The organism is Pseudoalteromonas sp. SWN166, from assembly GCF_015864485.1.
Lineage (GTDB): Bacteria > Pseudomonadota > Gammaproteobacteria > Enterobacterales > Alteromonadaceae > Pseudoalteromonas.
On sequence record NZ_JADYXB010000032.1, the window covers coordinates 1 to 45,690 of the forward strand.

35 protein-coding genes, 1 rRNA gene and 1 pseudogene are annotated in these 45,690 nt (G+C 39.2%); 24 read left to right on the forward strand and 13 right to left on the reverse strand.

The window, feature by feature from the left end; all coding sequences use genetic code 11:
* Positions 1 to 158: 158 nt before the first annotated feature.
* The 6 genes and pseudogenes from rrf (at position 159) to I6F49_RS15835 (ending at position 7,331) form a co-directional block, all read left to right on the forward strand.
* Positions 159 to 273, forward strand: a 5S ribosomal RNA gene (gene rrf, locus I6F49_RS15810).
* Positions 274 to 673: 400 nt separating this feature from the next.
* Positions 674 to 1,207: pseudogene (locus I6F49_RS15815) on the forward strand (VOC family protein); the annotation flags it as partial.
* 85 nt (positions 1,208 to 1,292) lie between these two features.
* On the forward strand, positions 1,293 to 1,655 hold the full coding sequence (locus I6F49_RS15820) for a hypothetical protein (protein ID WP_197181284.1): 363 nt from the start codon (positions 1,293 to 1,295) through the stop codon (positions 1,653 to 1,655).
* On the forward strand, positions 1,652 to 3,985 hold the full coding sequence (locus I6F49_RS15825) for a fatty acid cis/trans isomerase (protein ID WP_197181285.1): 2,334 nt from the start codon (positions 1,652 to 1,654) through the stop codon (positions 3,983 to 3,985). The genes I6F49_RS15820 and I6F49_RS15825 overlap by 4 nt, the downstream gene beginning before the upstream one ends.
* A gap of 129 nt (positions 3,986 to 4,114) precedes the next feature.
* Positions 4,115 to 5,845 carry a response regulator gene (locus I6F49_RS15830; RefSeq protein WP_197181286.1) on the forward strand — a complete coding sequence of 577 codons (1,731 nt, stop codon included), beginning with the start codon at positions 4,115 to 4,117 and terminating at the stop codon, positions 5,843 to 5,845.
* Between the two features lie 76 nt (positions 5,846 to 5,921).
* Entirely contained in the window at positions 5,922 to 7,331 is a 1,410-nt protein-coding gene (locus I6F49_RS15835) for an ATP-binding cassette domain-containing protein (RefSeq protein WP_197181287.1), read from the forward strand.
* A gap of 47 nt (positions 7,332 to 7,378) precedes the next feature.
* On the opposite strand, the gene I6F49_RS15840 is transcribed toward I6F49_RS15835, so the two are convergent.
* The 6 genes from I6F49_RS15840 to I6F49_RS15865 all read right to left on the reverse strand — a co-directional run bounded on the left by I6F49_RS15840 (position 7,379) and on the right by I6F49_RS15865 (position 14,441).
* Positions 7,379 to 8,257, reverse strand: a complete 879-nt coding sequence (locus tag I6F49_RS15840; RefSeq protein ID WP_197181288.1) for a TraB/GumN family protein — start codon at positions 8,255 to 8,257, stop codon at positions 7,379 to 7,381.
* Between the two features lie 50 nt (positions 8,258 to 8,307).
* Positions 8,308 to 9,744 (reverse strand): sensor histidine kinase, encoded by a 1,437-nt coding sequence (locus tag I6F49_RS15845; protein WP_197181289.1) that lies wholly within the window; start codon positions 9,742 to 9,744, stop codon positions 8,308 to 8,310.
* A complete protein-coding gene (locus I6F49_RS15850) occupies positions 9,725 to 10,399 on the reverse strand; it encodes a response regulator transcription factor (protein ID WP_165728082.1) in 675 nt (224 codons plus the stop codon). Before I6F49_RS15850 ends, I6F49_RS15845 begins: the two co-directional genes overlap by 20 nt.
* Before the next feature lie 63 nt (positions 10,400 to 10,462).
* On the reverse strand, positions 10,463 to 12,412 hold the full coding sequence (locus tag I6F49_RS15855) for an LTA synthase family protein (RefSeq protein ID WP_197181290.1): 1,950 nt from the start codon (positions 12,410 to 12,412) through the stop codon (positions 10,463 to 10,465).
* On the reverse strand, positions 12,403 to 12,774 hold the full coding sequence (locus tag I6F49_RS15860; RefSeq protein ID WP_197181291.1) for a diacylglycerol kinase: 372 nt from the start codon (positions 12,772 to 12,774) through the stop codon (positions 12,403 to 12,405). Before I6F49_RS15860 ends, I6F49_RS15855 begins: the two co-directional genes overlap by 10 nt.
* The gene (locus tag I6F49_RS15865) at positions 12,771 to 14,441 is read right to left on the reverse strand and encodes a phosphoethanolamine transferase (protein WP_197181292.1); all 1,671 of its coding nucleotides are present in this window, start codon (positions 14,439 to 14,441) and stop codon (positions 12,771 to 12,773) included. The genes I6F49_RS15860 and I6F49_RS15865 overlap by 4 nt, the downstream gene beginning before the upstream one ends.
* A gap of 554 nt (positions 14,442 to 14,995) precedes the next feature.
* On the opposite strand from I6F49_RS15865, the gene ilvG reads away from it, so the two are divergent.
* The 8 genes from ilvG to I6F49_RS15905 all read left to right on the forward strand — a co-directional run bounded on the left by ilvG (position 14,996) and on the right by I6F49_RS15905 (position 24,115).
* Positions 14,996 to 16,645 carry an acetolactate synthase 2 catalytic subunit gene (ilvG, locus tag I6F49_RS15870; protein WP_165728086.1) on the forward strand — a complete coding sequence of 550 codons (1,650 nt, stop codon included), beginning with the start codon at positions 14,996 to 14,998 and terminating at the stop codon, positions 16,643 to 16,645.
* On the forward strand, positions 16,642 to 16,887 hold the full coding sequence (gene ilvM / locus I6F49_RS15875) for an acetolactate synthase 2 small subunit (RefSeq protein ID WP_165728087.1): 246 nt from the start codon (positions 16,642 to 16,644) through the stop codon (positions 16,885 to 16,887). The genes ilvG and ilvM overlap by 4 nt, the downstream gene beginning before the upstream one ends.
* Before the next feature lie 103 nt (positions 16,888 to 16,990).
* Positions 16,991 to 18,847 carry a dihydroxy-acid dehydratase gene (gene ilvD, locus I6F49_RS15880; RefSeq protein WP_166419891.1) on the forward strand — a complete coding sequence of 619 codons (1,857 nt, stop codon included), beginning with the start codon at positions 16,991 to 16,993 and terminating at the stop codon, positions 18,845 to 18,847.
* A 2-nt stretch (positions 18,848 to 18,849) separates the two neighbouring features.
* The gene (ilvA, locus tag I6F49_RS15885) at positions 18,850 to 20,403 is read left to right on the forward strand and encodes a threonine ammonia-lyase, biosynthetic (RefSeq protein ID WP_197181293.1); all 1,554 of its coding nucleotides are present in this window, start codon (positions 18,850 to 18,852) and stop codon (positions 20,401 to 20,403) included.
* A 148-nt stretch (positions 20,404 to 20,551) separates the two neighbouring features.
* Positions 20,552 to 21,535 (forward strand): ABC transporter substrate-binding protein, encoded by a 984-nt coding sequence (locus I6F49_RS15890; RefSeq protein ID WP_197181294.1) that lies wholly within the window; start codon positions 20,552 to 20,554, stop codon positions 21,533 to 21,535.
* 62 nt (positions 21,536 to 21,597) lie between these two features.
* Positions 21,598 to 22,773: a methyltransferase gene (locus I6F49_RS15895; protein ID WP_197181295.1), complete on the forward strand. Its 1,176-nt coding sequence runs from the start codon at positions 21,598 to 21,600 to the stop codon at positions 22,771 to 22,773.
* Between the two features lie 30 nt (positions 22,774 to 22,803).
* Complete coding sequence (can, locus tag I6F49_RS15900; protein ID WP_197181296.1) at positions 22,804 to 23,466, forward strand: carbonate dehydratase; 663 nt, start codon at positions 22,804 to 22,806, stop codon at positions 23,464 to 23,466.
* Positions 23,467 to 23,470: 4 nt separating this feature from the next.
* Positions 23,471 to 24,115: an NAD(P)H-binding protein gene (locus tag I6F49_RS15905; protein WP_197181297.1), complete on the forward strand. Its 645-nt coding sequence runs from the start codon at positions 23,471 to 23,473 to the stop codon at positions 24,113 to 24,115.
* Positions 24,116 to 24,178: 63 nt separating this feature from the next.
* Here I6F49_RS15905 and ubiK read toward each other — a convergent pair whose 3' ends face one another.
* Positions 24,179 to 24,442 (reverse strand): ubiquinone biosynthesis accessory factor UbiK, encoded by a 264-nt coding sequence (gene ubiK / locus I6F49_RS15910; RefSeq protein WP_197181298.1) that lies wholly within the window; start codon positions 24,440 to 24,442, stop codon positions 24,179 to 24,181.
* A 162-nt stretch (positions 24,443 to 24,604) separates the two neighbouring features.
* Between ubiK and rep the strand changes: the two genes are divergently transcribed.
* The gene (rep, locus tag I6F49_RS15915) at positions 24,605 to 26,623 is read left to right on the forward strand and encodes a DNA helicase Rep (RefSeq protein ID WP_197119293.1); all 2,019 of its coding nucleotides are present in this window, start codon (positions 24,605 to 24,607) and stop codon (positions 26,621 to 26,623) included.
* Between the two features lie 15 nt (positions 26,624 to 26,638).
* On the opposite strand, the gene I6F49_RS15920 is transcribed toward rep, so the two are convergent.
* The 3 genes from I6F49_RS15920 to elbB all read right to left on the reverse strand — a co-directional run bounded on the left by I6F49_RS15920 (position 26,639) and on the right by elbB (position 30,644).
* The gene (locus I6F49_RS15920; protein ID WP_197181299.1) at positions 26,639 to 29,203 is read right to left on the reverse strand and encodes a sensor domain-containing diguanylate cyclase; all 2,565 of its coding nucleotides are present in this window, start codon (positions 29,201 to 29,203) and stop codon (positions 26,639 to 26,641) included.
* A gap of 164 nt (positions 29,204 to 29,367) precedes the next feature.
* Positions 29,368 to 29,763: a c-type cytochrome gene (locus I6F49_RS15925; RefSeq protein ID WP_149593319.1), complete on the reverse strand. Its 396-nt coding sequence runs from the start codon at positions 29,761 to 29,763 to the stop codon at positions 29,368 to 29,370.
* A gap of 233 nt (positions 29,764 to 29,996) precedes the next feature.
* Positions 29,997 to 30,644 carry an isoprenoid biosynthesis glyoxalase ElbB gene (elbB, locus tag I6F49_RS15930; RefSeq protein ID WP_197181300.1) on the reverse strand — a complete coding sequence of 216 codons (648 nt, stop codon included), beginning with the start codon at positions 30,642 to 30,644 and terminating at the stop codon, positions 29,997 to 29,999.
* A gap of 524 nt (positions 30,645 to 31,168) precedes the next feature.
* Between elbB and polA the strand changes: the two genes are divergently transcribed.
* The 3 genes from polA to I6F49_RS15945 all read left to right on the forward strand — a co-directional run bounded on the left by polA (position 31,169) and on the right by I6F49_RS15945 (position 35,493).
* Positions 31,169 to 33,904 carry a DNA polymerase I gene (gene polA / locus I6F49_RS15935; RefSeq protein ID WP_197181301.1) on the forward strand — a complete coding sequence of 912 codons (2,736 nt, stop codon included), beginning with the start codon at positions 31,169 to 31,171 and terminating at the stop codon, positions 33,902 to 33,904.
* Between the two features lie 486 nt (positions 33,905 to 34,390).
* Positions 34,391 to 34,978, forward strand: a complete 588-nt coding sequence (locus I6F49_RS15940) for a YceI family protein (protein WP_166419901.1) — start codon at positions 34,391 to 34,393, stop codon at positions 34,976 to 34,978.
* The gene (locus I6F49_RS15945) at positions 34,975 to 35,493 is read left to right on the forward strand and encodes a DUF1285 domain-containing protein (protein ID WP_166419902.1); all 519 of its coding nucleotides are present in this window, start codon (positions 34,975 to 34,977) and stop codon (positions 35,491 to 35,493) included. The genes I6F49_RS15940 and I6F49_RS15945 overlap by 4 nt, the downstream gene beginning before the upstream one ends.
* Positions 35,494 to 35,503: 10 nt before the next feature.
* Here the strand turns inward: I6F49_RS15945 and yihA are convergent, their stop codons facing one another.
* Positions 35,504 to 36,172: a ribosome biogenesis GTP-binding protein YihA/YsxC gene (gene yihA / locus I6F49_RS15950; RefSeq protein WP_008165591.1), complete on the reverse strand. Its 669-nt coding sequence runs from the start codon at positions 36,170 to 36,172 to the stop codon at positions 35,504 to 35,506.
* Positions 36,173 to 36,453: 281 nt separating this feature from the next.
* Between yihA and I6F49_RS15955 the strand changes: the two genes are divergently transcribed.
* The 3 genes from I6F49_RS15955 to I6F49_RS15965 all read left to right on the forward strand — a co-directional run bounded on the left by I6F49_RS15955 (position 36,454) and on the right by I6F49_RS15965 (position 38,963).
* Entirely contained in the window at positions 36,454 to 37,086 is a 633-nt protein-coding gene (locus tag I6F49_RS15955) for a c-type cytochrome (RefSeq protein ID WP_007582080.1), read from the forward strand.
* A 752-nt stretch (positions 37,087 to 37,838) separates the two neighbouring features.
* Positions 37,839 to 38,435, forward strand: a complete 597-nt coding sequence (gene yihI / locus I6F49_RS15960; RefSeq protein ID WP_197181302.1) for a Der GTPase-activating protein YihI — start codon at positions 37,839 to 37,841, stop codon at positions 38,433 to 38,435.
* A 12-nt stretch (positions 38,436 to 38,447) separates the two neighbouring features.
* The gene (locus I6F49_RS15965; RefSeq protein ID WP_166419904.1) at positions 38,448 to 38,963 is read left to right on the forward strand and encodes a DUF2489 domain-containing protein; all 516 of its coding nucleotides are present in this window, start codon (positions 38,448 to 38,450) and stop codon (positions 38,961 to 38,963) included.
* 68 nt (positions 38,964 to 39,031) lie between these two features.
* Here the strand turns inward: I6F49_RS15965 and hemN are convergent, their stop codons facing one another.
* Positions 39,032 to 40,405 carry an oxygen-independent coproporphyrinogen III oxidase gene (hemN, locus tag I6F49_RS15970; protein WP_166419905.1) on the reverse strand — a complete coding sequence of 458 codons (1,374 nt, stop codon included), beginning with the start codon at positions 40,403 to 40,405 and terminating at the stop codon, positions 39,032 to 39,034.
* Between the two features lie 124 nt (positions 40,406 to 40,529).
* A complete protein-coding gene (gene yjgA, locus I6F49_RS15975; RefSeq protein ID WP_166419906.1) occupies positions 40,530 to 41,063 on the reverse strand; it encodes a ribosome biogenesis factor YjgA in 534 nt (177 codons plus the stop codon).
* Positions 41,064 to 41,207: 144 nt separating this feature from the next.
* Here yjgA and pmbA point away from each other — a divergent pair, with 144 nt between their 5' ends.
* From pmbA to I6F49_RS15990, 3 genes are all read left to right on the forward strand, one after another.
* Positions 41,208 to 42,557 (forward strand): metalloprotease PmbA, encoded by a 1,350-nt coding sequence (pmbA, locus tag I6F49_RS15980; protein ID WP_007582066.1) that lies wholly within the window; start codon positions 41,208 to 41,210, stop codon positions 42,555 to 42,557.
* Between the two features lie 76 nt (positions 42,558 to 42,633).
* Positions 42,634 to 43,113, forward strand: a complete 480-nt coding sequence (locus tag I6F49_RS15985) for a DUF721 domain-containing protein (RefSeq protein ID WP_166419907.1) — start codon at positions 42,634 to 42,636, stop codon at positions 43,111 to 43,113.
* 253 nt (positions 43,114 to 43,366) lie between these two features.
* The gene (locus tag I6F49_RS15990; protein ID WP_197181303.1) at positions 43,367 to 45,442 is read left to right on the forward strand and encodes a M13 family metallopeptidase; all 2,076 of its coding nucleotides are present in this window, start codon (positions 43,367 to 43,369) and stop codon (positions 45,440 to 45,442) included.
* The last annotated feature ends 248 nt before the right edge of the window (positions 45,443 to 45,690 follow it).

Sequence of the window (45,690 nt, forward strand, 5' to 3'; positions counted from 1 at the left end):
TGAGGCTTAACCATACAACGCCAAACGCGTTTTATGCGACAGTTTAGACAGAAGTTAATATAACTAAAGTAGATATTACTGAAAAGACTTAAAAAATATTATCAGATATTTTCCAAATTCAGTTAGTGCGTAGAAATACGAATTAACGCCCAAATTTGCTTGGTGACAATAGCGTTTTGGACCCACCTGATCCCATGCCGAACTCAGTAGTGAAACGAAACAGCGCCGATGATAGTGTAGCATTTGCTATGTGAAAGTAGGACATTACCAGGCTTCAAATTGTAGAAAGCCCGAATNGTGAAAGTAGGACATTACCAGGCTTCAAATTGTAGAAAGCCCGAATTTAACGATTCTGGCTTTTTTACGTCTGCAGAAAAGTCAGATTCGTACAATTAATACACTCGTCAACACCCATCATGTAGGTCGGGCGAGCGTAGCGACGACTCCCGACGCTTAAAATCACACCAAAATCACAATAAAATTTCTCAATATCTCAGTCGGCTAATTCAGTAGTATTTGCTAAGTGACTCTCCACCGCTGTGGGCACCACGACATCCTACTGCGTAGCGCACCGACCTCACATTGTAGAAAGCCCGAATCTAATGAGTCGGGCTTTTTTACGTCTGTAGAAAAGTAAAATACGCGTAATTAACATCCACTCACATCAACACCCAACTGTGCTGCAAAAGCGAAAGAGCTAGGTGCTGAAATTATTGTTGGCCCGGATGATGTTATGAATGCAGGACGAATGTTGATGTTAAAAGATCCTGTAGGTGCCACTGTTGCACTATGGCAAGGAGGTGAGCATAAAGGTTGTAAGCACTTAGGGGAGTTAAATACGCCTTATTGGCATGTGTTAGCAACGAGAGATAATAAAGTAAGTAGAGACTTTTACTGTACTTTACTAGGCTGGGAAAGTGAAATAAAGCCAATGGAAGGTATGAACTACACTTTGTTTTTGGTCGATGGACAGCCAATTGCCGGTATGCTTAAGATGACAAGCGACTGGCCTGAAGATATTCCTGCTCATTGGATGATTTATTTTGCAGTAGAGGGTTGCGATACAGCAGTAAATAAAGCCGCTAGCTTAGGTGGACAAGTATGTGTTCCTGCAACAGATACCCCCGATGTTGGTCGTTTTAGTGTTATATGCGACCCTCAAGGTGCTGTATTTTCGGTGATCGAATCTGTTATAGATGACGTTTAACAGTTACATTAGCTTTAGCGTTAATTTACTCGCTAGTTTGTTATAATACTCGCCAATTAAATCGTCATAAAGTGCAGAGAACGCAATGGAATTTGAACAAGATAGCAATTTAACCCTTCCTTTATTTCTATTAGATGAATCATTAAGTGATAGAGATTTAGAGCAGCCTGATTTTGAAATATCAATTGGACTTGATGATGAGTTACTTGCTCAAATTTGCCAAAATCCAAGTGAAGATAGCAGTGTAGCTATTACCGTTAGCGGTTATGAGTTGCTTATAACTGATTCTCTGTATTTAAGTCTATTAGAGCAAGAGCATGATGCGCAGATAACATTAACGCATGGGCCTCTCTTAAGTATTGTTTTGAATACTGAAGGTCAGAAGACATTCGTTTCTCCTCAAATGGACATGATGCCCACCTTCGATTTAGGTGACGAGGACGAATGAAAAAAATAATAATAAGTACATTTGTATTAATTATCCTTAGTGGTTGTGCTTACTTAGGTAATGCACATTACAATGATTTATTTGGACCAGAGCAAGCGCAAGAGCGTATCGTTCCACATTCTACTCGTGCTGGAGCTGATTTTTTACAAAACGTGAAACCAGTACTCGATACCCGCTGTGTTGTTTGCCACGGTTGTTACGACGCACCTTGTCAGCTTAAGCTGTCATCCCCTGAAGGTATTGACCGTGGCTTGAGTAAAGAACTTGTTTACGATGGAACTCGTTTATTGGCAACAACCCCAAGCCGTTTATTGTTTGATGCAACAAATACTAAGCAATGGCGAGAAAAAAACTTTACCCCAGTGCTTAATGAACGCATGCAAAGTGAAGAGGCTAACTTAGCGGGCAGTGTGTTGTTTAACAGCTTGGTATTAAAGCAAAGCTATGAATTACCAGTTAATGAAGTTTTAGATGATGAATTTGATTTTTCGTTAGGGCGTTCACAAACCTGTGCAACAATGGGGGAGTTTGATAGATTAGCAGATGATCAGCCTCATGGCGGCATGCCTTATGGTTTACCAGGTGTTTCGCGTGAAGAGTTTAATCACTTACAGGACTGGCTTAAAAATGGCGGTAAAATGTCACACATTAAGCCGCCAAGTAAATTTGATCAGAATAAAATAACGGGTTGGGAAGCATTTTTAAATCAAGACGATTTAAAGTATCAGTTATCAGCACGTTATATTTATGAACATTGGTTTTTAGCACATATTTATTTTACGTCAGAAAACCCACAAAGTTTTTTTAAACTAGTTCGTTCGAGTACGCCTCCTGGTGAAACAATAAAATTAATAAATACGCGTCGTCCATATGACGATCCTAAAGTTAGTCGTGTTTATTATCGCTTTATGCAAGAGCGTACAACAATACTTTCTAAAACGCATTTACCGCTTGAGCTTAATGAAGCTAAGTTACTGCGCTTATACGAGCAGTTTATTGCACCAGATTATACAGTTACGCAAATGCCAAGTTATAAACCAGAATCGGCATCTAACCCATTTAAAACTTTTGAAGTTATTCCCATTAATTCAAAATACCAATTTATGCTAGATGAAGCTGAATTGATTATTATGGGCTTTATTAAAGGACCTGTTTGTCGTGGTCAAATTGCATTAAATGTAATTAATGATAATTTTTGGGTGGCATTTGCTGATCCAGGTAAAGTTGCTACGCCTGCTGTAGGCGAAATGCTAATGCAGCATGAAGAAGCTTTAGAACTTCCTGCCGCTGAGGAAAGTAATGCTTTACCTATTTCAAGCTGGGTTAAGTATTCAGTTCGTGAGAAAAAATATTTACAGGCAAAAATTGAGCTTGCTAACGAAATGTTTAAAGGTGGTGAGCATCTTACAACCGACTTACTTTGGAAAGGTGATGGGCATAATAAAAATGCGGCACTGACTATCTTCCGCCACTTTGATAGTGCAACCGTTGTTAAAGGCTTTATTGGTCAAGAGCCTAAAACCACGTGGATACTTGATTATGCGTTATTTGAACGTATTCACTATTTGCTCGTGGCAGGCTTTGATGTGTATGGCAATATTGGCCATCAAATGGTTACACGGCTATACATGGATTTTTTACGTTTAGAAGGGGAGCAAAGCTTTTTATCGTTACTTCCAGAAGAAAAGCGTAATCAAATTAAAAAACAGTGGTATCGTAATTCACCACCAGACTTATCTAAATTCTTTAAAAATAATCGAGAGTTTAGTCAGCCAAGTGGTATCAATTATAAAACTGATGATCCACAACATGAGCTATATACTTTAATGAAAGAAGCCTTAGCGCCAGTTCTAAGTGAACGATACAACTACACTGAAGTTCCAAAGCCGTTAAATGTAATAAGCAATATGCCAGCAAAAGCGGTTAACTTGCTACCTCAGCTTTCTTTTATACTTGTAAAGCAAGAAGATAATAGTCATAAGGGCTACACTATTATTCACCATAATGCGCACTATAATATATCTAGTTTATTAAACGAAGATGGTCAGCGTGCTTATGATGAAGATACAGCAACAATCGTTCCTGGCTTTATCGGTGATTATCCAGCTGCCATTTGGTATTTAAATAACGAGCAACAAGTAAATGCTTTTGCTGAGCAATTACCAATGATGCAAATTGAAGCTGATTACCGCGCTTTAAAAAGTAAATATGGTATTCGTCGTACTCACCCACAGTTTTGGCAATACAGCGATACATTGCACGAAACGGCTAAAAAATATCGAGGAATAGAATATGGGATGTTTGACTATAATCGATTAGAGAATCGTTAACGCTTACCTTTATATATGCCCAGCTTTTGCTGGGCTTTTTATTGCTTATTAACTTAAAAACATAATTACTCTGACTGATTTTTTGTTTTATAAAATTAGTCTACACTTAAATAAAAAACAGGATTTTGCATGTTCGATATTATTAAAAGTGTTAGAAAGCGATATCGATGGGCGTTATTGACTATTGCTCTTTTAATCAGTGGTTCTGCTCTATTGTTACAATATAGTTTTTCCGTTCAAAAATACGATGCAAAAGTTATTAACATCGCTGGTAAGCAAAGAATGCTGTCGCAAAAAATAGCGTGGCATAGCAATGCCATACTCAACATTAGTAATTATTCACCACTTCATACAGAATCGCTTGAGAAATCTCTCAATACATTTAAAAAATCCCACCAAACACTTTTAACAAAAAATTCTGACGATGAATACATTTATTTAGATTCAGCATTAGTGGATTTATATTTTGGTGTAACTACTGGCTTGGATAAGACAGTATTAGAATATGTAGAGCAAACTGAGAGGCTTTTGTATCAAGAAGGTGAGGTAAACCAGTCTCTTTTTTCAATAGGGCATGTTGAAACGCTATTAGCTAAGCTTGATAAAGCTGTTAGCTTATTTGAGTCCCAAGCTGTTAAAAAAATTAACAGAGTCGCCAACCTAGAGATATTATGCTGGTTATTGGCAATGGTGCTGCTACTTGTTGAGCTAAGATTTGTTTTTATGCCAATGGAAAAAGAGATTTCAGATACGCTTATAAAACTACAAAAACAAAAAGATTTTGTTCATCAAACAAGCCAAAATAAAGAGCACTTTATTGCTAGAGCAAGTCACGAATTTAGGACTCCTTTGCAAGGGCTTATTACGTCTATTGAGGATCTGGAGGTTTCTGATACTCAGCAAAGCGTTAAAACCCAAGCTAATTATTGTGCGCTTAGGTTAATAGCTATATTAGATGAGCTACAGGACTTACAGGCTTTAAGCGCAGGTAAATGGATACCGCATTTAAAAGATGAAAACCTTTTAGAGTCGTGTAACAAAGTAGTAATAGCTTACGAGTATGCATGTCAGCAAAAAGGCCTAAAACTAGTTAGTTGTTTAGATGAATCGTTAAATTGTGTATGTAAATTAGATCACCAACGTTTGCAGCACACACTTACAGAATTAATTAGTAACGCTATTAAGTTTACGAAAGAAGGTGAAATTACTGTCTCTGCAAAGCTTTTTAATGATGAATTTCATTTAACGGTGAGTGATACTGGCAGTGGCTTTTCGAAGAAAATTACTGACCTGGAATTTGACTCATTTAAACAAACCAATCACTTTCAAGGGTTAAGAACAGGCCTAACCCGGGTTCAATACGTTGTAAAAGCACTGCATGGTGAAATTACTTTTACAAATAATAAAACTCATGGTGCTTTGGTATCTTTGTATTTACCAGTGACAATAAGTAAAACCCTCCCAACACCTCTTAAAGTAAACGACAAGCTAACGTGTTTAGTTGTTGAAGATAACCCATTAAATACCATGCTACTGACCCGTATACTTGGCTTGCTAAAATTAAACTATGACTGCGCTGAAAACGGCAAAGTCGCGTGCGATATGGTGAGTGAAAATCAATATGATATTATTTTTATGGACTTAAATATGCCAGTAATGGATGGGTTTGAGGCTATAAAAAAAATACGATCAGAGCTTAATAAAGTAATGCCAATTATTGTTATAACAGCAAACACCTCACAAAATGATATGGAGCGAGTTTATAAATACGGCGCTAACCTTCATATTCATAAACCAATAAGTCAGCAAGCAATTAAAGACGCATTAAATAGTATTAGCGTTGTGAGTGAAATAAATTAATTTTGCAGATAACAAGCTTGCTAAGCACTTTTAATATGCGTTAATTTACTGTTTTAAGGTCTATTAGGGAAAGTGAGTGCAGTCAATTACGCTTGAGCAATTTAATGGTTACTTACAAGGGCAAGGCAAAAGTCGTTATGATATATGCAACCTAGATTGGCAAGTGAATCTAGGAGAACATTGGTTGCTTCTAGGTGCTAATGGAGCAGGTAAATCTGCATTAACAGCTGCGCTAGTCGGCGAAGCTAAGTGCGAAAGTGGTAAGCGTACAAGTAGTATAAATAAACTTATGCTCGTGTCTTCTGATTCGCATAAACAGTTACTGGCCCAAGAATTAGAGTATGAAAAGCATAGCCTCGTTAAAGACCTTATATTTGCAGAGCATAGTAATAATGGTGAGTTATTGGCGCAGCTAATAGAATTATTTAAATTTAGCTCATTACTGAATAGGCATTTTAGAGATCTTTCAACCGGTGAAACTCGTAAACTCCTACTTATTAAAGCACTCAGCTCCCAGAGCGAGTTAGTCGTGCTTGATGAGCCATTTGATGGACTCGACGTACAATCTTGCCAGCAGCTTAATAAAATACTCATAGAGCTTAGCCACACGGTTACTTTTGTTTTTGTACTAAACCGCCTAGACGAAATCCCTTCATTCATTACTCACTATGGTTATGTAAACCAAGGCAGCTTGTTACATACTTTAGCAAAGCCAAGTAGTGAGCAATTAAGTGACTTACTAAAACTACTCCATTTAGAACATACTTCATTAGATGTGCCATCTCCTGACGCCGAGCAAGAGCAAAAGGCATTCACTGGTAATACCTTAGTTAAATTGAGTAATGCTAAAGTTAGTTATAGTGACGTAAGCATATTCGAAAATCTTAATTGGACTATAAAAAAGCATCAGCATTGGCAGCTTAGTGGGACGAACGGTTCAGGTAAAACCTGCCTATTAAATTTAATAACAGGTGATAACCCACAGTGTTATAACAACGACATTGAAGTATTTGGTTTTAAACGCGGAAGCGGAGAGAGTATTTGGGATATAAAACAGCATATTGGTTTTATATCTAACGCGCTACATATGGATTATCGCGTAAGTATATCGGCCTTAAATACAGTTATTTCGGGCTTTTACGACAGCATAGGCTTATATCAAAAACCGAGTGACGCACAAATTAATATTGCTCAGCAGTGGCTGGCATTTATTGGTTTAAGTGACAAGCAAAACACCTCATTCACCCAACTTTCGTACGGCGATCAACGTATGCTGTTAATTGTACGAGCTATGGTAAAGCATCCAACGTTACTTATTTTAGATGAACCTTGCTTAGGTTTAGATGAAGCAAACAGGCAGCGTGTACTACTACTAATCGAGAAAATTTGTGCTGCCAATACAAGTACCGTGATTTATGTAAATCATCATGCGGCAGACAAAATTAAAGGAATAGAGAACTACTTAAAAATGGAAGACTTTAATTAAAAACGGTGAGAACATTTGAGCGATACTTCGCTCAAATGTTCTTTATTTTAAAGGCGAGTAACGCTAAACCCTTTATCTCGTAGCTGTTTAAGTAAACCGTGTTTTTCAGGCAAATGTAGCGCACCCACAGCAATAAATAGTTGCTCGTTTGCTAAACGCGGTGTGAGTTGTTTAACCCAGTTATTATTGCGATTAGTTAGCATAACTTGCTCGCTAATTTCACCGTAGTTACTGTCATCAAAACTCATGTTGTAGTAATCGGTTAGTGTATCCATATCACCGTTTTTCCAGGCATTAACTAGTTTGATGAAGTAAGTATTAATATCGCTTAGCTGCTCAAAGGTTTCTTCAATCATTTCATTGCTCAGTAGCGCCATGCCATCAAACATCTGTAGTTGTTGCTCTAGTGTTTCAAGCTCACCTATTTTTATTTTATGCTCTTTAGCGTAAGCAAGTACTTGCTTATCTATGCCTGTTTTATCTGAATAACCTGCATTTTGAAATTCAATTTGCATCATAGTCACCATAACAGCCCATGGTTTTAAGCCATTAAACATAGCAATATCAATCGACTTTTTAGCAAAGTAGTCTTTTAGCTTGGTATAGTTTTGCTTTGAAAGCTCAGTTTGCAATGTTTTACCGTTGCCTAGCATCATAAATGGCATTGAACGCTGCTGCATTTCAAGGGGTGTAAGTTTGCTTATATCAACCTCAACAATCACTTCTTTGCTTGCACTAATTGCATCGGTTACATTTTTAGGTAAGCCTTTCATGCTGGCATCACCAACGTGTACAGTGCCGAATAAGTAAGAGCTGACGCCATTTTTTTCTATTTTATATAAGGCAGGAGCTGCATAGCTGTTAAGGCTAAATGTTATAAGTAGCGCCACAATAAAAAAGTGGCTAACACGGATAAGAGCATTCATGGTTTGTCCTTAAAATCTCGAAGGTTAGTAGTGTAAATACTAACCTAAATTTACTTCAGAGGTAACGTTAATATAAACGTTAGCGTATTGTTTTCGGTATTACTGGCCGTAATAGTAAAGCCATTTAAGTTGCATAAGCTCTGCACAATAGATAACCCTAAACCGTGGCGCTGGTTATTAGTTCTAGATGAATCTAGCTGATAGAGCGGGTCAAAAATAGCGGTTAGCTGTTCATTACTTAATGGTTGATTTACTTTGTTGCTAACAGAAATGGTCATGTTTGTGTTGTTATTTACCGCAGTTAATTTAATTGGCGCCTCAGGGAGTCCATAAAATAGTGCGTTATCGATTAAGTTACACAAAATGGTATTTAAACTAAATTCGTCAGCATTAAGTGTAAGTTCGTCACTTATCACATTATTTAAACGCGCTTTAATACTTGGGTGCTTAAAGGTCAGCTCATCAATAACTTGATTTACTAAGTTATTTAAAATGATGCTTTGTGCATTTAATTGCATTGTACTGCTACTTGAGCGCTGCAATAATAATAGGTTGCTAACAATTGTTTTCATGCGCTGTGAAATATTAAGTACATCACTGGTATAGGTGTCGCTAATACGTTTATCGTCTGGGTAGCGAATAGCCACTTCTGAAAGACTTATTAGTTCAGCTATTGGGGTTTTTAGCTCATGTGCAATGTCGCTTGTTAGGCGTTTTTCATTACTATAGAGTTGCTGATTAACGGTAATAAACTTATTTAGCTCGTTACGTATGGGTTCTATTTCATCTACTTTAAAGTCGCTTTCTATGGTTTGTGCCACGCCGGTAATATCGAGTAACTTAATTTGGTCGTTTAAGTTGTGTAGCGGGTGCAGGCCTTTATTTACAATACGTGTCACTAAATAGCGCACACCAAACACACCAAGCACACAGGTTAAAATAAAGACCACATCAATAATAATAAGTACTTTATTAAGTTCCGCTGTCGGCGCAGCAATCGCAAGAGTCATGGTATTAAAAACAGCAGAATGAGTGGGGTTTTTATCATCTTTTTGAGCTACAAAGTGACTTATGAGTGCGCGGCCATCACGCCCGTTAGGAAGCTCGTAATCTATAATTTTAGATTCGTTTATCGGCATTTCTAAAAAGGGCAGGTTAGCATTTTTATAAAGTTCTAATGAGTCCGAGCGCTCAAACACATCACGGCCATGCCACAGCTGGTAAAACTCCGTGGCATCTGCAGCTTCATACTCCGACATAAACTCGCCAGCAAAATCAAATTCAACCACGTTGTTGTCATCTTCAACTAAGGTTTTTAAGTAGTTAGCTTTGTTAGTTAAAGACTGATTGAACTGATCTTCCACCCAAGTATCCACACTTAAATCAACGGTTAAAAATATGGTGAATAAAATCACCGAAAGTACCGCGCTAATATTATTAACCAGTTTACGTTTTATTGAGTGACTTTTATTTTGTTGTTGCGACATAACCAAATCCACGTTTGTTTTTTATAGGGAGCTCGCCATCAAACTGTCTTACTTTTTTACGTATAGTAGATATGTGTGCTTCAAGCGCATTTTTAGAGAGCATATCAAATTGGCCTACCACCGCTTCACTTATAAACTCTAGTCCTAACACCCGCTCAGGAGTATTAAATAAGCATTCTATTATTTTATATTCATTACGAGTGAGCTCAATGGCATGTTGCTTGTAATGAAGCGTTTTAAGCGAGAGATCTAATACGCAGTCGCCTACTGTCAGTGTGTTTTGTTGGTTTTGCAGTGATCCACGACGAAGTAATGCAAGGACACGAGCATGGAGTTCTTCAAACGAAAATGGCTTAGTTAAATAGTCGTCAGCGCCTTTCATCAGGCCGTTAATTTTATCTTGAGGTTCACTTCGTGCAGATAAAATAAGCACACGGCTTTGGCTATTACTGCTACGTAGTGCTTGTAAAATACTCATGCCATCAACACTCGGCAGCATTAAATCAAGTACGAGGAGGTCGTAGTTTCCAGTCAGTGCCATGCTTAAACCTTCTGAGCCATCACCGGTTTCATCTACGGTAAAGCCAAGGTTGCTAAGGCCAACTTGCAAGCTGCGTCTTAGTGCTTCGGAGTCTTCAATAACGAGGATTTTCATGTTTACTCGGTTTATAAAAATAGCCTTGTTACTTTAACAAGGCTTTATTATCAAGTCACTTGGTTAATGATACCAACCGTTTGTATAAGCTAAGTTACCTAAGTTCGCGTGGGCGAGAGCTTTTTTAATCAGTTGCTCATCGTTTTCACATGGTACAAGCTGATTATTACTATACGTATAGGTGGTTGCTGGTTTTTGTGGTTGCAACACCACCACTTTATTACCGTGCATATAGGCAAAGTTTTTGTCGTATTGCATCATGGCGCGTTGTTTATTGTTGCTAATTGGCTTTGATAAATCATGGCCTATCATAGGGTGCTTGCCACTTGCACCAATTAAAGACAGTAAAGTCACGGGAATATCGAGTTGGCTAGCTAGCTGGTCATCGCGTTTATGGGGAATGCCTTTACCAAAAATAACGGCCGGGATTTTAAAGTGATCAACAGGAACTAAGCTCGAGCCCGATACGCGTGAATCGTGATCTGCAATAACTATAAATACAGTGTCGTCCCAGTAGCTCGATTTTTTAGCTTTTTTAATAAACTTACCTAGTGCGTAATCGGCATACTTTGCAGCATTATTTCGGGTTTGCTTTTGCTTGTCGTACAGCGTTATTTTATCGTCTGGAAAGTCATATGGGCTGTGATTAGAGCTTGAAAATATAAGGCTCAAAAAGGGTTTATTCTGTTGTTTAAGTTTAGTGAGTTCGAGATCTGCTTGGTCGTATAAGTCTTCGTCTGATGCGCCCCACGAGCCATTAAAATCTATTTTATTAAAGTTATTAGTATCTACAATATCTTTAAAGCCATTACCTAAAAAGAAGCTGCGCATGTTATCAAAGTGGCTTTCGCCACCATAAATAAATTGTGTGTTGTAATTTTTCTTCGCTAAAAAGTCAGCAATAGTAAAAAAGTCACGTTGTGATTTATCAAGCTTAACAACCGCACGCGATGGTGTGGGTGTAAATCCTGTAATTACAGCCTCAATTCCACGTACCGAGCGTGTGCCTGTTGCATATAAATTATCAAATCCCCAGCCTTGTCTATAAAGGGCGTCTATATTAGGTGTAAGCGGTAAACCGCCCAGTGTGCCTACGTAACGAGCGCCTAAACTTTCTTGTAAAATAATGACTAGGTTTTTTTGCTTACCTGTATTGCTTGCTTCATGGAACGTATTTGTTGGGGCAGTTGAGTCGCTAAATTTGGCCGGCGTATTTTGCATGTTACTGCGTACAATACTAAGCAATTCATCGGTAGGCATTTTGCCATAATACTCTTGGCTTGATTGCTCGTTAGAGAGTTGTTTTACCGCAAACGCGACGCTATAAAGTGAGTTAAGGGTTAAGTCGTTAAGTAAGTGATCAGTAGAGAACGAGACCATAGCGGGGTTTAGCGGCCTGTGCCCTAATGAATTACGCGCGCCTAAAATAGTTAAGCATACTAAAACTAACGCTAAAATTGATTGATTTAGCTTCGTTAGTGATGACTTGCTTTGCCATTGATTGCTAAATACTTTACTTGCAAATTTACAGCTTAAAATAAGTGCTATAAAAGCAATAAGTACCTCTAACTTATAGCCCGAAAAAATCATTTTTGAGACTTCTTTAGGGTAAATTAAATACTCTATAAATAAGCGGTTAGGGCGTAAATCGTATTCGTTTATAAATGTAGGTGTAATCACTTCAAAAAAAACAAGTAAAGCCGACATAGCCACTAAGTAAATTTTAATTAGGCCGCGTACTTTATTTTGCCACCCTATGCTTTGCATAACTAAAGTCAGTAGTAATGCGGGCATAATAATGTAGCTTAAAGTGGCTATATCTACCCTTAAACCACCTATAAATATAGACAACCACGCATGCGATCCAAATACACGCTCACCTTGCCAAACACTCAAACCAAAGCGGGCAAGTGTTAAAAAACTCAGTGCCAAAATAGTAAATACAACAAAAATCCAAACAGGACCAAGCGCTTGCTTGACTGTAAAATTATTACTTTTAAGTGTTAAGCCCATAATACAGCCCACCAAATAAGAGCAGTAATTAGCATGGCTATAAACACACTGGCTGAGGCAATATCTTTAGCAAGACCCGAAAGCTCATGGTATTCGCTGCCAATCCTATCAACTACAACCTCAACGGCTGTATTTACCAGTTCAGCAAACAATACAAAAAGCAGGCTGGCTATAAGAAGTAATTTATCGCTTAGTGCAATTTCTTGTAGCCACACAAACACACCGAGTAACGAAAACAGTACTAGCTCTTGTTGAAACGCGGCTTCAAATCGGCTCATCCATTTTAAGCCGTTAAAAGAATGGCTTAAGGTAAAAATAAGGCGCATTAAGCCTTGGCGTTTTATAACGGTTTTATTACTCATAGTTGTATTTCGCTTGATGTTGTTTGACAGCTAGCAAGTAAATCGAGCGATGCCTGATACGTTTTGCTTTTAATGCCAATTAAATTTAAAAGGGTGTGAAAAATATTGTTGTGTGAGCGTGCAGCAGTGGTGTCTAAATTAGCTAAGCAGGTATTGGTAATACGCTGATTATGCTCATCAGCCCACATATAAAGGGGGACGTGTGTTTGTGTGCTAGGTGCAAAGCTATACGGAAAACCATGTAAATACGCACCGGCTTCGCCAAGTGATTCACCATGGTCAGAGACATATAAAAATTGCTTATCTATGTTGTTTGGCAGCATTTTTAATTGATCAATTACTTGGGCGTTAACAAAGTCGCTGTACGCAATTGTATTGTCGTAGGTATTAACTAATTCATCGAGAGAGCAGTTTTGAATGTCGCTTCTGTCGCACGTGGGCGTAAATTGCTTAAACTTTTCTGGGTAGCGCTTAAAGTAGGTTGGTCCGTGTGAGCCCATCATATGTAGGACGATAACGGTATTAGCTTGGCTTAAATTAGCGAGTTTGCGTTTAAGTGGAGCAATAAGTGCTTCATCAAAACAATATTTTCCATCGCAAAGCGCTGATGGGTTGGGCGGGATATCAATGTTAACAACACGGGTGCATACGTTTTTACAGCCGCTGTTATTATCAACCCACAGCACATCGCTGCCAGCTTGTTGTGCTAGGTCAATCAGGTTTTGTTGGTTGTCGGCTGCTAATCGATCAAAGTTATCTTGTGTTTGCAATGAAAACATACACGGCACAGATACAGCTGTTGCCGTACCGCACGAGGCGACATTATTAAAATACGTTACATTATGCTTTTGTGTATAAGGGTTGGTGCTGCGTTTATAACCTTGATAAGCAAAGTTTTCTGCTCGTGCGGTTTCGCCAACAACCATAACGGTTACGCTGGTGGTGTTAGGCGCAATAAGAGTGGGTGTTGCATCTATATTTTTAAACTTTATATTGGTGTACAGCAGCTGATCGCGCATATATTTATAACCGCTAGAGAGATACTGAAATGGGATAATTTCTTTTTTCAAAATGCGGTTATTACGGCCAGTAGCTGCGTAGTCGGCGTAAAAGTTCACGACCACTAAAACAATTAATGAGCAGCACGCTACAATAAGTTTTATACGGCTAATCGCTTCTTGATGGGGGCGAGTAAAGTGTATTTTCACTTTGCTTAATATAAAAACAGGTAGCGCACAAAATAGCAGTAAAAAGCCTATGAGCTGTGGATTTAAATAGCTCAGCGCTTCGCTTGAATCCGTTTCGAATGTGTTTTGAATCATTGAATAGTCAAACACGACGCCGTAATTTAATGAGCCGTAAAGCACGGCGCTAGAAATTATCAGTAAAAGGTAATTAAGTGGCTTTAGTAACCACCTAACCGACACTATCGAAAAGAAAATAATTAAAAGGCATAGCAAAAGCAGAGGCACTGAAAGTAAAAACAGCCACGAAAAAGAAGCAAGGGAGGTGATGGCACTAAACGAACCTTGAATAAAAGGAATGTTTATAACTAAGCAGTAATAACAGGCAATCATCACTACAAAGGCGTTTGCACTACAGTGAATGTAAAACCGTTTACTACGATTTGGCTTTTTTTGTGTTGGTGTTTGGCTAGTTACGTTCATATTTAGGCTCGTTTAAAATAACAACGCCATGCTATGTAACAACACTTAAGAGTCGCTTAAGAGAACCTACGCATTACCTGAAGGTGATAAATAATTTTATTTATCAAAATATTCTTAAAAATTAATCAAACCTTAAATAAGGTATATAAGAATAGTGAATTTCTGAGAATAAAATTAGAGCATAAAAAAACCACTACCAGCTTGTATAATGAATTTTAAAACCTGATAAATTGCCTTTTAGTCTTTTTGTTAGATTAACTTTGGTGTTGACTTAAAGGGCCTAGCGCGGTACTAATATAAAAAGAGAGCGAAGGAATAACCTTCGCGATAATTGAACAAAATTTGGTATTAATTACATGCTTACAAATGCACTTAACCTAGTCCTGATTATTATCGTGGTGATTATTCCCGCGAGGGCTTCGTAGTGCTTTAAAAACTTAAGCATTAAAAAAGCCCTCCGCACCTAACCGTTCGGAGGGCTTTTTAGTTTTAAGCCTAAAGTTTTAAGCGTAAAAATGTAATTGGGTTGTCACTGAGGAATGAGGGTTTTATTAATGACAGGCGCAGAACTAACAATCGACTTATTGGCCAAACACGGCGTAAATGAAGTATTTGGCTACCCAGGCGGAGCTATTATGCCAATTTACGATGCGCTGTATGGCGCGCCAGTCAAACACTACCTTACTCGTCATGAGCAAGGTGCAGGGTTTGCAGCTGTTGGTTATGCTCGCAGCACGCGTAAATTAGGTGTGTGTTTTGCAACATCGGGCCCTGGCGCAACTAACTTAATCACTGCCCTTGCTGATGCGATGATGGACTCAGTGCCATTATTGGCGATCACCGGCCAAGTGCCTACTGCAGCCATTGGTTCAGATGCATTTCAAGAAATAGATGTACTAGGTATGTCGCTTTCGTGTACTAAGCACAGCTACATGGTTGAACGAGCTGAAGACTTAGCAGAGATACTACAAGAAGCAATTCATTTAGCGCAAAGTGGCCGACCGGGTCCTGTACTTGTCGATATCCCAAAAGATATTCAAATGGCGCAAGTACCTTTTAAACCTTGGCTTGCAGCTGATGAATACTTACCACAATTAGATTTAAATCAAGTTGCTATTGCTAATCAATTACTTAGTGAAGCAAAACAGCCTGTAGCGTACGTAGGCGGTGGTGTACAAGCCGCTGATGCGCAAGACGAGCTAATGCAGTTTTTAAATAAAACGCAAATGCCGGCTGTATCAACACTTAAAGCATTGGGCAGTGTACTACCAGATTACGAACATTACTTAGGTATGCTAGGTATGCATGGTACTCAAGCGGCTAATATTGCTGTGCAAGAATGTGATGTGCTTGTATGTATAGGGGCGCGCTTTGATGACCGCGTAACGGGTAACTTAGCTAAATTTGCAGCTAAAGCCAAAGTAATCCATTTAGATATAGATGCCGCTGAAGTCGGTAAGCGAAAACCTGCTAAAGCCTCATTAATTGCTGATTTAAAAACCTCTTTACCAGCGCTTGAGTGCTTTGTAACACCTAAAGCTTGGTGTGACACAAATAAAGAAATGAATATTAAGCACGCGTGGCGTTACGACTACCCTGGTGAGAAGGTTTATGCACCTTATTTACTTAGTCAGCTTAGTGAGCGTATGCCAAAAACTGGCGTTGTGTGCTGTGATGTTGGCCAGCACCAAATGTGGGTCGCGCAGCATATGAAATTTAGCCATCCGAGTAATCATTTAAGTAGTGGTGGCGCAGGCACAATGGGATTTGGTTTACCGGCTGCTATTGGCGCACAAGTAGCACGCCCAGATGACTTTGTAATTACCGTGTCGGGTGATGGCTCAATCATGATGAATATTCAAGAGCTTGCCACTATTCGCCGTAACAATTTACCAGTAAAAATACTAATATTAGATAACCAGCGTTTAGGTATGGTTCGCCAATGGCAAGAGCTGTTTTTTGAAGGGCGCTACTCTGAAACTAACCTTTCAGATAACCCTGACTTTGTTCAACTAGCTGCAGTGTTTGGTATTCCTGGGCAAACAATTACCCACGCTAACCAAGTTGATGATGCTATTACAGCATTAGTTAACAGCAAAGGTCCGTACATAGTACATGCCTGTATTGATGATAAAGAAAATGTTTGGCCACTTGTACCACCTGGGGCTGCTAACGACGAAATGATGACGGAGAAAGCAAAATGAAACATAGCCTAACTATTGCATTAAAAAGCCAAAGTATAGCGGTAGAGCGCTTTTTACGAGTGGTGCGTCATCGTGGTTTTAACCTAACGCATTTTCAGCTCAATATAGATGATGGTTTATATAACGTAGCCATGACGGTAGATAGTGATAAACCTATTCACCTATTAACTAGTCAGCTAAATAAGCTGGTGGATGTTAAAGAAGTCACTTTACAAAATTTACAGCACCAACAGGCTGTGTAATTACGAATTAAAAAATAATTTACGAGTAACTGAGTCACTCGGTTATTCACCAATTTTAGAATGAGGAATGCCCGCTTATATTGCGGCAAACACTGAGGTAACTATGGCTAAATTAAGAAGTGCAACAACAACTGAAGGACGTAAACGCGCAGGCGCAAGAGCATTATGGCGCGCAACAGGTATGACAGACTCTGATTTTGGTAAACCGATTATTGCCGTAGTTAACTCGTTTACACAATTTGTACCTGGGCATGTACACCTTAACCAGCTTAGTGAGCTTATGGGTGAGACTATTAAACAGGCTGGTGGCGTTCCTAAAGAATTTAATACCATTGCGATTGATGATGGGATTGCAATGGGTCACGGCGGCATGCTTTATTCATTGCCTTCGCGCGATTTAATTGCTGACTCGGTTGAGTACATGGTAAATGGCCATTGTGCTGATGCGATGATCTGTATTTCAAACTGCGACAAAATCACCCCAGGGATGATGCTTGCAGCGCTACGTTTAAACATACCGGTAATATTTGTATCGGGCGGTCCAATGGAAGCGGGTAAAACTAAACTTGCTAACATCGACATTAAACTTGATTTAGTTGATGCCATGGTTAAAGGCGCAGATGAATCGGTAAGTGATGCAGATTCAGAGCAAGTAGAGCGTTCTGCGTGTCCTACATGTGGTTCGTGCTCAGGTATGTTTACGGCAAACTCAATGAATTGTTTGTTAGAGGCAATAGGTTTAGCACTGCCGGGTAACGGCACAACGCTTGCCACTCATAAAGACCGTAAACAGCTTTATGTTGAAGCGGGTGCTCGTATTGTTGATTTATGTCGTGAGTATTATCAAAAAGATAATCAAGAAGTATTACCACGCGCTATTGCTAACAAAACAGCCTTTATGAATGCAATGGTTGTTGATATTGCAATGGGCGGCTCATCAAATACCGTATTACATTTACTTGCAGCAGCCCAAGAGGCAGGCGTTGATTTTGATATGTCGCACATTGATGCGCTTTCTCGTAAAACACCGTTTTTATGTAAAGTGGCGCCGGCAACACCAGAGTACCATATTGAAGATGTACACCGTGCTGGTGGCATGATGGCAGTTGTACGCGAGCTTGGTAAAGCGGGCTTGGTTGATATGTCAGTGAATCACGTCGCTGGATCAACAATGGCTGAGCTTGTTAAAAAATGGGATGCAACAGACCCGACTAACGAAGTAGCGCGCAAGTTTTATCGTGCGGGTCCTGCGGGTATTCGTACTACTAAAGCCATGAGCCAAGAGTGTCGTTGGGATGAAGGCGATAATGACCGCGTCAATGGTTGTATTCGAAGCGTTGAACATGCTTTTCGCCAAGACGGTGGCTTAGCTGTACTTTCGGGTAACTTAGCCGTTGATGGTTGCGTTGTTAAAAGTGCTGGCGTAGTTGACGAAATGCTACATTTTGAAGGCACCGCCATTGTATACGAATCACAAGATGATTCAGTAGAAGGGATTTTAAATAACGAAGTAAAAGCCGGCGATGTTGTTGTTATTCGTTATGAAGGCCCTAGAGGCGGCCCAGGTATGCAAGAGATGCTTTATCCAACAAGTTATTTAAAATCAAAAGGCCTAGCTGAACAATGTGCGCTTATTACTGATGGTCGCTTTTCGGGTGGTACTTCGGGTTTATCAATTGGCCACGTGTCACCAGAGGCAGCAAGTGGTGGCGCAATTGCTTATGTTGAAAATGGCGATAAAATTATTATTGATATCGCAACACGTGAAATCACATTAGCGCTAAGCGATGAAGAACTTGAGGCACGTAAGCAAAAGCAATTAGCACGCGGAAAAATGGCGTACAAGCCAGTTGATCGTGAGCGCTATGTGTCGTCTGCTTTAAAAGCTTATGCATTACTTGCAACGAGTGCTGATAAAGGCGCAGTGCGCGATTTAGCTAAATTGGAGGCGCTTAGTTAATTATGGTCTCTCAAGAGCTCGATTATTTTCGCGCTATCATTCAAGCAAACATGGAGCCTTTGGCTAAAGTTACTGAGGTCAGCGAAATGGCTGAACTCAGTAAAAAGCTAGGTAACCATGTTTGGTTAAAGCGTGAAGACCAACAGCCCGTGTACTCGTTTAAATTACGCGGTGCGTATAACAAATTAAATAAATTACCTAAAGGCTCGGTGGTTATTACGGCTTCTGCCGGTAATCATGCTCAAGGGGTTGCATTAAGTGCATCTCACTTAGGGCACCAAGCTACTATTGTAATGCCAGTTACAACGCCTGAAATAAAAGTCAGCGCAGTGCGTGCACTTGGCGGAGAGGTGGTATTACATGGGCATCACTTTGATGCTGCAAAAGCACATGCACTTGAGCTTACAGAGCAACGAAAAGGCATATTTGTTCCACCGTTTGATGACCCTGACGTAATTGTTGGTCAAGGCACTGTAGCACGCGAGCTAATGCAGCAATTAAACGAGCTTGATGCTGTGTTTATTCCTGTTGGCGGCGGCGGCTTACTGGCGGGTATGGCGGTTTATATTAAATCTCTGCGCCCTGATATAAAAGTAATTGGTGTAGAAGCCGACGAAAGTGCATGTTTACAAGCAGCGCTTAAAGCAGGTAAACCGGTAGAGCTTGATCGCGTTGGCAGTTTTGCCGATGGCGTAGCGGTTAAAATTATTGGCACCGAAACCTTTCGTTTAGCGCAAAAGTTTTGCGATGAAGTTGTTACAGTAACTAGCGATGAAATATGTGCAGCCATGCAGGATATTTTTGTATCTACGCGCGCAATTGCAGAGCCATCTGGTGCACTTGCAACGGCAGGGCTTAAAAAGTGGAGTCAGCAGTCGGGGTTAAAAGGGTTGCACTTAGCGGCTGTTTTATCGGGTGCTAATTTAAACTTTGATCGCCTGCGTTATGTAGCAGAGCGCACTGCGCTGGGTGAAAAAAACGAAGCGCTATTAGCCGTTACTATTAAAGAAGAAAAAGGCAGTTTTAAACAGTTTTGTGCTTCTTTAGGTGGCCGTGCTATTACTGAATTTAACTACCGTTATGCAGGGCCTGGTGAAGCACAAATATTTGTAGGTATTGCCCTGCGCCAAGGCGAGCAAGAGCTTAATGAGCTAAAACAAGATTTAACTAGCAACGACTATCAATTTTGCGATCTGTCGGATAACGAACTCGCTAAATTACATGTGCGTTATATGGTTGGCGGAAAAGCACCAGAGCAATTACATGAACGTTTATTGCGTTTTGAATTTCCTGAGTATCCGGGGGCGCTTGCTCGATTTTTAGATACTTTAGGCAGTAATTGGAACATTACCTTATTTCATTATCGTAATCACGGTGGGTCAATGGGAAATGTACTGGCAGGTTTTGCTATTGAGCCGAGTCAGTATGAAATGTTTAACGAGCATTTAAATCGCTTAGGTTACAGTGTACAGGATGAAACACAAAATCCGTGTTTTACCCAATTTTTAACATCAAAATCGCAAGCAGAAAAATTCGAAAAACGAGCCTCAGTATAACCTTTCTTTAAAGGCAGGCACCTAACTAGGGTGCTTGCTTTATCACTCGTTTTACATATAGTTACAGGTAATCGTCATACTTTTTGAGGACACCTATTTGCTATTAAAAGGATTAGTCATTGGATTGTGCTTTTTTTGTAGCCATATAATGGCGCAAGAATCAGTCACATTACAGCTAAAATGGACACATCAGTTTCAGTTTGCCGGTTACTATATGGCAAAGCAAAAAGGCTTTTATAATGAAGTAGGCCTCGATGTAACTATTAAACAAGCTAATCCAATGAAACCTGACACCTTTGGTCCTGTCGCTCGTGGCGAGGCGCAATTTGGCGTAGGACATTCTGGTATTTTACAGCAACGTATTGATGGTCAGCCCTTTGTTGCAATGGCAGCCTTATTGCAGTTTTCTCCTTATTGCTGGATGGTAAAAGACACGTCTGATATTTTTCACCCTCGTGACTTCGTTAATAAACGTATCACTGCTGTGAGCAAAAATGACGGCACCGAGTTACTCATTATGCTCAAACGCAGCGGTGTAGAAGTGGATAATCTTAAAGTTTACGACGGCATAAATCCAGGCCAGGCTTGGATTGAAAACAAGCTAGATGCGATGCAAGTTTATGTTACTACAGAGCCTTATTATATGACTCAACAAGGGATCGCTCATCGGCTTGTTTGCCCACAGCGTTATGGGATGGACGTATATAGCGACATTTTATTTACCAGCGAAAACATGCTTAAGCAAAATCCGCAAACGGTCGAAAAATTCTACCAAGCGAGCCTAAAAGGTTGGCGTTATGCAATGATGAATATGGATGAAGCCATTGCAGTTACCCAGCAAAACTATGCACCGAATAAAAGCTTTCATCAGCTCGCCTTTGAGGCTGAAGTGTTAAAAAATTATATAGTACTACCTACCACCAGTTTAGGGCATATGTCGATAGCAAAATGGCGCTTAATTGCTGATTTATATGGCATACAGCAAAGCGAATTTGACGAAGTAAAATCTCACTTTATTTATAAATACCAAGAGCCTGAAAAAATGCAATTATCGTGGATGCTTATAGCGGCTATTTTGGTGAGTATTATTTCAATCCCTTTGTATTTAAGGCTGATTTTTAGTAAAAATTAACTGTTTAGTGAGATCTCACTGAGCTGATATAATTAATTGTCTTTTTTATTATTTAAGCTGTTATGACTTTAGCCGAGCAATTTTTTGCACTTGATTCACTTTTAATGCGCCATCGTCAGTATTGGCAGTGCACCGCATTTGATTTTGACACTATTCCTTGGCCAGAGCTGCAAGGCATACTTAACGAACTAACTGATGATCAGGTAACCGTTCTTGATAATGATCAAAATCAGCTATACCAATTTTTTAGCCAACACATAAACCAACTTGATGAACTTGCAGAGCTATGTGATTTACCTAGCTCTGCACACTCTCGAGCTGATTATCCGTTTTGGTTAAGTAACGGCATTAAAGGTCGTAAGTTTGATCAGTTACAAGATTTTGTATCTGCACTACCTAATACTAAGCAACCGGTTTTAGAATGGTGTGCGGGTAAAGGGCACTTAGGGCGAATGCTTGCTTTTAATGGCGCAAGTGATGTGCATAGTATTGAACTGCAACAAAGCTTATGCGAGCAAGGACAAAAAAGTGTACAGCAACAAGGCTTGGCAATGCACTTTAGCCAAGCTGATGTATTAAAAGATGATATTACTCAATTTTTTAATACTGATATGCATGCTGTAGCGCTCCACGCATGTGGCGGTTTGCACCAAGCATTTATGCGCCAAGCAAGTTTGGCAAAAGTACAACAAATTAGCTTTTCACCTTGTTGCTATCACTTATTTACGACTAATAAGTACCTTGCAATGAGTGAGGTTGCAAACCAAAGTGAGCTTAACCTAACGCATCGCGATTTAAAGCTCGCATTACAAGAAACCGTTACAGCGCCTTCTCGTCTGGAAAAAGTACGTAAAACAGAACTAGAATGGCGGCTTGGTTTTGACGCACTTAGAAAATCGATTACTGGCGAGCAATATTATGTAAGCGTACCTTCGGTTAACAAAGCTATATTCTCAGATTCGTTTAAATCATTTTGTGCATGGGCTGCAGACAAAAAGGCAATAAACCTACCCCAAGATACTGATTATAATAAATATTTAGATGTTGGTGTTGCTCGAAAAGAAATAACTGACCGAGTTGAACTGGTTCGACATGTGTTCAGAAGAGCAATTGAAGTTTGGCTTGTGCTCGATCGTGCTTTATATTTGCAACAGCAAGGCTATCAAGTAAGCGTTAAAACGTTTTGTGAAAAGCAGTTAACGCCTCGTAATATATTGATTCTCGCTAATATCCATTAAATTTCCGTCCTCGACTTAATAAGAGATGCAATGAGAAAGTTAAAAAATTTATTCGATAACAATAAACGTTGGGCTGCACGTACAAGCGAAGCTGATCCTGAGTTTTTTAAAATTTTATCTATGCAACAAAATCCAGAGTATTTATGGATTGGTTGTTCAGACTCTCGTGTACCTGCTAATCAAATAGTTGATTTATTACCAGGCGAATTATTTGTACATCGTAACGTTGCCAACGTGGTTGTACACACTGACCATAACTGTTTGTCGGTTATGCAGTACGCTGTAGAGGTTTTAAAAGTAAAACATATCATGGTAGTTGGTCACTATGGCTGTGGTGGCGTACAAGCCGTTTTAAACAATGCAAAATTTGGCTTTATTGATAACTGGCTACGCCATGTAGGTGATGTAAAAGAAAAGCACCTTGAGCAACTTGATGCAATGCCAGAAAGCGAACGTTTAAGCCGCCTTATTGAGCTAAATGTAATTGAGCAAGTACGTAATGTATGCCGTACTAACATTGTGCAAGATGCGTGGGAGCGCGGCCAAGAGCTAAGCGTTCATGGTTGGGTTTATGGTTTAGAAAACGGCCACCTTCATGATTTAGAATCTGTAGTAACGTGCGCGAGTGAAGAAACGCAAAGCTACAAAAAAGCAGTGCAGCACGTACTTAAAAAAGTGGGCGAGAATAAATAAATTTATGACTAAAACGGCGATATTAATAGGTGCTACAGGTTTGGTCGGTAATGAGTTGCTACATAAGCTACTTAATAGCGATCGTTATACCAAAGTGGTTACGTTAAGTCGTCGGGCTTTGTCTATTACGCATACAAAGCTAGTTAATCACGTTATTGATTTTGAAAAATTAACTCAATACGTTGAGCTTTTTAAAGGCGACGTATTGTTTTCGTGTTTGGGCACAACCCGTAAACGGGCGGGCTCTACACAAGCTCAGCGTAAAGTAGATTTTGATTATCAGTTTATAGCGGCGCAGTTAGCGGCATGTAATGGTGTTACGCATTACTGCTTAGTGTCATCAAGCGGGGCGAACACGCACAGTAATAGTGCTTATTTGAAAATGAAGGGTGAGCTTGAGCAACATATTAAAGTACTCCCTTTTGATAAAATAAGTATTTTACAACCGTCTTTATTATTGGGTGATCGTGAGCAATTTAGAGTGGCAGAAAAGATAGGCAGTATTATTTTTCCTGTTATTACACGATTTGCGTTTTTAAAGCGTTACAGGCCAATAAAAGGCGAGCAAGTTGCACAAAAAATGCTGAGTGTGAGTTTAGAGCAACAGGCTGAGTTATCATATTATGTACTAGATGAGTTATTTGAATAAATCCAGCTCTAAATTACATAGTAAAAAGGCAGCTTAAGCTGCCTTTTTTGTACACCAAATTAATTATTCAGCGTCAGTCTTAGTGCTAAGCTGTTGCTCAAGCAATGCAACTTTAGCTTCAAGGTCAGTTAGTTTTTCACGAGTACGAATAAGTACTTGGCTTTGCACATCAAATTCTTCACGGCTCACAAAGTCCATCTCAGCAAGCTTGTTTTGTAAAACTTGCTTTGTTTTACCTTCGAGTGTGTCTGCTAGGTTTTTTACACCTTGTGGCATATTGCTAGTAATTTGCTTAGCAATTTCTTCAAGTTTTGCTGGGTTGATCATATTTGTCCCTTCGATGCGGCCTAAAATAATAATAACTAATATTACCTTATACCTATGGTATTTAACACATGATCATCTTTACCTTAATTAATTAAGGCAATTGCTATGCTCGCTGTAATGGTTACGTTAAAATTACGCGTCTTTTAAATTTCTTTGGTCGTTATGAAACTCAATCCTAAACAAGATGAAGCCGTAAAATATATTAGTGGTCCATGCTTAGTACTCGCTGGCGCAGGCTCTGGTAAAACCCGTGTTATTACTAATAAAATCGCTTATTTGGTAAAAAAATGTGAGTACAAAGCGCGAAATATAGCTGCCGTTACCTTCACCAATAAAGCCGCTAAAGAAATGCGTGAACGAGTACTGCAAACACTTGGTAAACAAGACGCTAAAGGGTTATGGGTATCAACGTTTCATACACTCGGTTTAGAAATAATAAAAAAAGAGTTAAGCACATTAGGATTTAAACCCGGCTTTTCGTTATTTGATGATCAAGATACCAATCAGCTTCTTAGTGAGCTGACCGAAGATGAACTAAAAAAAGACAAAGACTTACTCAAACTACTTAAAATGGAAATTGGTAGTTGGAAAAACGAATTAGTACTGCCAGAGCAAGCAATACGAGAAGCCCGCGATGCGCAAAAGGCGTTGTTTGCACAGCTTTATGCTCGTTATCAAAATCAGCTGCGCGCTTATAACGCATTGGATTTTGATGATTTAATTATGATCCCTACTTTGCTACTTACTAATAACGCAACGTCGCGTGAGCGCTGGCAGCAGCGCTTTAAATATTTGCTGGTGGATGAGTATCAAGATACCAATACGAGCCAATATCAACTTGTTAAATTACTTGTTGGTGAGCGTGCCCGTTTTACCGTGGTAGGTGATGACGATCAATCAATTTATTCTTGGCGTGGTGCTCGCCCACAAAACTTAGTGTTGTTAGGTAAAGACTACCCAGGGCTTAGGCTAATAAAGCTTGAGCAGAACTATCGAAGTGCAGGGCGAATACTAAAAGCCGCTAATATTTTGATAGCAAATAACCCGCATGATATTGAGAAAAAGCTATTCAGTGAGCTTGGTTACGGTGAGCCAATTAAAGTAATAGGGTGCCGCGACGAAGAACATGAATCTGAGCGCGTAGTTGCCGAGATAATTTCCCATAAGTTTATGAAGCGAACTAGCTATAAAGACTACGCTATTTTATATCGTGGTAATCACCAAGCTCGTGGCTTTGAAAAATCACTAATGAGTAACCGTATCCCCTATAAAATTAGTGGCGGTATGTCATTTTTTGCTCGCTCAGAAATTAAAGATATTATGGCGTATTTGCGCTTGTTAGTTAATCAAGACGATGACAATGCATTTTTACGTATTGTAAATACACCGCGCCGCGAAATAGGCACGGTTACACTTGAAAAGCTGGGTACGCTGGCTAATGAAAAGCACGCGAGCTTGTTTGCCACCTGTTTTGATAACGATTTAGGCTACAGACTAAAAGGGCGTGGCTTTAATGCGCTTGCTGGGTTTGCACGCTGGGTTGTTGAGCTATCTGATAACGCAGTACGCGGTGATACGCTTGAAGCTGTTAAAGACTTAGTGCGTAATATTAATTACGAGGCATATTTGTACGAGTCGTCACCGAGTGCTAAAGCCGCTGAAATGCGTATGAAAAACGTTTCTGAATTGTATCGCTGGATCACCGATATGTTGACCGGTGATGCCGACAACGAACCAATGACATTAGCCGAGGTTGTTAGCAAGCTAACCCTTCGCGATATGCTTGAGCGTAACGAAGAAGAGGATGAAACCGATGCGGTGCACTTATCAACACTGCATGCATCAAAGGGCTTAGAGTACCCATACGTATTTATGGTGGGTATGGAGGAGGGCTTACTTCCGCATCAGGTAAGTATTGATGAAGATAACGTAGATGAAGAACGCCGTTTAGCTTACGTTGGAATTACTCGTGCACAGCAGGAGTTAACACTTACTTATGCAAAAATACGTCGTCAATTTGGTGAGACCTCACAAACTGAGTTAAGCCGATTTGTACAAGAGTTACCGCAGGACGATTTAGCGATTGAAAACAAAAAAGCGCCAAATACGCAAGCAGAGCGAATGGAAAAAGGCCAAGCAAGAGTCGCGAATCTTCGCGCAATGTTTAAAAAGCCTGAGTAATACCTCAGGCTAATTTTATAAAGACTGAGTTGCTTGTATTTCAGGTAGCTCAGCGCACACTAAAGCGTGTTGTTTCCCCACAAAAAAAGCCAAGCCATGCTTGTCTAACAAAGCCCTAAAATTAAGTATTGATGGGCCTTTAGCAATGACTTTCATTGCTTTAAGTTTTGTAATGGCTAGTACACCTTGTAGCTGAAAATCGTAACTTTCTTGTTGTAAAATACGTTTACTAAAGGTCGAGCTAAGTAGCAGATAATCAAAGTTAATATCGGTTAGTAAATTCAGCTCGCATCTGTCTTTAGCAAAATTATTTAAACCAATTGAATAGCCTAGTTGCGGTAGCTTTTTGAGGTTTTCTATTTGTGTTGCACTTGCATGGCGAATTTCTTGTTCATCAAATAATAAACAGAGCTGGCTTTGTCCTTGTTGTTTATTTAGCGTATCTGTAAATAAAACAAATTCATGCTCTTTGAGTAGCAAACCAGAGCAAGGAACCAGCGCCATAGTTACATTTGCAGTAATTGCTTGTGCATAAGCGCGTTGTAATAGTTGTAACTCCACTTGCAGGTGCTGCTCTTTATCTGATGCAAACTTTTTCAAAATATCAAAGCTAGTAAAGCCAAGTATTGGGTGCTCACCAAATGCTTCAAATAAAGATTCAGACTGATGTTGCTCATCAAGCGTAATTATTTCTGAGCTTCTAAAACTCATAGGGAGTATATCAAGGTGATGTTGTGCTTTTAGTGCCTGCGCAGGTATTGATTGTGTTAGTAGCGGATGAAATAGCTCGTAGCGATTTTTTCCTGAATTTTTAGCGTGATACATTGCGGCATCAGCATCACGAATAATTTCATCCGTATGCATATAGCTTTTCTTTGAATAGGTTATCCCTATACTTGCACCACTTTGTAAATATTCCCCTTTAAGGCAAAAAGGCTTTTCCATTAAATCGATAATTCGATTAGCAACATCTTCTGCTTGTTGAGGCTCAGTTAAATGCGTTAATAAAATAACAAATTCATCGCCACCTAGGCGTGCCAGTAAATCATGCTCGCGTATACACTGGGCAAATAATTCACTAACGTTAATCAAAAATTGATCGCCAGCATGGTGACCAAGCTGGTCGTTAATGTCTTTAAATTTATCTAAGTCGATAAATAAAACAGCAAAATTATGTTCAGGAAAGCGCTGATAATGTTGTAGCGTTTTTTCAAGCTGAGTTAAAAATAGGCTGCGATTAGGTAAGCTAGTAAGAGAGTCATGATGTGCATCATGATAAAGCTGCTGCTCTATTTTTTTACGCTCATCTATTTGCATTTGTAAATGCAGATTAGTTTGACGCAACTCTTTGGTTTTTTCGTTTACTCTAAATTCAAGTTCTTGATGGCTTTTTGCAATCGCTTGATTAGCGAGTTTGGTTTGTAATACAGCTGCAATTTGATGCGATACAAAGGTCATTAATTCGCAATCATCTTGGCTAAAAATATGTTTGTTATCGTAAGCTTGGCAAACAAGAAGGCCGATAACACCTTGAGCTGTTTTAAGTGGAGCGCCTAACCAACTAGTGGCCATTTGCTCTTTAGGCACAGGAGCAGAGCGCTGTACTACACCATTTTCTATCAATTCTTTTGCTCTATACGGGTGTATAAGCTGTGTTTCTTCTGTACTTATTACCAGCTCACTATAGCCTTTAGCAAAGCGCCTGGGTTGTGTGTTTTCTTTAAATTCATCAACGCAATAGGGGAAGCTAATCCAACCAGATTCTTTATCATAAAGTGCAATATATAAGTTTTCTGCGTAGGTAATTGTTTTTATTATTTGATGTATCTTAAAGTAAGCATCTTCAAGGTTTTTAGCTTGCGTTGCTATTTCAGATATTTTAAACAGAATCTGCTGGCGTTGAAGCGCACGTTTACGCTGCTCTATTTCAAGATTTAACGCGTCGTTACTTTGAGTGAGTGCTCGGGTACGAATTTTAACTTCTGACTCAAGGAGCTCTCGTTTTTTTACACGCTCTATTGCAGTCGCTAAGTAAAGCGACATAAACTCAAGTAATTGTATTTGTTGTGAGCTATAGCTTTGTTTTGTATCGTAACTTTGCGCTGCTAATACACCAATAATGTTATGTTCTTGGTAAACTGGTACACCTACCCAATGCTCTGCTGGAGTGCCTAATGCTTTAAATAAGCCTTCTGCTGCAGCGTCTTGCATTTGTTTTTTGGTAAAGCATGTTGTTTTACCTTGCTTAAATACATAACCAGTGGCGCCTTCATCAAAGCTATTTGATTGATTAAGAGCAACAGCAATACCGTCTTTCTCATCTGAAAAGTAAGAAAGCTCTAACGATTGACTATGTTGATTTAACAGCACCACGTAAAAGCTTTTACTCGGTACATACTTTTGTAAAATATCGTGGATGGCAGGATATAATAGGGTTAGCTCGGCAACAGTACTAGCTTGCTCTGATAATTGGATCAGGGCATTTTGCAAATGATGTGATTGTTTGTATTTTTCGAGTAGCGTTTTCAGACGTTTATTTTGATACGCTAATTTACTCGATACGGGGTGTTTATCTTCCAATGATCTAACCGGCTATTTTTATTGTATAGTTATTAGCCTTATAATTTCACTTTTAGTGCTTATCGTCAAGTTGATATTCCTACTAAAATAGCGGCTATAAACACTATTCTATGCATTAAAAAAGGCTTACCGAAGTAAACCTTTTTTGTGTATTTCAATTGTATTTATTTAGATGTCATGAAATCGATAGCAGCGCTAATTTCATCGTCAGAACAATCCATACATGTGCCTTTTGGAGGCATGGCATTAAAGCCATTTAGTGCATGCTCAAGTAAAGTGTCTTTACCTTTTGCAATGCGTGGAGCCCAATCGTCAGCCGATTTAGGCGCGCCTAGTGCACCAGTACCGTGACATGCAAAACATGCACCTTGATACACTTGCTCACCAGAACGAGGGCCTGTAGGCGCCGCTGCAACAGCAGCTTTATCGCCTTCAAGATATACAGCACCAACCGGCGCGAGACGTGCTTTAATTGCATCTTCAGTCATAGAGTTATCATATGGCTGTGCGTATGCGGTGGTTGCTAGCATTAATAATGCTGCAGCTGTTAATTTTTTCATTTTGCCTTGCTCACTTCGATTTGAACGTGATCAATCACGATTAAAGATGACGGAAATTAAACCGATTATAACTCTCTGAGCCAATTTATAAAATGCTAAGAGGCGTTTTTATTAATAAAACTGACTACTTTTTGCGTTAACGCAATAAAAATTAATTATTTACTGACTTTTGTTAAGCAATTTAATAAGCACAATCAGTTAGATAATTAACTTTTTGGAGCTTAAAACTATAATCAGTATATCGATAATACGCTACTAACGAGCTTTGCGATCCCCGCATCCGCATCAAGAATCGATTCTGCCAACATGTAAGCTGGTGTGGTAACTAGCTTATTTGCTTCATCAATAACTATTTCATATACTGCGCAGTTTATATGTTTAGCGCCTAATGCGTTAAGTGCTTGTGCTGTATCTGCATCGTTGCCAATAGTAAGTACGGCGTTATCATAAATAAACGGGATCAAAGCGGGTGCAATACACATATAACCAGCAGGCTTATTTGCTTTTGCGAATGCTTTACAAACATTGAGTACATCTTCATTAATATTTGCTTGTGCGCCTTTAATTGCAAAGTCGCATAAGTTTTTTGCCGCACCAAAACCGCCAGGTACAATTAATGCGTCAAACTGAGTTACGTCTAGTTCAATTAAGGATTTAATGTCACCTCGTGCAATACGAGCCGCTTCGGTTAATACATTGCGTTTATCAGGCATTACTTCGCCTGTTAAATGGTTAATGGTATGAAGTTGTTCAATATTCGGTGCAAAACACTGATAAGTCGCGTCATTTTTGGCTATATGTAATAAAGTTAAAATTACTTCATTTATTTCACTACCATCGTATACGCCACAACCTGCTAATATTACCGCTACGTTTTTCATGCTTTTGTGCCCCTAAAGTCTTTTTTATAAGTCTATCGGATGAAGTTTAACATGCTCAAAATTTCTCGCGAAAATAAATTTACTGTACAAGAATCATTCGCTGTGCAAGTCGTATTGCGGTTTATGCCATTTGCGATCACTTTGCCTATAAAAAAATTATAAAGGATCGCTATGATCTTCGATCCATTGTGCTAGAATACTCCTCCGGTTATTTAAATGGACGCGAATAATCAAAGTGAATAACAACACAAGCAGTCGTTAGAAAACCTTTTTCCACATTGGTTTAAAATAATAAAAAAAGAACCTCGTATTATCTTTTTTAAATTAAAACATACAGTTAAAGTATTTTCTAGGCATTTTAAAATGCTTTGGAAGAATAGCTCGTGGCTGTTATCTACACACTTATCCACAGCTTGCTCTAGTTTTAATAACACGATAAGCAGTAATTCACTGTCGTTTTATTAACTACCTTATGGCATGCTTATAATTACCTTAATTTTTTGTATTTAGGATCCAAATTCACCATGGCTCAGATCCCCGAAAACCCACTTATTTTAGTTGATGGCTCGTCATATTTATTTCGTGCTTATCATTCTCCGCCGCATTTAACTAATTCTAAAGGTGAGGCTACGGGCGCTATTTATGGCGTGATCAACATGCTTAAAAGCTTGATCAGACAATACGATCCCTCACATATGGTGGTTATATTTGATGCTAAAGGCAAAACGTTCCGTAACGATATGTATAGCGAATATAAGGCAAATCGTCCGCCAATGCCGGATGACTTGCGCACTCAAATAGCACCAATTCACAGTATTATCAAAGCGATGGGCTTTCCGCTAATTAGTATTGAAGGCGTTGAAGCTGATGATGTTATTGGTACATTTGCACGTATAGCGTCAGAGCAAAAGCGACATGTACTCGTCTCTACCGGCGATAAAGACATGGCGCAGCTTGTTAATGAACACGTTACGCTAATAAACACGATGACCGACAGTATTTCAGATCCCCTTACTGTGGTTGAAAAGTTTGGTGTAGGCCCAGAGCTTATTATTGATTACCTTGCGCTTATGGGCGACAAGGTTGATAACATCCCGGGTGTTGAAGGCTGTGGCCCTAAAACTGCGGTTAAATGGTTAGAAAAGTATGGCTCGCTTCAAGGTGTAATGGATCATGCCAGTGAGATTAAAGGTAAAATAGGTGAAAAGTTAGCAATTGCTCTTGATCATCTGCCTTTGAGCTACGAACTTGCGACAATTAAGTGTGATGTTGAAGTCGAATCTGATCTTGATACATTCAAACTTCAAGAACCTAACAAAGACGAATTAATTGCATTATATGGTGAGTGCGAATTCCGTCGTTGGTTAGCTGAGTTACTTGATAATCCTAAAGATGCAGAAACACACCTAGCGGTACCTACCGAAGCGACAGAATTACCAAAAGTAGAAGACGCTCATTACGAAACTATTTTAACTGAGGCGCAATTTGATACGCTGATCAATCAATTAAACAGTGCTGATCTATTTGCATTTGATACAGAAACAACCAGCCTTGATTACATGAAAGCGCAATTAGTGGGTATGAGCTTTGCTGTCAAAACGGGTGAAGCTGCGTATTTACCGATAGCGCATGATTACCCCGGTGCGCCTGATCAATTAAGCCTTGAATTTGTAATGCAAAAGCTGGGTCCAATTTTGGCAGATGAAAACAAAGCTAAAGTAGGGCAAAACCTTAAATATGATAAAAGCGTATTAGCGAATGCAGGCTTTGCGTTAAATGGTATTAAGTTTGACACCATGCTTGAGTCGTACGTATTTAATAGTGTGGGCACGCGTCACGATATGGACTCGCTAGCACTTAAGTATCTAGGTCATAAAAATATTAGCTTTGAAGATATTGCTGGCAAAGGTAAAAAGCAACTTACCTTTAACCAAATTGAACTTGAGAAAGCAGCGCCTTACGCCGCAGAAGATGCCGATATTACGTTGCGTTTACACGAAGTACTTTGGCCAAAAATAGCAGCGGATGAAAAACTAAAATCGGTATTTTTAGATATAGAAATGCCACTTGTTAGTGTTATTTCTGATATTGAACGCACTGGTGTTGCAATAGATAGCAATATGCTTGCAGCGCATAGCCAACGCTTAGGTGAGCGTTTAATTGAGCTTGAAAAAGAAGCGTTTGAAATAGCAGGCGAACCATTTAATTTAAGTTCTCCGAAGCAACTACAAGTATTGTTGTTTGAAAAGCTTGGGCTGCCAATTATCAAAAAAACGCCAAAAGGTGCACCTTCTACCGCAGAAGAAGTACTGCAAGAACTTGCGCATGATTATCCGCTACCTAAAGTAATTATAGAGCACCGTGGTTTATCAAAGCTTAAATCAACGTATACCGATAAGTTACCATTAATGGTGAACGAGAAAACACAGCGCGTGCATACCTCTTACCATCAGGCAATTACAGCAACAGGGCGCTTAAGCTCAACCGATCCTAATTTACAAAATATTCCTATTCGCTCAGAAGAAGGGCGTCGTATTCGTGAAGCCTTTATAGCTGCAGATGGTTATAAAATTGTCGCTGCCGATTATAGCCAAATTGAGCTGCGTATTATGGCGCATCTTTCACAAGATAAAGGCCTATTAAATGCCTTTGCTAACGGCTTAGATGTGCATAGTGCAACTGCTGCTGAAGTATTTGGTGTAGAGCTTGATGATGTAACCACCGACATGCGCCGTAAAGCGAAAGCAGTAAACTTTGGCTTAATTTACGGTATGTCGGCATTTGGTTTAGCACGTCAACTAGATGTGCCACGCCATGAAGCGCAGCATTATATAGATAAATATTTTGAGCGTTTTCCAGGTGTACTAGAGTACATGGAAACAACACGCGAAAAAGCGGCTGAAAATGGCTACGTTGAAACTATTTTTGGACGTCGTTTGCATTTACCAGAAATAAACGCACGTAATGGTGCGCGCAGAAAAGGAGCTGAACGTGCTGCTATTAACGCGCCAATGCAAGGTACTGCCGCTGATATTATTAAAAAGGCAATGCTGAGCGTCAATCGTTGGGTACACGAACAAGCACCAAATACGATTAAGTTACTTATGCAAGTACACGATGAATTAGTATTTGAAATTAAAACAGACTGCGCAGAACAATACACAAAACATATTTGTGAGCTGATGTCGCAAGCTGCAGCGCTTGATGTACCACTTATAGTTGAAGCCGATGAAGGCGATAACTGGGAACAAGCCCATTAATGCAATTTGAGCATTTTAATTAAAGCGCCTTTTGGCGCTTTTTTTATGTTTAATAAAAATGGCGAATAACAGCTATTTAATTTGCTACATGCAAGCTTTAGTTAAAATAAGGTTAATTTAAGCAACTATTTGTATTAAATAGTTATATGTTCGTCAATTCGAGCTGTTTTACAGGAATATGATTGTATTTTAATGCGTGCTTTTGTTAAAGTCCCGCCTGTCCTATCCTGTAGGACATCCTGTTGATGATGCATCTGAAAGGGTGCAACAAATTGATAGCTTCTCCCCAGTTTGCTATACCGGCCTACCAACTTGTTTGGTGGGCCGTTTTTTATTCTATCTTTGAAAATTCTACTATATTGATGCTTTTTGTTGTGCTATTCATTCGTCACTTTGTGGTGGTTTGGGTACATTGCAGGTGATACCATCAAAGCGCTATTATTTTTCATTTTTATTATTTTTCAATTTATCACTAAGGAGTGCGTTATGTTTAAAGCATTAGCTATTGCAGGTTTTTCTTTATCAAGTTTAGTTATCTCTAATGTTGCCCAGGCTAATTGGCAGTTAGTGAATGATAAAAGCCAATTAAGCTTTGTCTCTATAAAAAAGGACTCTGTTGCCGAAGCTCACCACTTTACCAATCTTGAAGGTATGCTTTCTGATAAAGGCGAGTTTAGCGTTAATGTTGATTTAACATCAGCTGAAACCCTAATTCCTATTCGAAATGAGCGTTTAACGGCATTGTTGTTTGAAGCGGCTAAATTCCCCAATGCTGTTTTAACTGCCAATTTAGCTAAAGAGCTGAATAATATTAAAAAGCCTGGTCAATATGTATTGAAAGGCATTAAAGCTGAGCTTGATTTTCATGGTAATAAAAAACCACTGGCTATTGATGTACTTGTTAATAGCACACAAAGTGGCGATTTAACTGTGTCATCATTTACACCTATTATTATTAATAGTGCTGATTTTGGTGTAACGGAAGGTGTTAAACAGCTGCAAAAATTAGCAGGCCTACCTTCAATCGCAACAGCGGTGCCTGTTACGTTTGCAATTACACTTAAAAAGCAGTGATTTCTTTAAGTGAGCTTAGCAAGCAATTAAGCGAGCCAAGCAAACCTTTTGATAGTTGGCAGCCTAACCATTGTGGGGAACTGCCGATTGTCATCAATCATGACGGTAAATGGTTTTACGATGGCAGCGAAATAACACGCCCAGCCATGGTGAAGCTGTTTGCTTCTGTTCTATGTAAAGAAGGTGAGCAATTTTATTTAAAAACACCTGTCGAAAAAATAACAATAACGGTTGATGATGCGCCGTTTATTATTGTTGATTGGCGTTTTGAAAATACAGCGCAAGGGCAGGTGTTGTGTTGTATTGATAATTTAGCTAGACAGTGGTTGGTGAGCGCCCAGCAGCCTTTAGTTATAAAAGACTATAAAGGGTCAAAAGTACCTTATTTAAAGTTACCTTATGGCTGTAGTGCGCGTGTTGCGCGAAGTGTGTTTTATCAGTGGGCTGAAAAAGCCGAGTCTGATAAGCTCGGCTATTTTATTAAATCTGCAGGAAAGCAGTTTTATTTATCGTAACACCAGAAGCTTAAGCTTCTGGGTTAGTTTCGTCTGTGACTACTTCATCAGTAGGTGGTACAGCAATAACTGGCCCTAAAAACCATTCATCTAGCTTTTTAGCAACTTCTGGTAAGCCCGTGCCTTTTAATGATGAAAACGCATGAACTGTAATATCACCATCAAGCGTGCTTAATTCACGACGAACTTGCAGTACTTGTGATTTACGAGGGCCTTGCTTTAATTTATCGGCTTTAGTTAATAGTGCCAATACTGGAATTTCACTACCAATAGCCCAATTAATTAAATCGCGGTCTAAATCTTTTAATGGATGACGAATATCCATTAAAATAACAATACCTTTTAGGCTTTGACGCTTTTGCAGATATTCCCCTAGCGATTTTTGCCATTTCTTTTTCATTTCGATTGGTACTTTAGCAAAACCATAGCCTGGTAAATCGATAAGGCGCATATCGTCAACATCAGCTAAATCGAATGTATTGATTAGCTGAGTACGTCCAGGTGTTTTACTTGTACGTGCTAGCTTCTGATCGGTTAATGCATTTAATGCACTCGACTTACCTGCGTTGGAGCGACCGGCAAACGCAACTTCAATTCCCGTATCAGCAGGTAATTTAGTAATGTCGGGAGCGCTTGTTACGAAAGACGCAGTATTATATTTGATACGAGATTTGAGCACAGGCTCTCCTAAAACTTAAATAAATAACGTTGAGTAAACCAAATTCACTCAGGGCGCGTATTTTATACTATAAAGGATGTATTAAAAAGCGTATTTAACCACCTAAAAACAGCACCTATGGTACATTTAAAACATGTTAAAGCTTAATCTAAGTCAAAACCCTGTAAATTATAAGCTTAATATGTGTAGAAAACGTGCCAGAGAATTTATTATCGTGTAGAATATATGTATTACAACATCACGATTGTAGATGATACAGGGTCGGAAACAGAGAATTCACCATGAAAAAAATAGCACTATCTTTAACAATATTGCTTGGTGCGTTGTCAGCAAGCAACGCAACAGCATTTGATGGCGATGTAAACGCAGGTAAAGAAAAATCAGCAACGTGTGCGGCTTGTCACGGCCCAGACGGTAATGCGCCGGTTAATATTTACCCTAAAATTGCAGGTCAACATCCAGATTATATCCTTAAGCAACTTCAGGATTTAAAATTAGGTATGACGTCAGGCGGCAAAGAAGGGCGTATGGATCCAGTAATGAGCGCTATGGCTATGCCACTTAGCGAGCAAGACATGAAAGATCTAGCTGCTTATTTTTCTTCAATGAACATGACTGAAGGTGCTACACCTAAAGATGTTGTTGAAGTTGGCGAGATGCTTTTTAAAGCAGGCGATGCAGAACGTGGAATTCCATCATGTGCAGCATGTCATGGCCCACGTGGTAATGGCTCGTCACTTGCTAAGTTTCCAAAAATTTCTTTTCAGCATCCAGGATATATCAAGGCTCAACTTGAAAAATTCCGTGATGGTACTCGTCATAATGACTTAAATGGCATGATGGGCGATATTGCAAAAAAATTAACAGATAAAGACATCGAAGTACTTTCTCAGTATTTAGGTGGCTTACACTAAAGTCGTATTTATTTAGCAGTTAATAATAAATAAACTACAATGTGTTAAAAAAAGCAGCCTAGGCTGCTTTTTTTGTGTCAAAAATTAACGATATCGTCCGTTTTAATGTAAGACATTGACCATGTCTGGTTGTAAGAAAAGTCTTCTTTTTATTTTTGATTATTGATTAACTTATTGTAATTTATGTTTATTTTTATATCTCAATGTAATAAAGATAATAAAAGTTATATAAACCAGTTGTAACAAAATCATTAACGAGTAAATTAACCACTGTCGCAAAACAACAATAACAAAACGGAAATAACTATCAAGGAAAGTAACGCGGCATGACTACATAGCATAAGATTAGTGCTACTAAAGGAAATAATAAAAAAGTGTCAGGATGACCGAAAATAATAAAAAACTCATGGAAGTTTAATAATAAAAACAAAATGGAATGTAACAAGGAACGTAAAAATAATAACAATACGGACTGATAATAATAAAAATAATAAAGACTAAAAAAAGTCGAAGGGAGAAGTGTCCAGATAATGGCGCTCAGATTAGCAGGCGGTAGAGATGTTTTCTCTACCGCCTTTTTATTTGTCCTGTTACAATACCCACCGTTTAAAATTAGCGATTAATTAGCTAAGGCGCTTTTAAATGAGAGACCCAACCTCTAAGCGCAAACTGAATTCTTCTGGCTAGGCCAGCACTGCGATGCCCATTAATTTGCGCTTCGCTCAAAACCTCTTAAGTGAGATGATCAAGATATGAGTAGAACTAAAAAGTCACGCAAAAGCCCAGCAAACGGACCTGTTCGTTTAAGCCAAGATAAGCTTAAAGAAATGCGCGCATTAAAAGAGCAGCGAGTTAAAAAAACCAAAGGTGCTAAGCCAGGTTCTCGTAACGCGCCAGATTTACTAGATAGCGAAAGCCATAATGCTGGTCACGCGCCGAAAGATAAGCGTGTAGGCAGTAAAAAGCCGGTACCATTAATTGCAACTGCGCCTGAGCCTAAAGTTGAAATGAAACGCAACTTAAAGCCAACTATTGAGCTGAAAAAGGTAATCGAGCCTGAATTTACACCTGAACAAGAGCTAGAAGCACTTGAGAATGACGAGCGTTTACTTAAACTAGTAGAGCGTCATGAAGAAGGTGAAATGCTAACTGGTAAAGATGCTAAGTACTTTAATAGCCGTATTGCTCGCCATCAGGCGTTATGTGAAATTCTTGGTATTGAAGACGAGGATGAAGACGAATTTGAAGATGACCTTGAAGATGATATTGAAAGCAAGGGCAGCTCTGATTTCGATCAATACTTATCTGACGATTTAGCTAACGAATGGCTAGATGAAGACGACAAATAGTAAGGGCCAATAATGAGTACTGCGGTAATTTTAGCCTTACTTTTAGGTGCTGCTATAATAGTTGGTTTGGCATTTTATGCGGGTCAGTTGCTGTATAAGTTAAATGCGCAAAAAAAGTTAATTGCTAAAACGCAGGCTGAACAAAAGCAAAAGCTTGAAAAGTCGCGTTTAAAGCGAAATGCTAAACTAGCCGATAGTATTCATTTAATTGCGCGTGCAATGAATGAAGAGCAGTGTGAGTTTTCTGAAGGCTGTTTACGTATTTGGGTACTTATGTCTCAATATGGCTTTGAGAGTGAGCGTGATTTAACGACGCAATATCCTGGCATTTATAAAATGTACCAGGTAGTTAAAGAAATGCCGACACACGATGCACGAAAAAAATACGCTAAAAAAGAGATTTTTAAGCTTGATACAGCTCGCTGGCAAGCTGAAGAAACACTTAAAGATGAAGTTAAAGCCGATTGCGCTAAAATTATCATCGAATTTAAAGCAGCCCCTGGCAGCGATAAAGTAGTTTTTAACTAGCTTTAATTTTTCGAGTACTAAGAAAAAGCAGACCTTGGTCTGCTTTTTTTATGCCGAACAAATTTTAGCTAAATCACTCGTGAAAAACGCGTCGCATTTATTTGTTTTTGTAAATGAGCGTCAAAGCACATACATATAATGCGGATAAATAAGTTGCCTCGCGGTGTTACACTAATTTTATTATTAGTAATAGTTACTAACTCATCTTTAATAAGTGGTACAAGCGCTAATAACGCATCCTCAAAGTAGTCATTAAATATAAGCGCATGCTTTTCGCTAAAGTCTTGTATATCTAACTCAAATTGGCAAATGAGCTGTTTAATTGCATCAGCACGAATAACATCATCATGTGTTAAGTGCATACCTTTATTAAGAGCACAGCCGCTTTGTGTTTCTACGTTATGATAATAATGTTTTAACTCTTTTTGATTTTGTAAAATGGCGGTGCCAATTTGCGAAATTGATGAAACTCCCAAACCTAATAAATCACAATTACCATGGGTTGTATAACCCTGGAAATTACGATGTAGCTTACCTTCATTTTGGGCAACAGCTAGTTCGTTATCGGTTTTTGCAAAGTGGTCCATACCAATAAATTGATAGCCTGCTTGCGTCATCTGCTCCAGCGTATTTTTAAACATGGTGAGCTTATTATGCGCACTGGGTAAATCGGCATCTTTAATTTTACGTTGTGCGGCAAAGCGCTCTGGTAAATGCGCATAGTTAAACACTGATACACGATCAGGGCTTAACTCAATAAGTTGCTCTATAGTTTGCTTAAAGCTCTCTGGCGTTTGTAGAGGCAGACCGTAAATCATATCTGCATTAATAGATTGAAATCCCAGATCGCGAGCTTGTGTAATTAATTGCTTAACCGTATCTGCATTTTGAGGGCGATTAACAGCAAGTTGTACGTCGTCGTTAAAGTCTTGAATCCCAAACGAGACACGGTTAAAACCAAGCATTCTTAAATCAACAAGCATATTATCGGCAAGTGAACGTGGGTCTATTTCAATGCCGCGCTCTGTGGTGCTTGTAAAATTAAAGTGCTGCTCTAAAAGCTTAATTAGACGAGTCATTTGTTTTGCGGTTAAAAAAGTGGGAGTACCTCCACCTAAATGTAATTGCTCAACCGTGTAGCTTTTAAATAAGTGTGCTTGGGCAGTAATTTCTTTTGCTAAAAAGTCGAGATACGTATCTGCTTTAGATTGATGGCGGGTAATTATTTTATTGCAACCACAGTAGTAGCAAAGTTGGCTACAAAACGGAATATGAATATATAACGAAAGTGAGCGACTCGTTGATGATTCTACAGCGCTTAATAGGTCTTGTTGTTGATATCCATCACGCAGTGATAGAGCTGTGGGATACGAGGTATAACGCGGGCCAGACACATTATATTTGTTTATTAGGGTTTGATCCCATTGTGGAAGTTTAATCATCACGCGCACCTAAGTATTTATTTAGGGGGTGATTATAAAAAAGTACGCAGTAAGGCGGTTTGATCTATAACAAAAAAGGTGCCGAAGCACCTTTTTTAATAAAATATCAATTAATGCGGTCTAATTAATACGTAATGGTATGGGCATCTTTGAGATATTGAAATAACTCTTTATAACCTTTACCCGGCTTTTCAGCTTTCGCTTCTTTTGCCGCATTACGAACCAATTGACGCATTTGCTGACGATCAAGAGACGGGAACTGCTCAATGGTCTCATTGATAAGGTCATCGCCTTGTTCAATTAGGTCTGAACGTAGTTGCTCAATTTTTTTGACCAATACTTCAGCTTGGTTATTTTTATTAAGCATTACATCGATAATCGCTCTAATAGCGTCAATGTTTTCTACAGTACGCAACGTTTTAGCGATGTAGTTTAAGTGACGGCGGTACGCGTCACTTTTATTACTTATTTTATCAGCAACCACCATTGCGGCTTTTAAATCGTCATTTAATGGCAGGCGTTCGCGCTGTTTTTTACCCATTTTGGCAATTTCAGTACCTAACTGATGAAACTCTTGCGCTTCGCGCTTAAGCTCTGTTCTTGATACATATTCAATTTCTTCTTCAATTTCAGCAGGCTTGCCTTTTTTCTTTGCCATGGGGTGCTCTTAAATAAAAATAACTTTTGCCATTATACATGAATATGATACTTAGGAATATTAGCTGATGTGATGCATTGAGTGTGTTAGCATTTAAATATAAGAAATGCGTGCATTATGCCTCTAAGGCTCAGGACTTAATTTATGAAAAGCCAACAAAACGATCCAATTTATTCTCAAATATCGCAAGTTAAAGATGCGGTAGCAGAAGTACTCGAACATGCTAAAAAATTAGGCGCTACAGCTGCAGAAGCGGCTATGTCTAGCACGTCTGGGTTATCGGTTAGTACACGAATGGGTGAAGTAGAAACCATTGAGTTTAACCAAGACGGCGGCTTAGGCATTAGTGTATACGTTGGTAATAATAAAGGTTCGGCATCAACCGCTGATTTAAATCCAAAAACATTGCGCATGGTAGTAGAAAAAGCGATTGATATAGCCAAATTTACATCGGATGATCCATTTAACGGCGTTGCTGATAAAGAATTACTGGAATTTAATCCTAAAGATTTAGATTTATATCATCCTTGGGATGTAAGTCCTGAGGAAGGCATTGAGCTTTGTCATGCTGCTGAGCAAGCTGCACTAAATGCTGATGAGCGTATTGTTAACTCAGATGGCGCAAGCTTTTCATCGCATCAGGGGCTACGTGTTTATGGTAACAGCCATGGTTTGATAACGGGCTTTCCGCGTACTCGTCATAGCATTAGTACAATGGTAATAGGTCAAGATGGCGAGCAGATGCAACGCGACTCTGCTTATACTGTTGCGCGCGACCAAGCGGGTTTAAATGACGCAGCGGCAGTTGGGCTTGAAGCCGCAGCTGAAACGCTCGCTAAATTAAATAGTCAAAAGCTAGGCACAATGAAAGTACCTGTTATTTTTAGAGCCGATATTGCAAATTCATTATTTGGGCACTTAGTATCGGCAATTGGTGGTGGCGCACTTTATCGTAAATCAAGTTTTTTACTTGATAGCTTAGGCACACAAGTATTTAGTAATTGTGTGAATATTGCCGAGCGCCCACATATTTTAAAAGGGTTGGCATCATCACCGTTTGATAGCGAAGGTGTTAAAACATTCGATAGAGAAATTATTCAAGGCGGCGAGCTACAAACGTATTTATTAGCAAGTTATGCTGCGCGTAAAATGAATATGACCCCTACAGGGCATGCCGGCGGTATACATAACTGGTTAGTTGAGCAAACTCATAACGATTTAACAGCGCTATTAAAAACGATGGGCACTGGCTTGTTAGTGACCGAGCTAATGGGGCAGGGTGTAAATACAGTAACGGGTGATTACTCTCGTGGCGCTGCTGGTTTTTGGGTCGAAAATGGTGAAATTCAATATCCTGTAAGCGAAATTACCATTGCTGGTAATTTAAAAGATATGTTTAAAGGCATATCTGCTATTGGTGGTGACATAGAGCGCCGTGGTGGTATTCAAACCGGCTCAGTATTAATAGAGCAAATGCAAATAGCCGGCGCTTAATATAAAAGCGACTTTTTAAGCCAAGCATTAAAGCGCTTGGCTTAAGTATGCTTTATTTAAATTTACGAGGTGTAAAATGGCAAAAGATAGATATGCACCAAAACCGCTAACCGATATTATGGCGGGGTTAAATAATCGTTTATCGGCTTATGCAGGCAAAAGCCAAGCACTTGATACACAGCAAACACTACTTAAAGATTTTTTAGGTCCTAAGTTAGGCGATAAATGCCGAGTAAGTAATTACCGAGACGGTACGCTAATGATAGAGGCGGTGTCTGCACCTATCGCGCTTAGGCTTAATTATTTAAAAATGGATATGCTTTCACATTTTAGAGCTGCCGGAATGGCAGAGCTCGGGCAAATAAAAATCACAGCAAATCCGCAAGCAACTCAACGATTAAGTACTGCGAATAAGTCGGGCAGTCCTGCAGTTACCAACTCTCGTAAAATGAGTGAGCAAACAGCTGATTACTTAAACGCGATAGCATCTTCGGCCCCTCCTTCTTTAAAAGAAAAACTAGAGCGTTTAGCGCTTCACGGAAAAAATAAAAGTTAGCCTTAACTACCCACCATTTTGTCATTGGTAGGGCTATTTTTGCAGCTCACCGCATTCAAAATACTTTGTTACATATTCCATTTTATTGTTGGCCTAATGAGGTTTATGATACTGCGTAGGCTTTATATTGATTGAAGCTCTTTGATACCCATTCCATTAAGTAAAAGCGTGTAGGCAGTGCTATTTTTATTCCTGCTATATTCAAGAATTTAATGGAGTTGGTATTAAGTTCTAACTAACAAACGGAATCATTATGAATAAAGTAACAATGGCCGCTGCGAGCATTGCGCTTGCACTTGGTTTAGTAGGTTGTGGTGAAAAACAACAAGAAGCTAAAGTAACCGACGCTCCAGTAGTAACAGCACCTGCTGAAAAACCACTAGAGCTTGGTATTGAATTAGCCAATATGGATAGTTCAGTACGTGCACAAGACGATTTTTACTACCATGTAAACGGTGAGTGGCTAGCAAAAACTGAAATACCGGGTGATAAATCTAACTACGGTTCTTTCTCGCAGTTATATGATGAGTCGCAAAAAGCGATGAAAATAGCCCTTGAAAGTGCAGCCGCTAACAAAGCCGCTGCAAAAGGCAGCGATGAGTACAAAATCGGTGCATTTTATAAAAGCTACATGAATCAAGCTGCTCGTAATGAGCTAGGTATTACGCCATTACAACCGTCATTAGATACAATTGATAGCGTTAAATCTAAAGCTGATTTAGTGGGTTTAATGGCTAAAATTCAAAAACAAGGCGGTACTTTACCGTTTGGTTGGTTTGTAAATAATGATGCTAAAAACTCAAGCGAGTATGCACTGTACTTATCTCAGTCTGGCCTTGGTTTACCAGATCGTGATTATTACTTAAAAGATGACGAAAAATTCACTAAAATTCGAGCTTCTTACGAGCAATATATTACTGATGTTTTAGCAAAGTCAGGCGTTAAAAATGCAGCAGAAGCTGCTAAGAGCGTACTTGCATTTGAAAAAACACTAGCTGATGCACAGTGGAGCCGCGTGCAAAGCCGTGATGCAACTAAGTCTTATAACAAGATGACAGTAGCAGATGCAAGCAAGTTGATGGGTGACCTTGATTTAGCTGCATTCTTTAAAGATGCTGGTGTGAGTGCAAGTGACATTATTGTACGCCAACCTAGCTATTTAGAAGCGCTTGCTACTATTTACAACGACACTGATTTAGCAACGTGGAAAAACTACTTAAAATTCCATTTTGTAAGTGGTTATGCAGAGCTACTTAGCGAAGATTTAGTTAATCTTAATTTTGACTTTTACAGCACAACACTTCGTGGCGTAGAAGAACAAGCACCTCTTTGGAAGCAAGCGGTTGATGCATCTAACAGTGTACTTGGTGAAATTTTAGGTAAGGTATACGTTAAAGATAACTTCCCGCCAGAAGCTAAAGCACGCATGGAAGAGTTGGTTGATAACGTAATTAAAGGTTACGGTGTTGCTATTGAAAACCTTGAGTGGATGAGCCCTGAAACAAAGCTTGCAGCGAAAGAAAAACTAGACAAATTCACACCTAAAATTGGTTACCCAGATACGTGGAAAGACTACTCTGAGCTAGAGATTAGCTCAGATGAGTTAGTAGGTAATTACATCCGTTATAGCGAATGGGCATACGCAGACATGATCGCAAAATTGGGCAAACCAGTTGATCGTTCTGAGTGGCACATGACTCCGCAAACAGTAAATGCGTATTACAACCCAGTAAACAATGAAATTGTATTTCCAGCCGCAATTTTACAACCGCCATTCTTTAATTTAGAAGCGGATGATGCAGTAAACTACGGTGCAATTGGCGCAGTAATTGGGCATGAGCTTGGTCATGGTTTTGACGACCAAGGCGCTAAATACGACGGTGACGGTAACTTACGTAACTGGTGGAGTGAGACTGACCTTAAGCAATTTGAAGAGCGTACAGCGGCTTTAGTTGCACAGTATAACGAATATAAACCTTTTGAAGATGCAAGTGTTAATGGCGAGCTAACGCTTGGCGAAAACATTGGTGACTTAGGTGGCTTAACCGTTGCGCATAAAGCATATATGCTGTCTTTAGGTGATAAAAAATCACCAGTGATTGATGGTTACACAGGCGATCAACGCTTCTTTATGGGTTGGTCACAAATTTGGCGTCGTAACTATCGCGATGAAGAGTTACGTAATCGTTTATTAACAGACCCTCATTCACCAAGTCACTACCGTGTAATCGGTATCTTGTCGAATATGCCTGAATTTTACGAAGCGTTTGACGTAAAAGAAGGCGACAAAATGTATATCAAACCAGAAGACCGTGTAAAAATCTGGTAATTACATTTTATAAATAACAAAAACCAGTAATTTTTTAGCTTACTGGTTTTTTTGTATCTTGAATTTGTTAGTAACCTGATGTAATGGTCTCCTCCCTATACGGCATCTATGTGCCATGATTAAAGTAGTTACAATAATCAAAGGGAGAAGACCAAAATGAAGATTACAACAATTGGTTTAGACATAGCAAAAAGATTTTTCCATGTGGTGTGCTGCAATGAACAAGGGCGCTTAGTTAAAAAGAAAAT

Excerpts from the sequence above, each read along its gene's own strand:
- I6F49_RS15820 (WP_197181284.1), top strand. The coding sequence starts at position 1,293 with ATGGAATTTGAACAAGATAGCAATTTAACCCTTCCTTTATTTCTATTA.
- I6F49_RS15825 (WP_197181285.1), top strand. The coding sequence starts at position 1,652 with ATGAAAAAAATAATAATAAGTACATTTGTATTAATTATCCTTAGTGGT.
- I6F49_RS15830 (WP_197181286.1), top strand. The coding sequence starts at position 4,115 with ATGTTCGATATTATTAAAAGTGTTAGAAAGCGATATCGATGGGCGTTA.
- I6F49_RS15840 (WP_197181288.1), bottom strand. The coding sequence starts at position 8,257 with ATGAATGCTCTTATCCGTGTTAGCCACTTTTTTATTGTGGCGCTACTT.
- I6F49_RS15845 (WP_197181289.1), bottom strand. The coding sequence starts at position 9,744 with ATGTCGCAACAACAAAATAAAAGTCACTCAATAAAACGTAAACTGGTT.
- I6F49_RS15850 (WP_165728082.1), bottom strand. The coding sequence starts at position 10,399 with ATGAAAATCCTCGTTATTGAAGACTCCGAAGCACTAAGACGCAGCTTG.
- I6F49_RS15855 (WP_197181290.1), bottom strand. The coding sequence starts at position 12,412 with ATGGGCTTAACACTTAAAAGTAATAATTTTACAGTCAAGCAAGCGCTT.
- I6F49_RS15860 (WP_197181291.1), bottom strand. The coding sequence starts at position 12,774 with ATGAGTAATAAAACCGTTATAAAACGCCAAGGCTTAATGCGCCTTATT.
- I6F49_RS15865 (WP_197181292.1), bottom strand. The coding sequence starts at position 14,441 with ATGAACGTAACTAGCCAAACACCAACACAAAAAAAGCCAAATCGTAGT.
- ilvG (WP_165728086.1), top strand. The coding sequence starts at position 14,996 with ATGACAGGCGCAGAACTAACAATCGACTTATTGGCCAAACACGGCGTA.
- ilvM (WP_165728087.1), top strand. The coding sequence starts at position 16,642 with ATGAAACATAGCCTAACTATTGCATTAAAAAGCCAAAGTATAGCGGTA.
- ilvD (WP_166419891.1), top strand. The coding sequence starts at position 16,991 with ATGGCTAAATTAAGAAGTGCAACAACAACTGAAGGACGTAAACGCGCA.
- ilvA (WP_197181293.1), top strand. The coding sequence starts at position 18,850 with ATGGTCTCTCAAGAGCTCGATTATTTTCGCGCTATCATTCAAGCAAAC.
- I6F49_RS15890 (WP_197181294.1), top strand. The coding sequence starts at position 20,552 with ATGGCGCAAGAATCAGTCACATTACAGCTAAAATGGACACATCAGTTT.
- I6F49_RS15895 (WP_197181295.1), top strand. The coding sequence starts at position 21,598 with ATGACTTTAGCCGAGCAATTTTTTGCACTTGATTCACTTTTAATGCGC.
- can (WP_197181296.1), top strand. The coding sequence starts at position 22,804 with ATGAGAAAGTTAAAAAATTTATTCGATAACAATAAACGTTGGGCTGCA.
- I6F49_RS15905 (WP_197181297.1), top strand. The coding sequence starts at position 23,471 with ATGACTAAAACGGCGATATTAATAGGTGCTACAGGTTTGGTCGGTAAT.
- ubiK (WP_197181298.1), bottom strand. The coding sequence starts at position 24,442 with ATGATCAACCCAGCAAAACTTGAAGAAATTGCTAAGCAAATTACTAGC.
- rep (WP_197119293.1), top strand. The coding sequence starts at position 24,605 with ATGAAACTCAATCCTAAACAAGATGAAGCCGTAAAATATATTAGTGGT.
- I6F49_RS15925 (WP_149593319.1), bottom strand. The coding sequence starts at position 29,763 with ATGAAAAAATTAACAGCTGCAGCATTATTAATGCTAGCAACCACCGCA.
- elbB (WP_197181300.1), bottom strand. The coding sequence starts at position 30,644 with ATGAAAAACGTAGCGGTAATATTAGCAGGTTGTGGCGTATACGATGGT.
- polA (WP_197181301.1), top strand. The coding sequence starts at position 31,169 with ATGGCTCAGATCCCCGAAAACCCACTTATTTTAGTTGATGGCTCGTCA.
- I6F49_RS15940 (WP_166419901.1), top strand. The coding sequence starts at position 34,391 with ATGTTTAAAGCATTAGCTATTGCAGGTTTTTCTTTATCAAGTTTAGTT.
- I6F49_RS15955 (WP_007582080.1), top strand. The coding sequence starts at position 36,454 with ATGAAAAAAATAGCACTATCTTTAACAATATTGCTTGGTGCGTTGTCA.
- yihI (WP_197181302.1), top strand. The coding sequence starts at position 37,839 with ATGAGTAGAACTAAAAAGTCACGCAAAAGCCCAGCAAACGGACCTGTT.
- I6F49_RS15965 (WP_166419904.1), top strand. The coding sequence starts at position 38,448 with ATGAGTACTGCGGTAATTTTAGCCTTACTTTTAGGTGCTGCTATAATA.
- hemN (WP_166419905.1), bottom strand. The coding sequence starts at position 40,405 with ATGATTAAACTTCCACAATGGGATCAAACCCTAATAAACAAATATAAT.
- yjgA (WP_166419906.1), bottom strand. The coding sequence starts at position 41,063 with ATGGCAAAGAAAAAAGGCAAGCCTGCTGAAATTGAAGAAGAAATTGAA.
- pmbA (WP_007582066.1), top strand. The coding sequence starts at position 41,208 with ATGAAAAGCCAACAAAACGATCCAATTTATTCTCAAATATCGCAAGTT.
- I6F49_RS15985 (WP_166419907.1), top strand. The coding sequence starts at position 42,634 with ATGGCAAAAGATAGATATGCACCAAAACCGCTAACCGATATTATGGCG.
- I6F49_RS15990 (WP_197181303.1), top strand. The coding sequence starts at position 43,367 with ATGAATAAAGTAACAATGGCCGCTGCGAGCATTGCGCTTGCACTTGGT.